The organism is Clostridium pascui, from assembly GCF_016908015.1.
GTDB classification, from domain to species: Bacteria; Bacillota; Clostridia; order Clostridiales; family Clostridiaceae; genus Clostridium_AK; species Clostridium_AK pascui.
In genome coordinates this window covers 346,029-390,626 of record NZ_JAFBDB010000004.1, presented here as the reverse complement: position 1 = coordinate 390,626, position 44,598 = coordinate 346,029, and the positions used below count along the sequence as shown (strand labels likewise).

Genomic DNA, 44,598 nt, shown 5'->3' with positions numbered 1-44,598 from the left:
ACACCCGTACCCATTCCGAACACGAAGGTTAAGCTTCAAAGCGCCAATGGTACTGCCGGGGAGGCCCGGTGGGAGAGTAGGTCGTTGCCAGATAAGTTTATTCCGTGGTAGCTCAATGGCAGAGCATTCGGCTGTTAACCGAAGGGTTGGAGGTTCGAGCCCTCTCCACGGAGCCATTTTTATTTTTTGAATAAATGAATATGATATATTGAAGACTTACTTAACTGGAAGTCTTCATTTTTTTTGTGCTTAAAAAATAATATTTTTTAAGTTGTATTTTTTATAAAAAGTTTGTGGGATATATATATTACAATACGTCTATATTAATAAGAAGATAATTTTTGAAAGGTGGTAAAGATATGAAAAGAGTAGGAACTGTCACTTCTGCTCTAGGCTTTATATTTCTTGGAGTATGGCTTCTTGTTAGAAATGTAAATTTAGATTTAGCAGAGCAATTGATTAAGTGGTGGCCAATTTTAATAATATTATTTGGCTTAGAAATAATTTTTTTATTTAATAATAAGAAAGAAGGAGAAAGAATAGGATTTAACTTTTTAATGATTCCTTTAATTATAACCTTTATATTTGCTAATTTATATGTAAACATATTAAAGCCAATAGGAAAAAAGTTTAATATACTTGAAAATGGCCTTAATATTTCAGAAAATATATTTGATTTAGGAGACGGTAAAAATATTAAGGTAGATAAAACCTTAGATAAATTAGGAAATAAAATAGAATTTATTACAGATAATAGTGACCTGAAAATAAGAAAGTCTACCGATGATAAGATAAAACTTGATATATATGTCCATATAAAGAATGGAAGTAATATAAATAACTATGATATAAAAGAACAAAAGGTTTCTGATGGCTATAAGATAAATATAAATGAAAGCTATGTAAAAGGAATAAGTGGCGTTATATACATTCCAGACGGATATAATATAAAGTTCAAAAATGATAACATCAAATTAAATACAGAAGATGAACTTATGAATAGTGAAATTTATATAAGTGGAGATAATGGAACCTTTAATTTTAAAGGTCTTAAGTTATTAAAGATGGATATAGATAATCTCAATGTGAATGGTAGTGATATAAAATCTTCTATGATTAATGGAAATAATGGTAATGTAAACATTAAAGGAGATAAGGTAGAAGAGAGTACTATAGAAATGGATAATGGTAAAGTAAATATAGAAAATAAGTTATGCAAAAATATAAAAGTGATACTTGAAAGAGGAACAGTGAATGTAAAAACTATAGACCATAATATTCAGGCAAACTTAAATTTAAACAAGGGAAGAGTAAATCTTAATGGTGGAGGAAGAGTAAATTCAAGTATAGTGACTACATTAGGCAATGGGACAGGAAAGGTGGATATAAAGGTGGGTACAGGGACTATAAATGTATCTACTAGTCAGGAGTGGTAGAGTGAAGGAAGATGAGATTGTTAGAGCTCTTAAAGAAAATAATGAAGAAAGTTTTATAGAGTTGGTTGAACTTTATAAAAATAAGATAATATCTCTATGTTATAGCTACACTCAAGACTATGCAGAAGCAGAAGACATATCTCAAGAAGTTTTTATAAGCATATATAAAGGAATAAAAAACTTTAGAGAAGAAGCTTCATTATCCACATATATATATAAGATCACTGTATCAAGATGTTTAGATTATAAAAGGAGAAAAAATATAAAGGGATTTTTGACCGGGCTATTTCAAATAAATAAAGAAATGGAAAATAAATTTGATAAGGATGATAAAGATGCAGTAAGAGAAGCGGTATCCAATCTTCCAGAAGATTTAAGGATTTGTATAGTGCTTTATTATTTTATAGGCCTTACTCAAAAGGAAATAAGTAGTGTTTTAGATATATCTCCTAAAAATGTTGAAGGGCGAATATACAGGGGAAAGAAAAGGCTAAAGGCCTATTTAAAAGAAGGAGGATTTGAGTTTGAATAATGAGGAAAAGAATTTTGAAAAAATAATAAAGAATTCTTTTAATGAAGTAAAAGTTTCAAAGGATTATACTGAAAGACTTTTAAATAAGCTTTATGCAGATCATTCACCAAGTATTCATTTAGGAAAAAATATATCATCAGGATTAAGTTTTATATTTGCAGGGATTCTTATGCTTGTAATATATAACACGGATATAATGTCAGAAATTTTGGATATACAGCTTCAACTTAAGTTGAAGACAAATATAATACAATCTAACTATAAAGAAAATTTTATAAAAGATAATTTTGGGGAGGATATAAAATGAGAAGGAGTAGTGTGTTAACATTTTTGGCAGCTCTAATACCTGGAGTGGGCTATATGTATTTGGGACTTATGAAGAAGGGACTAGAAGCATTAGCTATATATTTGCTTATTGAACCGGTATTTGGGATAATAGGGCTAGGGCTTGCAGGAATATTGAAAATAATATTTTGGTTTTATACATTTATAGATACTTTTAATTTAGCAAATAGGATTGACCGAGGAGAAATTATTATGGATTCAAGTTTCATAATGGATAAATTTTCAAATAACAATGGAACAATATCTAATAATTTTCAAGCAAATAGTAAAAAGTTATGGAATGCTATAGGCATACTTTTTATAATTATAGGTATAATGGCTATACTTGATAAAACATTGGTAGGACTTGATATATATTATTATGTTAAATCAGTTATGAATAAGTTCTTAGTACCTATAATACTAGTATTATTTGGAGTATATATCCTTTTCAAAGGAAATAAACAAAACTTTAAGCATTAATATAACTTTGATATAGTTTTACCATTTGTAATAAGTACGACAGTTCCATCTATATCTGTTCTATAGATTTTTACATTAAGGTTTATAAGCTTTTTTAATATATCTTTAGAAGGATGATTGAACATGTTATGTTTCCCGCAGCTTATTACAGCAATTCTAGGGGAAACCTCTTTTAAAAATAATTCCGATGTGGAAGTATTGCTGCCATGGTGACCAACCTTTAGTACAGTAGATTTCACATCGGCTTTTTTATTTAAAATATCTAACTCACTTTCAAGTTCCGCGTCTCCCATAAATAGGAATGATACATCTCCATAACGGACTTTAAGTACGGCAGAATAATTATTTAAATTATCATAAGCACTTCTTATAGGAGAAAGCATTTCACAATGTACTTGATTTCCCAAATTAAAATTTACTTCATCCTTAGCTATTTTGATTTTTAAATTTTTAATCCTTAGGTAAATTACCATGTCTTTAAAGGAGTTTTCCTCAGTTACGGCTTTAGGAGCGTAGAAATTTTCTATTTTAAAATCTTTTATAATATATTTCATACTTCCTATATGGTCATCATGAGGATGAGTAGCTAATACATAATCAAATTTTTTTATGTTATTTTTTTTTAGATACTTTATTAAGTTATCACTTGACTCCAAGGTTCCTGAATCTATAAGCATATGATGATTATTAAAGGAAAGAAGTATAGAATCACCTTGACCAACATCTATAAAGTGTACTTTTAGTATATTGTCATTAACATTATTGTAGGTATTTATACTTGTACTGCATGAAGTTAAAAGTAAAGTAATTAATAGCAGTATAACTAGATTATATTTTTTAAAAGATTTCATTTGTAGGGCTCCTTACCATAGAATCTAAAGTATTAATAATGCCTCGTATTATTAATGATTATAACCAATAGGAGAAATATAATACTTTGTGTTATAATATAAAGTGAAGCTTAAATTATATGGAGCTACTAAGGTGGGTAGTCATGTGATAATTGCAATATTTACAGAGGAGTGAAATTACATGAAAAATTTATGGCTATATCTTCAATTTGGAGTATATATGGCAAGATTGTTATTGAAAAGGAATAGTTTAAAAAAAATAAAGAAGGAAAAAGGAGAAAAGGCAGCAGAAGAATTAGTATATAACTATGCTGTTAACTGGGCAAAATTTATAATTGATAAAGTAGGTATGAAAGTAAATATAAAGGGAATAGAAAACTTACCGGAAGGTAGTTGTTTATATGTAGGTAATCATCAAAGTCTTTTAGATATTCCATTAATACTTGCAGGAATAAAAAAGCCTATGGGATTCATTGCAAAAAAGGAGATGGAGAAACATACCATTATAAGTGATTGGATGAAGGAAATTCATTGCGTATTTATGGATAGAAGTAATGTAAGAGAGTCAATAAAGTCTATAAATGAAGGCATAGAAAACTTAAAAAACGGATACTCAATGGTTATATTTCCTGAAGGAACTAGAAGTAAGGGACCTTCATTAGGGGAATTTAAAAAAGGCAGTATGAAACTTGGAATAAAGGCAGAAGTTCCAATTGTACCAATAGCTATAGATGGAACTTATAAATGCATGGAGGGCAACCCTAAAAATAAAATAAAGAGTGCAGAGGTAAATTTAATAATAAACAAGCCTATAAATCCAAGCACTTTATCTCGTGAAGAACAAAACAATTTATCAGAAAAAATTAAAGAAATAATTAAAGAAAGCTTAGATAAAAATAAGCCTATTTAGAAAAAAACATTTCTTGAAGAACTTCTATATCCTTTTTAAGATTTTCATTTTTAAATTTATATTCTTTAATTTGTAGTATAAGTTTATTATCAGTTTCCTTTAAGGAATTTAACTCTGATAATAAACTTTTTTCCATAGCTTGTTTTTCTGCAATTAATGAATTGTAGCTAGCATTTATTAGTTCGCTTTTGTTTCTAAAAGTATTTATTTTATTTCCTATTTGCATTAAAGATTTTCTTATTAAATATTGAGCTTTTTGAAAAGAATTATAAATAACGTCTATAATTATATACAATCTTTTTTTCATTACAAATACCTCATTTCATGTTCATATATATATTTTATAGGAAAAATTATTATATACCAAGGGGAAAGTTATGAGTGAGAACAAATTAATAGAACATTTACGTAAAAAGAAAGAGAAATCCATTTTAAATAGTGAAAAAAATATAGAGAAGTATTTAAAGTCTATAAATGATTTGAAAGCTGATATATTAAAGAAAGAAACTGAGATGAGTAAACTTCAAAAAGAAAATGAAGAATTAGATAAGAGATATTTTAGATTAAAAGAAGTTATATTAAAGAATGGTTTAATATTTTCTATAGTAAATAAAAATTATAATGTAAAAGAGTGGGATAATCTTTATATAAAAACAAGGGAAAATTTTTTAGTTGTAACATTAAAGGATGGTACTGAACTTAAAACTATAGAAAGTTTTAAGAGTAAGTCTTTAAAAAGCCTTTTGAAGGGGCATCCATATAGCATAGTAGTAACTAGAATTGAAAGTAATTTAATCAAAGCAAAACTATATTTTAGCAAGTAATAAGCTGATATTAAAGTTATAAATATATCTAAGGATTAATTTAATATAAAAAATTGTTAAGCTCTCTATAGAAACTGTTTTGTGTAGAGAGTTTTTATTTATGCATGTATGTATAAATATTCATGATTTATCTGAAAAGTTTGAAAAAGCCACAAAAAATTAAATCTAGGATACTGTAAACATAAAGGTAAATGACTCCACTGGGGATAAAGGAATATGAGGCAAATAAATAAGTTATCTAACCAAAAAAAATATTTTTAAATTTTTAGAAAAGGTATTGCATAAATATGAATATAAATGTATAATCTTTATCATAAGAGGGCAATACAAATAAGGAGTTGGGGGCAATGAAAATTAAGAAAATTATAAGTCTTTTATGTACTATCGTTCTTGCAGGAGGTGTGCTTGCAGCATGCCAAAAAACTCAAAGTACTCAAGGGGCAAAGAGTGCTGAAAACTTAAATTCATTAGAAAGAGTTCAAAAGGCTGGAGTACTTACTATGGGACTTAATGACACATATCCGCCAATGGAGTTTAGAGATGAAAGTCAGAAATTAGTTGGCTTTGATATTGATTTAGGTCAAGAAATAGGAAAGAAGCTAGGCGTGAAAGTAGAAGTTAAAACAAATGATTGGAAGGGAATAATACTTTCATTAAAGTCTAAAAAGTTTGATATGATTCTTTCTTGTATGACTATAACAGATGCTAGAAAGCAGGAAATAAATTTCTCTGAGCCATATATAGTAGGTGGACAAAGAATAGTAGTTAAAAATGGAAATACTAGCATAAAAACTGCTGAAGACTTAAAAGGTAAGACAATAGGAGTTCAATTAGGAACTACTGGAGAAATGGCAGCAAATAAAATAGAAGGTATAAAAGAGCTTAAAAAATATGATGGAGTAACAGAGGCTTTTAACGACTTGACTGTAGGAAGAGTAGATGCAGTAATTGCAGATGGTCAGGTAGGCGGTTTTTACCTAAAGAAAAAGGGAGACGAACTAGTTATACTTGATGCTAAGCTTTCTCAGGAACCTGTAGGAATAGGTTTTAGAAAAGAAGATACTCACCTTAGAGATGCAGTACAGAAAGCATTAGATGAATTAAAAGCAGATGGAACAATGTCTAAGTTATCAGAAAAATGGTTTGGATTTGATATATATAAAAATTAGCAGACCCCTTTTATAATAATTATATAAGTTATCCCTGTGTTTCCAATGCACAGGGATAGCTACTGTAAAAAACTTTGTTAATAATGACTGTTTATTAAACAATTAATATTAACAAAGTTTTAAATATGTTGTAATATTAGAAATAATACATAAAATAAAAATTAAATAAAAATTAAAAAGGAGAGAATAAAATGAAAGCTAGAAAGATATTATCATTAGTTTTAAGTATGGTAGTGGCGGGAGCGATATTTGCTGGATGCGGAAAAACTGAAGAAAAGAAAGCAGCAAATGCATTGGAAACTGTCAAGACAGCAAAAAAACTTAGAATAGGACTTGAGGACACATATCCACCATTAGAGTTTAGAGATAGCAAAAACGAATTAGTTGGATTTGATATTGACTTATCAAAAGAAATAGCAAAAAAATTGGGCGTTGAAGCAGATTTTATTTTAACCGAATTTGGCGGCCTTACAATGGCACTTAATGCAGGGAAATTTGATGTGGGAATTTCAGCTATAAGTATTACAGAAAAAAGAGCACAGGAAGTTGATTTTTCCGAGCCATATGTTAAAGGTGGTCAGGTAATTGTAGTTAAAAAGGGTACTACAGATATAAAAAGTGTTAATGATTTAAAGGGTAAGGTTGTAGGCGCTCAGCTTGGAACAACTGGAGAAGAAGCGGCAAAAAAAGTTGAGGGAATCAAAGAAATAAAAACTTATGATAAAGCAACTCAACCATTCCACGATCTTGAAATAGGAAGACTTAGTGCAGTAGTTGTAGATGAGTTTGTTGGAAGATATTATTTATCAAAAGAAAAAGATAAATTTGAAGTAGCTGTTGTACTAGATCAAGAGCCAATTGGAATTGCATTTAAAAAGGGTGAAAAAGAATTACAAGAGGCAGTTCAAAAGGCTGTAAATGAACTTAAGGCAGATGGAACAATGTCTAAGTTATCAGAGAAGTGGTTTGGAGAAGATATATATAAATAACATTTTATTAGGGGGTCTAAAACATTGGAAATTAATTTATTAAAGGAGATATTTCCCGTACTTGTTAAAGCTACAGGTATAACTATAGAATTGACAGTTATATCAGTAGTATTGGGTACACTAATAGGTATAATTGTAGCATTATTGAAACTAACTAAAAATCCATTTATAAATGTCATAGCTTCATTTTATACATGGATTATAAGAGGAACTCCAATGCTATTACAATTGTTCTTCTTTTACTATGGATTACCATTTGTAGGAATTGAGCTAGAGCCGATGAGTGCAGCGATAATTGGATTAAGCTTGAACTCAGGTGCATATATGGCAGAAATAATAAGAGGTGGTATAATTTCAGTAGATAAAGGGCAATTTGAAGCATGTAAGGCATTAGGATTTACTTATGCCCAAACCATGATAAGAGTAATTTTACCTCAGACTATAAGAGTATTATTACCACCAGTAGGAAATGAATTTATAACAATGCTTAAGGATACTTCTTTGGTCTCAACTATAGCAATGGTTGAACTTATGAGATCTGCACAACAGATTTATTCTTCAAACTTTAGACCAATGGAGCCATTCTTTATTGCAGCATGTATATATTTAGGATTAACTACTGTATTTACAGGAATATTCTCAGTTTGGGAAAAGAAATTATCAAGATATTAATAGGAGGGCTCTTATATGTACATGATTGAAGCTAAAAATGTCACAAAAAGATTTGGTGATTTAACTGTATTTGAAAATTTGAGTGTAAATGTATCAAAGGGAGAAGTGCTTGTTATAATAGGACCTTCAGGTTCAGGGAAAAGTACCTTCTTAAGATGCTTAAATCACTTAGAAACAATAAATGAAGGTAAGATAATAATTGAAGATGAAGAGTTAAAGGAAAATGATAAGGCTCTTATAAGAAAAATAACTACAAAAATGGGAATGGTTTTTCAGAACTTTAATCTTTTCCCACATATGACAGCTATTCAAAATGTAATGGAAGCACCTATTACAGTGAAAAAGGAAGACAAAAAGGTTGTAGAAGAAAGAGCCAAGAAACTTTTAACAAAGGTTGGGCTTGCAGATAAGATGGATTATTATCCATCAAAATTATCCGGTGGACAAAAGCAAAGGGTTGCTATAGCAAGAGCACTTGCTATGGAACCAGATATAATGCTATTTGATGAACCTACATCAGCACTTGACCCAGAACTTGTTGGAGAAGTTTTAAATGTTATGAAGGAACTTGCGTCAGAAGGTATGACTATGGTAGTTGTAACGCATGAAATGGGATTTGCAAAGGATGTAGCGGATAGGGTAATATTTATGGATGGTGGAAAAATCGTAGAGGAAGGAACACCAGGAGAAATGTTTACAAATCCGGCAGAAGATAGAACTCGTGAATTTTTAAAGAAAGTAATATAATTGGGGCAAAGTAACAATTTTATAGTTAATAGCAAATGTTTTTAATTTATAGTTATTAATTCTGTTAAGTTTCGAATTTTAAATATTAATAAATAAATTGGGGGGCTTTTAAATGAATAAGGAAAAAGTTGTTTTAGCATATTCAGGAGGATTAGATACTTCAATAATAATTCCATGGCTTCAAGAAAATTATGACCTAGAAGTTATAGCAGTATGTATAAACGTAGGTCAAGATGATAATATGGAAGACGTTGAAGCTAAGGCTTTAAGAACAGGAGCAATAAAGGCTTATATTGAAGATGCAAAGGAAGAATTTGTTTCAGACTATGTGTTTAAAGCATTAAAAGCAGGGGCTGTATATGAAGATGATTATTTACTTGGAACTTCATTTGCAAGACCTTTAATGGCAAAAAAATTAGTAGAAATTGCTCATAAAGAAGGAGCTAAATATATATGTCATGGATGTACTGGTAAAGGTAATGACCAGGTTAGATTTGAAGTTGCAATTGCATCCTTCGATCCATCTATAGAAATTATAGCACCTTGGAGAATATGGGATATAGCATCTAGAGAAGATGCTATAGATTATGCTACAGCTCATAATGTAGAAGTACCTGTAACTAAGGCAAAAATATATTCTGTAGATAAAAATATATGGCATACAAGTCATGAAGGTGGAGATTTAGAAGATCCAGCAAATGAACATAAGTCAGAAATGTATGATATGATTACTTCAGCTGAAAAGGCAAAAGATGAACCTACTTATGTTGAAATATCTTTTGAAAAAGGTATCCCTGTAAAAGTAAATGGAGAAACTGTATCTCCTGTAGAGATTGTAACTATGTTAAACAAGATTGGTGGAGAAAACGGAGTAGGAGTAGTAGATATTTTAGAAAATAGACTTGTAGGAATGAAATCAAGAGGTATATACGAAACTCCTGCTGGAACTATACTTTACAAGGCACATAAGGAACTTGAAAGACTTACTTTAGATAAAGAAACATATCACTATAAGCAATTAGTTTCTCAAAAGTATGCAGAACTTGTTTATAATGGATTATGGTTTACTACATTAAAAAAATCTTTAGATGCTTTTGTAGATACTACTCAGGAACATGTTACAGGAAATGTAAAATTAAAACTTTACAAAGGTAATGTGACAAATGCTGGAGTAACTTCTCCTTATGCATTATATGATATGAATATATCTTCCTTCGGGGCTAGTGATTTATATAGCCACAAAGATGCAGGTGGATTTATAAGATTATTTGGATTACCATATAGAATAAAAGCACTTAAGAACGGTAATAAATAATCAGTATTGATAATAGTCGTTAGTTGCTAATCTCTAGGTGATGGTAAATGCTTTTAGCGACTAGAGAATGAAATGTATTAGTATGTATAAAAATTAGGAAGTTTGCATTGCAAGCTTCCTTTATTCTATAAAAATTACTTTAAAAGATGAAGGGAGTAAAAATATGAAGCTTTGGGGCGGAAGATTTGAAACAGAAGAAAGTAAACTTATGGAGGACTTTAATAGCTCACTGAGTTTTGATAAAAGATTATATAAAGAGGATATAACAGGAAGTATAGCACATGTAAAAATGCTTGCTAAGTGTGATATATTGACAGAAGAAGAAAGAGATAAAATTATAGAGGGGCTTTCTTCAATACTTACAGATATTGAAGAAAGTAAGCTTATAATAGAAGGTGACTATGAAGACATACATAGCTTTGTAGAAATGAATTTAACAAAGCGCATAGGAGAATTTGGAAAGAAGCTTCATACAGCAAGAAGTAGAAATGACCAGGTAGCAGTGGATTTAAGACTTTATAGCATAAAAAAGAGTAAGGAAGTAATAAAGTATATAGAATCTCTTCAACAAACTATTTTAAGAGTGGGTAAGGAAAATGAAGTTATAATGCCTGGATATACTCATCTTCAAAGAGCACAAGTAGTAACGTTTAAATATCACATAATGACATATTACCAAATGCTTTCAAGAGATAAGAAAAGAATAGAAAATGCAATAGAAATAATGAACGAAAGCCCACTTGGGTGCTGTGCATTAGCAGGAACGACCTATAGCACAGATAGAGAATTTACCGCAAAAGAATTAGGCTTTAATAAGCCAGTCGATAACTTTATGGATGGGGTAAGTGACAGAGATTTTGTAATAGAACTTACTAGTGCTTTTTCTATAATAATGATGCACTTAAGTAGATTAAGTGAAGAACTTATACTTTGGAGCAGTAAGGAATTTAACTTTATACAAATCAGTGATGAATTCTCCACAGGAAGTTCTATCATGCCTCAAAAGAAAAATCCTGATGCTGCAGAACTTATAAGGGGTAAAACTGGAAGAGTATACGGAAGCTTAGTTAGAATTTTAACTACAATGAAAGGAATTCCTCTTGCTTATAATAAAGATATGCAAGAAGACAAAGAAGGATTTTTTGATGCATTAGATACTGTACTTGCGTGCATAAAAGTAATGGATGGAATGCTTGGAAGTTTAAAAGTTAAGAAAGAAAATACCATAAAGGCTGTTAAAGCTGGATTCTTAAATGCTACAGAAGCAGCAGATTACTTGGTAGGTAAGGGAATGGCATTTAGGGATGCTCATAAAGTAATAGGTGAAATAGTTCTTTATTGTGAGAAAGAAAATAGAGCCATAGAAGAACTAACTCTTGATGAACTTAAAGGCTTCAGTGAATTATTTGTAGAAGATGTTTATAATTTTATAGATTATGAAAATACATTAAACAGAGGAACTAAGCAAGAAATAATAAAATAATCAAGATAGTATTTATAATACTAACTTATATAACTAGAAAGTTACTGCTTAAAAATTAAAGATCGCCAATCACTAATCTCCAATTGCTATATTAATTAATATTACTTAGCAATTAGCGACTAGTGATTAGCGATTTTTTAGATTTTAGCCTTTTGCATCTTTTAAATCTACAGGTTGAACTTCTGTAGTTTCAGGGGATACTCCCATATCTATAGGAGCCATAATTTTTCCTGCTTTACCCATGGTATCATTTTGAGCTTCTTGCGTAGGAGCTTCAGTGACAGGAGCAGTTTCTATAGGAGTAGTTTTAGTTTGAGTCTTTGTTTGTGTTTCTGCAGCAGGATACACAGCTGTAGGCTTGCAAACACATTCTTTATTTAATGTAAAAATATAATTGTATTTTATGGCATGTTTTATTTCATCAGTAATTATTTCAAATAACATATCTCTAAAGGTCCCAAGTGGAAGGCATTTTTTAATATCTCTATATCTTTCTACGGCACTTAATTCTCCAAATAAAGCAACTCTAATCCCATCTATATAGGATGCAGGTCTTTGAAAGGTTTCGTCTTCAGAAGCTGTTATATCCTTATTAGTAAAGTATTTATAAATTGACCTAAACATTTTATTGTGTTTAATTTCATCATTTCGTATACTAGTAATTATCATTTTTTCCTCATCTGTAGGGGCTGTACTTATAAGATAGTTATAAAATAATTCGTCATTCTTTTCTCCTTGTACAGATTCCTTTATAATTTCTAGACATCTTTGAAGTGCAGGATTATCTAATGAAAGTTTTTTCTTAGAATCCATATCGTACAAAATGGTTTCCTCCTAAATAAATTAACTACAATATTATTTTATGCATTAGTTAGAAAACTGTACCAAACTATGGAAATAAGAAAGAAAATTTTAAAAGCCTATGAATAAATCACAAGCTCTTAAAATTAATTATATTATTTTTATTTTCAAAGATAAGAATAAATTAATAAGTGAAATAAGAGCTGCAACGATGAAAACATATTTATAACCCATAGTTGCCCACAACAATCCTCCTAGAAAGGGGATGGTCATAGCTATAACGTGATCAAAACTTGTGCCGGCAGATAAAGTAGGGGTTACATCATCAGGATTAACAGCTATCTTCTTTATATAAGTTGATCTGGCCATTTCTACAACACTTAGAGAGTTATCAATTACATAGCAGGATGCAATAATAACAACTGCAATTCCTGTTGGAGCTATATCAGCAGCAAAAGAATAGCCAAGGCATATTACTATAAGAACTACTGCCTCTAAGGAGAGAACAAAGCGTTCACCTTTTATATCAATTGCATTTCCTACAATTGTTCTAGTAAGAATACTAACCACTGAAATTATTAATCCGAGTATTGCGAATGTAGGTGGATCAAGGTGGTATACCTGAATAAGCACCCAAGGAGCAAAGGTTAAAAAGATCTGTTTTCTTGCCCCATTCACAAAGCTAAGGATATAGTATAAAGTATATTTTTTTCTAAATACAAATTTCACCTTTTTGACTTCAGGCTTTTTAGAAGTCATAAGTCCTAAAAATATAGCTGCAAAAATATAAAAAAAAGCGGCAATTATAAATGCAATTTTATAAGTAAGTCCAATATATTTAAAGCCAAACCATACTACTGTATATCCTATAATTGTAGCAAATAAATTATATGCACTATATCTACCAAGTCTGGTGCCATAACTTTCTTTTTCAGAAAGACTCATTCCAATACCTGCAGATAAAGGTAGAAAAATATGAGTTCCTAAACTTAATATCATCATCCATATAAGCATTGTTCCGAAAGTAGGGGAAAGTGTACCTAAGCCTAACATTCCTAATGACGCAAATACCATACCTACTATAGACATCCTTATATCTCCAAGAAAGGATAGTAATCCTAGAACTACTACAATTAGTGCTCCAGGAAGTTCTCGTGGAAATTCTACTATACCTCTAGCCGAAGCTGATAAATTATATGAATCGCTTAAAAAGTTATTAAATACTGTAGAATTTATACCACTAGCAATTCCAGTCAATATACCAACGATAAGAAATAATGAAAAATCCCTATCAGTTTTAAAGTTTATAAATATGTTATTAAATCTATATTGTAGTTTTTTGTTAAAATTTTTAACTTCAACTTTTGAATCCATAAAATAATTCCTCCCCCATTTTTTGGTGATACTATTAAGTATATAATATATGGAAATACAAATCAATTTCTAAAAGAGTAGTATATAAGGATATATTTACTAAGCTGAAATGCTCAATTAGTATTGCATTATAATAAGGTGAATGCTATAATTTAATAAAAGTGAATATATGACGGACGATAGAGGTGCGATGTTTAAGAGTATCTGTGTGGATATAAGCAATGGGAAACATAGTGAAAGGAAATATTGCCGAAGCGTATAGCTAAAGCTTTAAGGCTATATAGCTGGTTTTATTCATAATATGAGTAAAACTGTCACAAAGTAATTTGTGGAGAGCTATCATTCAAAGAGCATGCACTTTTAGTATTTAAGTGTATCGATGTCCTTGAGTGAAAAGTTTCAAGGGCTTTTTTGTTATGATGGACTCTCCTCCTAGAGTATTCACCTATTAATTAAATCTTAGATTTAATTAATAAAAAAATGAGGAGGAGAAAGATTATGAAAAAGAAAACTTTAATTTCAACACTTACCATTTTATTTCTATTCGTATTGACTACTACAGTATTTGCAGCTGAACCAGATCCAGCACAAATTAATGCGGATAAATTTGGAATACTTACAATATTACCACCACTAGTTGCAATTATACTTGCCTTTGTTACTAAAAACGTAGTACTTTCCTTAACACTTGGAGTTCTTTCGGGAACATTCTTAATAAAGCTTTCAGGACATAGTATAGGATATGCAATATTTTATGGGTTCCTAGATCTTATAAATAAAGTTAGGGATTCCTTAGCGGATCCGTGGAATGCAGGGATAATTTTACAATGTATGTCTATAGGTGGACTTATAGCAATAGTTTCGAAAATGGGTGGAGCAAAAGCAGTAGCAGAATCTCTTGCAAAAAAAGCGAAGACTCCAGTAAGTGCGCAAATTATAACTTGGCTTTTAGGTATATTTGTATTTTTTGATGACTATGCAAATTCACTTATAGTTGGACCTATAATGAGACCAGTTACAGATAAAATGAAAATTTCAAGAGAGAAGCTTTCCTTTGTAGTAGATGCTACAGCAGCACCAATTGCAGGTATTGCTTTAATATCCACATGGATAGGATATGAAGTAAGTTTAATAAAGGATGGATATTCTCAAATAGGACAAAGTGTAAATGCCTATGGAGTATTTTTAGAAACAATTCCATACAGATTTTATAATATACTAATATTAGTATTTATAGTAGTAACAGCAGTTACTTTAAGAGAATTTGGACCAATGCTTAAAGCAGAAAGAAGAGCAAGATATGAAGGCAAATTGTTATCAGATACAGCAAAACCTATGGTATCTTCAGAAGCTACAGGACTTGAGCCAAGAGAAGGAATCAAATTAAGTATTTGGAATGCCATAATTCCTATAGGTGTACTTTTAATAGGAGCCTTTGGAGGGTTTTACTTAGATGGATACAATTCAATAATGGGTGGAGAAGATGAGGCTGTAAAAGCTATAGTAGCTTCAGCACCATCATCTTTTGCAGCTATAAGGGAAACCTTTAGTGCATCTGATGCCAGCATTGTTTTATTCCAAGCAGGATTGCTTGCAAGTATTGTTGCTATGGCGATAGGTATATCAAAGAAGATATTTACATTAGGCGAAGCTATTGATACGTGGGTAGAAGGAATGAAATCATTAGTTATAACAGGGGTAATACTTCTACTTGCATGGTCTTTAAGTGGAGTTATAAAAGAACTTGGAACAGCTAGATTCTTAGTTGCTATATTATCAGACACATTACCAAAGTTCTTACTTCCAACTATAATATTTATAATGGGAGCTATAATATCTTTTGCAACTGGAACTTCTTATGGAACTATGGGAATACTTATGCCACTTACAATACCATTAGCAAATGGAATTGCACCAGGGGATGCTCAATATATCATATTAAGTACCAGTGCAGTTTTAACAGGAGCTATATTTGGAGATCATTGTTCACCAATATCTGATACAACAATATTATCGTCTATGGGTTCAGCTTGTGATCATCTTGATCATGTTAGAACACAAATGTGGTATTCTTTATCAGTTGGTGTAATAACAATACTATTTGGATATATTCCAGCGGGATTTGGTCTTCCAATAGTTGTAGTACTTCCATTAGCCTTAGTAGCAACTATACTTTTAGTCTATATACTTGGAAAACCAATTGAAAGTGAAGAAGTAGAAAAAGCGTTCAATAAAAGAACAATACAAGAAATATAATAAATTTAAAAGTGCATTTTCAAATTTTGAAAATGCACTTTTGCCTTATCTAGGTTCTCTTTCATTATTTCTACCAAAGAAAGATATTGCATATAAACCTGCTATACCAACAAGAGAGTAAATTACTCTGCTAAATGTAGTCATGCTTCCAAATAATGCTGAAACTAGATTGAAGTCAAAGAAACCTATTAATCCCCAATTTATAGCTCCTATTACTACTAATATAAGTGCAATAACATCTAATCCCCTCATAATTACATCTCCTTTATATTTGATTTTATTACATCTATATCTTTTCCAAATTCACTAACTTTATACTAAGGATTTTATTATTAATATTTAAAATAAAGCAATATATAATTTAGTGTAAGAACTTTTTAAAATTAATATTGATATATTTGAAAAAATATACAATAATATATATAATAGTTCATTTAATATGAGAGGGGGTCATCAGATGTCAGGTAATTTTGGATATATATTAAGACTTGTACTTTTTTCCTTTGTAGTAATCATAATATATAATGTTTTAAAAATTTATGTACTACAAAAATTCAAACCAAATAAATGGTTAATATTTGGCTTAGCCATAGCAACGTTAACAGGTCCATCTATCATAAGACCTGGTTTCAATACTACTATATGGGGATTAATTCCTTCAGGTATATTTGTAATATTATTTTTATGGTTTTTTGATTTATTTAATGAAGAAAGATATACAAGTAAAGGTCAAAAGAATAATATAAAGATAAAGCCTAAAGCAAAACCTAATAGAATGAAGGATAAGGAAAATAAGGATAACAAGTAGATAAAAATAGAGAAAAAATGCAGTAGATAGCATTCTTTCTCTATTTTCTTATTGATGGATACTTAACTTTTAGTAGTTGCTAATTTTGAAAATGTCTTGGGTTTTTAGATACAATTTCAATTGCACTCATAAGTTCTTTTATTACATCAGTAGTAAATTGAGTTCTTAAATCATTTACCTTTGCATATACAAATCCTGTTTCAGTAGCTACATATAAAGGCTTTAGGTTATTTAAAGCTATAGCTTTTATATCCTCAACACATCGTGGACATGTACATATATCAGAATACTTGTCAAGAACATGAGGTAACAATTCATCAATTACAATCTCTATATAATTTTTAAGCATAATTAAATCCCCCCTTTAATATGCTTACATTGCATTATTTCATTATTAATAATATTCATAAGCGATTTCTATAAGTACTAATATCCGATTTATTTAGAAATAAGTCTTACTATAGCCCAAACTATAAGTACCCAAATGAAAATTATTACTATAGCACCAACAATTTTTTTGCTTTTAGCTTCTTTTTCTGGAATCAAGTTTTCAGTAAGTATCTTCTCTATATTTATCACTTCATCAGGTATTAGTTTATAAGCAAGCCATATTCCTAAGGGCAACAGTATTAAGTCATCAAAGTAACCAAGAATAGGTATAAAGTCTGGTACTAAATCTATGGGACTTAGGGCATATATAACAACTAATAATATTGCTAGTTTAGCATACCAAGGTGTACTTTCATTTTTATAGCATTTATATAAAACGGTAATTTCCCTTTTAATATTTCTTGTTACATATTTAGGATGCCATTTATTCCAGTTCATTTAAAACCTCCAACATTATTAAGAACAATAATATTATAAATCATAAGCAGGTAATTATCCACGAATAATTTGTAAGAGTATAAAAATTGATAGTTTCAAAGAAGGATTTAAGAAATGCACATAGAATACTATTTTAAGTAGCAGGAGAAATCAGAATATATAAACTTTTTTCTGCTTAACATTAATATTATAGATTAAAACCTATGAAAAAGAAAATTATAAATTGCAAAATTCAGCTCCAGCATTAGGACCATACTCCAAGGGATTTAGTATATATGATTGTTTATTAAGGGAGGAATAAAAATGAGAGATATAAAAATGTACTGCACTAAATGTGGTAAGGAATATCCTATACAAAATGTTCATCCAAGATGTGGAGAGTGTAATGAACCATTAGAAGTTCAACTTGTTAAAGAAGGAAAAATTAAAGAAGGAAATCCACTAAGACAAACTATGCTTGAAAGATACAGCGACTTTTTCCCATTTGGTGAAGTAAATAATGATTTATCATTACATGAAGGATTTACTCCATTAGTACCTTCTCCTAAGATAGCAAAAAAGGTAGGGGTCAAAAAGGTTTATTTTAAAACTGAAAGCCAAAATCCTACTTGGTCCTTTAAAGATAGAGGAACTTTAGCAGGAATACAGCATGCATATAGTTTAGGATATAAAAAGGTAGGGGCAGTTTCTACAGGCAATATGGCCGTATCTGTTGCAGCTTACGGACAAAGGGCAGGGTTTGAAACATTTATACTTGTAGATAAAAATATCCCAGAAGAAAAATTAAATCCTGTGGCTATATATGGAGCTAATCTAATTAAGGTGGATGGAGACTATGGTAATTTATATTACGAAAGCTTAGAAATAGGTAAAAAGTATGGAATATACTTTATAAACTCTGATGTTACATATAGAGTTGAAGGATCTAAGACTATAGCTTTTGAAATATGCGAACAGCTAAATTTTGAGGTTCCGGACTATGTTATAGTTCCAACTAGTGCTGGGGGAAATATAAGAGGAATACTTAAGGGATTTGAAGAATTTAAAGCATGCGGATTAATTGATAAAATACCTAAGATGATATGTGCTCAGGCTTCTGGATGCTCTCCAATATTTAATGCTTTTAGGGATGACAAGGAAAATATCGAGAGAGTAATAGAACATGAAACTATAGCTCATGGCATAGAAAACCCATTCCCACCAAGTGGAAATGAAGTTTTAAGAAAGATAAGAGAAAATGGGGGCATATGTGTTGCTGTAACTGATGAGGAAATAGTTACAGCACAAAAAGAAATGGCTGAGGAAGGAATTTTTGGACAGCCTGAGTCTGCAGTACCACTAGCTTCTATTAAAAAATTAGTAGCTGAAGGATGTTTAAAGGATACAGATACCGTTACTTGCATAGTTACTGGCAGTGGCCTTAAATATACTGCAGCTTTTAAAAGACATGATCTCAAGGCTTATGATTGTAAAATAGAAAATTTAAGTGACTTTATAGGAAAGTTTGAATAAACGTTTTATTTTCTATTATCCTAACTTGTAATTTAAGAATTTCTAAAATTTATAAGTGCTAAATACTAAGAATTTACAGAAGCTAATGTATCATTTAGGCAGTTTGTAAGTTCCAAAGTCTTTAGCACTTATTATATTTAGGAAGATTCAGGGATTTTTTATACTACAAGTATGACATTAGGTAATTTTATACGTATAACAAGTATAGAGCGAATTTAAAGGAGGAGAATTTATGAAATTTAAAAGAGGATTTACGGGGATTTTGTCTATTGCCATACTAGCAGCGTCTACATCTACAGCCTTTGCAGCTAGTAGGGATAACTTAAAACTAATTAACTATATTAAATTAATTGGGAAGGTTGCTCCAATAAGTAGTGAAGCAAAAGAAGAAAAACTATATAATTTTAAATCTTTTACTGGAACAGTTAAAACAATAACAGATTTTCAAGGAGCTAAAAAGGATTTAAAATATGTTCTGGTAGAAGATGCAGAAGGAAGAGAAGCAAACATTATATTATCTAAAGATACGCATATTATAAATAATGAAAACATTGGTATAGGATCTGTTATAACTGGATTCTATGATGCAGATAAACCTATGATAATGATATATCCACCTCAATACAACGCTGAAGTTGTTGCTATCTTTGATAAGAATCAAAATATTAAAGTTGATAGCTTTGATAAGAATTTAATTAGCTCCGACAAATCTTTGAAGTTAAATATTTCTAATGATACAAAGATTATTACACAAGACGGAAAGCCTTTTAAAGGAAAGCTTACAAACAAAAAGCTTGTAGTAATTTATAGCATATCTACAAAAAGTATTCCTGCACAAGCAAATCCAATTCAAATAATTGTATTATCTAAAAAGTCAGCTTAATGCTGGCTTTTTAATTTTACTTATATTATTATAAAATTAGTTGTAATAAATTTACATAGTAGGGTATTCTACATATAATTGAAAGTATAACTTCATCGTAAGAGGAGGCAGGATAAAGTTGAAAGAAGCTCATACTAATAGCAGCTCTAATAAAGTTAAAAGCTGCTGCAAGAACAAGCTATTGAAAGTAGTACAAATAACTGCTATAGTTATCATTCTTATAATGATTGGAGGATATATATTTATGAAACAGACTCAGTTTGGTAATAATCCTACAGGAGATCGATTATCAAGAGTGAAAAATTCACCTAATTATAAAAATGGAAAGTTTCAGTATGCTGTAGAAACTTCTGATTTAGGAGAAGACACTAGCATGTATGAAATGTTTAATGAATTTTTCTTTAATAAAAATAAAAGAATTAGACCTTCTTCAGATATTCCATCAGTAAAGAGCGATTTGAAAAAGTTAAAATCAGATGAAAATATTATAGTTTGGCTAGGACATTCATCTTTCTTCTTACAAGTTGATGGAAAGAAAGTTTTAATTGACCCTGTCTTAAGTCAATATGCATCTCCTGTAAAGTTTTTTAATAAAAGTTATAAGGGTAGTAGTGTATATACTGCAGATGACATACCTAATATAGATTATCTTTTTATTTCTCACGATCATTATGATCATTTGGACTATGAGACTGTTACAAAGCTGAAGCCTAAAATTAAAAAGATTATTACAGCACTTGGGGTAGGATCTCATTTTGAACATTGGGGCTATGATAATAATATTATAGTAGAAGAAGATTGGGGTGAGACTATAGTTTTAGATGAAATGTTTGAGGTAACTTTAACTCCATCAAGGCATCGTTCTGGTAGAGGAGTGAAGTCAAATCAAACTTTATGGGGATCTTTTGTGTTTAAAACGCCAAATATGAAAATTTTCTACAGTGGAGATACAGGTTATGGTCCGCATTTTAAGGACATAGGAAATACTCATGGGCCTTTTGACCTTGCTATTATGGAATGCGGACAGTATAGTAAGTATTGGAAAAATTCACATATGATGCCTAAGGAGGTAATTCAGGCTTCGCTAGATTTAAAAGCAAAAAAACTAATGCCTGGACACTGGGCAAAGTTTGCTCTTTCCATGCATGATTGGGATGAACCTATAATTAAAGTTATAGAAGAAAGCAAGAAAAAAAACATGCCATTATTGTATCCGTTGATTGGACAAAAACTAGACTTAAAAGAGGCTGTTACAATGGAAGCATGGTGGGAAAAAATAAAGTAGATAGAAAGAGATAAATAAAAATACAAAACGGTGCTATAGGATAATCAGAGGATTTCATGACAATTAAGTATTTGAGGGAGATAGAAATTTTGTAAAGTGAAATTTCTATCTTTCTCTTTCAAATCCTTTATATCTAGTACCTTGAAAGGTAAGCTTGCCAGTATCCCCTTCAATTAGCATTCCAAATTCATCTGAATTAATTCTGAACTCTATTCTATCTCCACTTTCTACTTCAAAAGTAATATAATAAGTAGTTGAGTGACTTGTATGATGTATATTATCATTGTTATTGTGAACATGACTGGATACACTTGTTCTTTTAGCTACGACCTTTGACCAAACGGTAAGCACAGGTTGTGAATTATTATATCTTGTTGTTTTGATTGACCCAACTATAGTAAATATAAAACCACCAATAACTAAGCAAAAAACAATAATCATAAAAATGGGAGCAAAATAAGCAAATAAAAAACTGTCAAAAGTATTGTTAAACGGACTCATATAAATCCCTCCTTTATTTTCAATATATTCTACATACCTAATATAATTCCTATGTAAAATTAAAAATATAGAGAGAATAGCGTAGATTATACTTTGTGAAAAATTATGTATTCTTTTAACTATTATGCTCATAGAAAGTTTAGGAAAATACAAAAGCTTTATATGGGTTATAAAAAAATTATAATTTTATGTATATATTTTAATACTATAAATTATATAATAAGATAAAGTAAGGAGGCGACAATAATGAATTTTATAGATATGCATTGTGATACTATATATAAACTTATGGATGATTCAAAGTTTGGATTATACAAGAATAAGTTTTCTATTGATATACAAAAGATGAAGAAGACAAATTATAAGGCGCAATTCTTTGCATTGTTTATAGATGCAGGGGAAACTCCAAATAGATTAAATAGAGCAATGGATATGGCTAATAGATTTCACATGGAAATAGAGAAAAATAGGGAATGTATCTCTTTGGCTAGAAACTATAAAGAACTTAAATATAATGAAGAGCGCGATAAACTTTCAGCATTCTTAACCATAGAAGAAGGGGGAGCATTAGAAGGTAACATTGATAATTTAAAAAGATTTTATGATTTAGGAGTAAGATTGATAACACTTACATGGAATTTTAAAAATGAAATAGGGTATCCTGCTTATGATAGGATAAATAGTCATAAAGGATTGACTCCATTTGGTATAGAAGTTATAGAGCAAATGAATAACCTCGGAATTATAATAGATGTATCTCACCTTTCAGATGGAGGATTTTATGATGTGCACAAATATTCAAAGAGTCCATTTGTAGCGTCCCATTCTAATGCTAGGGCAGTACAAAATCATCAAAGAAATTTAACTGATGAAATGATAAAAGTTTTATCAAACAAAGGTGGAGTTACAGGAATAAACTTTTGTACAGAATTTCTTACTGAAGACAGTGTAAGTAAGATAGAAGACATGATTAAACATATAAAGCATATTAAAAATATTGGAGGAATAGATGTCATAGCATTAGGAACGGATTTTGATGGTATACATTCTAAAGTTGAAATAGAAGATGCATCTCAAATGGATAAGCTTATTTATGCTCTTGAAAAGGAAAAGTTTTCTCTGAATGAAATAGAAAAGATATGCTATAAAAACATAGAAAGAGTTATAAAAGATACACTAAAGTAAAGGATGATTAGAATGAAAGAATTGAAAGTGGGCATTTTTTCATGGTTTGGATATATAATGCCTTTTGAAGAAAGGATAAAAATTGTAAAGGAATCAGGATTTGATGCTGTATCAATTTGGTGGGAAGATGAGCTTCAGGATACGCAGAATAGTATAATTCTTAAAAAGGATAATATTCCTGAAATTGTTTCGAAGTACGGACTTATTTTAGAAAATATTCATGCCCCTTTCACAAACACTAGTGATTTTTGGGAAGGTGATTTAACTACAAGAAAAGCTCTTGTAAATCAGCATATAGGATGGATTAAAGATTGCAGCAAATTTAATATTCCTATAATAGTTATGCATGTATCGGAGTTTTTTAAAGTAGAAGAGCCAAACTACTTAGGAATAGAGTGTTTTTTAGAAATAGTAAGGGTAGCAGAGGATTTAGGTGTAAAGGTTGCTATAGAAAATACTGATTACAATATATTTGTGGACTATATACTTTCTAATATAGACTCTCCTAATTTAGGATTTTGTTTTGATACCTCTCATAATGTGATTTCAAAAGGAGAAAAAGTAAACTTACTTGAAAAGCATGGACATAGATTATTTGCAACGCATATATCTGATAATGATGGATTAAAGGATAGGCACTGGATACCTTATAACGGGAACATAGACTGGGCTACATTAAAAAAAGATTTTCCTTTAGACACATATAAGGGGATTTTAGGTATGGAGCTTTATACAAGAGAAGATGAGAAGAAAATAACCCCCAAGGAATTTGCAGAAAAAGCTTATCTTAATATTAATAAATTGAAAAGGTACCTACAATTATAGAAAAAATGTCACATTTTCCTTTTTGAATGTCGGAATATAATTTTTATTGACAAACGAACATGTGTTCTTTATAATAAATAATGTTAATACAGGAATAATATATAAGCTTCACTCATATATTTGTTATATAGAAAAATACCTTAAAGAAATAAGAGGTGTTGATTTATAACAAAAGCAAGAATAAATGGGGGTATACGTATGAATAATAAATTGTTTGTCAAGATATATTATAATGTTAATGGTAAAGGAATTTCCGAAGGAGATACTGCGAAGTATTTGATTGGGGGAGGATTTTATAATAAGGAAGGCGGACATTTTACATTTAAGGCCAGAAGTTTAGATGAGGCAAAGCTTATAGCAAATAATCTTTCTTATAAAAATAAGCTTAATAATTTGAATTTGTTCTTATTACCAGATTCAATTGTAATCTAATATATAAGTAAAATATGAAAATCTATATATAAAAAAGATATCCTTATAATAAATATAAATTATAAAAAAGTCAGCTAGTATTTAGCTGATTTTTTTGATTTATAAAGACTATTATAATTATAATATTATATAAGATACGTAAAAATTATTATATAATAGTAATAGCGTTAAAATAGGGGGAGTTTTCATGGATGAGATAGTGGAAATTTTAAATGTAAAGGTTAAAGTTTCTTCTAAAGAAAAATTAGCATATACATTGGTTGTTTTAACTTCATTACTCTGGGGGTCATCGGCAACGGTTGGGAAAATTGTGTTAAAAAACTTAAGTAACTTTCAAATACTATTTTATATTTCATTTATAGCTTTTATTAGCCTTTTTATTATTTCATGGAAAAGGGGAAGTGTAAAAGAGGTTAAAAGTTATACTAAAAGAGATTATTTTAATTTTGCCTATATGGGTTTTATAGGAGTGTTTCTATACGATATATTTTTTTATGGAGCGCTTATGTATGCCCCAGCACAAGAAGTTTTTATAGTGAATTACACATGGCCTGTATGGGTGGGAATATTCTCGTGTATTTTAATTAAGGAAAAATTTAATATTAAAAAGGCAGTTGCTATAGGTATGGGATTTATAGGAATATATCTTGTAGTAAGTAAAGGAAAGATGAATATAGCTGTAGAAATGGAAAATATGAAGGGATATGTAATGGCTTTAATGGGAGCTGTATGTTATGGAGTATTTTCGGTACTTGGTAAAAAACATAATTATGATAAATTTTTATCTATGATGTTTTACTATGCATTTACTTTTGTATACATAGCCATTTATTTATGTATATTTTATTATATACCAGCAATAAATTTTAAGGAGTTTTTAGGATTAATATGGCTTGGAGCTTTTTCAGGAGGAATTGCATCGGTATTGTGGTTCTTGGCCTTAAAGTATGGAGATACGTTTAAAATGTCAAATATGATTTTTCTGACTCCTTTTATATCACTAATATATACTCATTTTATATTAGGCGATAGAATATATGTATCTTCTTTTATAGGATTATTATTTATAATAATTGGGATATTAATTGAAAAGCTAGTGAATACGGCATAATTATTATTTAATATTATCGGAGGTTTGCTATGGAGCTTAGTTTTTTAGGTGGAGCTTATGAAGTCGGGGCAAGTTCTATCCTAATCAATATAAACGGTAAAAATATTTTGCTTGATTCAGGAATAAGGCAGGGAGCAGCAAAAGATCCACTACCTGATTTTAGAACTATTCAAGAAAAGGGGGGAGTAGATGCTATAATGATAAGCCATGCCCACATGGATCATACAGGCTCCCTTCCTATCATAAGTAAGGAATATCCAAATGCTAAAATTTATATGAATAACATGACCAAAGATTTAGTAAGGGTGTTGCTTTATGACAGTTTAAAGATTATGAATAATCGTGAAGCAGAAATTCCTTTATATGCTGAAATAGATGTACAAAATATGCTGGATAGAGTGTTTACTATAAATTATCAAGTAGAATTTCCTATATTTGATAACATAACTATTACATTTTATAATGCAGGGCACATTGCAGGGGCTTCTTTGGTATACATTAAGTCAAAGGAAGGGGCATTATTTTACTCAGGGGACTTTTCATTATTTTCTCAAAGAACTGTTGAAGGAGCAAAGGTTCCAAAACTTAGACCGGATGCAGCTATATTTGAAGCAACCTATGGTGATAAGCTTCATTCAAACAGGGAACTGGAAGAGGAAAGGCTTATAAATATAGTTAATCAGTGCGTTGTAAATAAAGGTAAAATGCTTATACCAGCCTTTGCATTAGGAAGGGCTCAAGAAATAATACTCATACTTAAAAAGGCAATAAATAAGGGACAATTAAAAAAGGTAAATATATATGTGGATGGAATGATAAGAAATATAAATAGTGCATATAAATTTAATCCATTATATCTTAAAAATTCTTTAGGAAAAAAGATATTAAGGGGCATAGAGCCTTTTTATGATGATTACATAAAACCCATTGAAAAGCCGGATGAAAGGGAAGAGATATTTAAAAAGGATGAACCAATTGTTATAATTTCAAGTTCAGGAATGTTAACGGGAGGGCCCAGCTTAGCCTATGCAGAAAAAATAGCTTCCATGGAAAATGGATACATAGTGATTACAGGATATCAAGATGAAGAAAGTCCAGGTAGAAAACTTTTAAACCTTTTAGAAGCTGTGCCCAATGAAAGAGTTCTTGAAATAAACAGTAGAAGCATACCTATAAAATGTTCTATAGAAAGAGTGGGACTTTCAGCTCATGGGGATAAAAGTGAGATAAAGGCACTTATAAATATGTTAGCACCTAAAAATGTGTTCTTAGTTCATGGTAATGGTGAAATTATAGAAAATTTGGGACGTGAACTTATACCAGAAATAAGGGTAAATGTATTTATTCCGAAGCTTGGAGATAGTTATAACATAAATATAAATAACCCAAGAAAGCAGTGGAAAAAAGAATTTCAACAGGCTTTAAAAATGGAAGTGGAATTATGTGGAGAAAACATAAAAGACCTGTGGAAATTTATAAGAGAAAATTATGGAGAAAAGTTATTTACTGTAGAAGAGCTTATGTATTTATGGAGTGGAAGTAACAAGCATACTGTAAGTTCTTTAGAAAAGCTTCAAGATACTATTTTAAAATCCTCATACTTTGAAACGGATAACAAAAGATTATTTTTATTTAAGGGGAAATCTGAAGAAGATGTATTAGAAACTTTAGCTCCAAAGGAATTAAAACCTAATGAGCTTTCAGAGTTAGTGGAAAAACATTTTAAGGAATATAACTATAAAAAGTCAGGCTTTATATATGCAGAAAAAAAGGTCATATTAAACTTTGATTTTCCAAGGGCTGTATCAAGTGAAATAAATAAGACTATAGAAATCTTTGAAGAGGAAACAAGCTGGAAGGTAGAAATAAATAATGCCTTAAACACAAACAAAGCAGAACAAGTGATAAGAGAAATTTTAAAAGATGCAGATATAAAAAAGATATCCTTTAGAGGAAATGCTGCTGCGGTAACTTTAAATTCTAGTTATAATATCACAAATGAAGAAGAGAAATTTAAAGAAATCACAGGATGCAATTTAGAAATTTTAACAAAGGGCACTGAAAATATAAATGAAGCTTTAAAGGGGAATATACAAGAAAGCAGCGGTAGCTTTAAAATGGAGCAAAATCAATCACTAAGCTATATAGATGAGGCCTTTAGAGAAGAAGAATTTAAACCCTATAAAAAGGGAATTAAAAATAATCACTTAGGACAATATATTGAACTTTCTTTTATAACTCCTATTATAGGTATTAAGTATAAAAATAAGATAGAAGAGATTGCTCATAAAACGGGATGGAATATATTCATATCAAATTCATCAAATATGAATGAAATAATAAACATAGTTTGTTTATACTGCAGAGAAGAGGGGATAGCTTTAAAGAAAAAACCTTCCTTTAACCAAGTAGAACTTACAGTAACTTTAAAAGTAGAAAATGGAAGTGAAGAAGCTTTACAAAGGGTAAAAGAAAAGAGTGAAAGAAAAACAGGATGCAAAGTTATAGTTTAGAGATTTTGTAATGGAAAATTTATAATTAAGAAGTGCCTTCTATAAACTAAAAAGAAAAGTACAACTAAGATTAAGGAAAGTCAAAATGGCTTTCCTTAAAAATTTGTTCTATAAAAACTTGTTGCAAAATTATATCCGCACAAAACACCAAAAATTAAATAAGACGGAATACTTGAGTTTAAATTTATTAATATCTTAGATAATTTAGGAAAAATGTTTAAAAAATAAATATTTAAGCTAAAAGATAATAGTAGCAGAGGTATTACAATAAATATTAATTTATTTACATTAACTTTCCAGGTACCATTTTTCTTAAATTGCTTAAACAAATATTCTATAGACATGAATACACCTAATATTATGGCTATAAATATTGGGAGAATTGAATATAAAATATTAATTTCAAAATTCATATTAATATAGTTTTTGGATAAAGTATTAGACCAATTAATAAACAAAACTAAAATATATATCAATACAATATATAGGATATATAACATATATTTTTTAAATTTCATAACGATCTCCTTTTGAAGTATATTACAAATATAGCATATGTTTTAATTGTTATAAAATAAATATTGAATTATTATGGGAATAAAGTTAGTTTCACATATTATAAAAAGTTTAAATTTAAATGAAAATTAAATGAACCATTTGGTAAATGTATGCATCTAATTAGTGTAAGGCAAAAAAGTAGCGCTACAGTTTGCAAAGAAAGGTAGGAAATCAATTGAATAGAGATGCATTTGTAGATAAAGTTCTTGAGGCTGAATCTACTTTATATCGGGTATCTAAATCAATTTTGATGCATGATGAAGATTGTGAGGATGCAGTTCAGGGGGCAATTTTAAAAGCTTATAATAAGTTTGATACATTAAAGAAGGAACAATATTTTAAGACATGGTTGGTTAGAATCCTTATAAATGAATGCTATAGTTTAAAACGTAAAGAATATTCACAGGTATCTTATGAAGAATACTTTGAGTCTATCAAGGCTGATGATAAAAAGGATTATAGCGAACTATATTTGGCTATTCAGAAATTACCAGAGCGTATCCGTATTACAATTGTTCTTTATTATGTAGAAGGATATTCGGTAGAAGAAATTAAGCAAATTTTAAAAATACCTGCAGGAACTGTAAAAAGTAGATTGGCAAAAGGACGAAAACTATTAAAAATAAAGTTAGAGAATATGGAGGCAATGTATGGACAATTATAATTGGAATAATGCCTTTCCGGATACGCCTGAAAGTTTTAAAAATAAGGTAAGTGAAACATTAAACTGCTTACCAGATCAAAAGGAGAATGGTGAAATGGAAAATAAAAAAATATTTAATATGGGATCATTTAAGAAAAAAGTTATAATTACATTAGCAGCTACTATGATAATAGGAACAACTGTATTTGCTGCTGGAAAAGTATTCTTTATAAGTTCACATGGGAGTAACATACCAACTTATACTAACATTCCTACAGTAGAACAAGTAAAGAAGGATTTCGGATTTAATCCTAAATTGATTAAGGAATTTAATAACGGATATGTGTTTGAAAATGGATGCACTGTAAATAATGAAGGGCTTGATGAGAAAGGTAACTCTGTAGGAAAAACAAAAGAACTTGATTTTACTTATAAAAAAGGCAATGATAAATTAAGCCTTTCTATGGATAATCAAATACTGGGTGAAAAATCAAATAAAGAGACTGTTGTAGATACTTATAACGGTATAAATTTATGTTATCATTCATATGCTAACAAGCTTGTACCACCAGATTATAAAATGACAGAACAAGATAAGAAGGATGAATTGTCTGGTAAATATGTATTTAGCTATGGTTCTGATAAAGAAAAAATTTCTCAAGTTCAATATTTAAATTGGATGCAAGATGGAATTTACTATTCTTTTTTAGCAATTGATTCTAATGTATCACAAGATGAGCTAGTTAAAATGGCACATCAGGTTATCGATACCAAATAAAAATGGTAGTATGTATAGATATAAATAAAGCCATAATGACATTAAAAGTCATTATGGCTTTCTCTATTATTAACATTTGACAAATATATAATTCAGAAGCAAATGAGGAATATTTTACTATATTTAAGGAAGCAGGGTGGAAACTTGTTGTTTCTGTAGGAAATCAAATGCATATTTTTTCAGCACAAGCTGGGACTAAACCTATTTATAGTGATTGTGAATCAGAAATAGATAAATATATAGGTGTAAGAAATGTAACAAGAAAGGGAATACTCTGCAGTATTTTTTATAATTTTAGGTGCTTTTTATATTGTTATAAGTTCAAATTACTATAAGAAATATAAAAAGTCTTTGTAAATTATACGCAAATTAAAGAATATAAAGATAGTACAATTCATTAATAAGATAAAGGATATTATTTTTATATAGAAAACTAATAATTGTTTATTTTCATAATTAAGAAAAATATTGTTTACAAATGAATGTAATTGGAATATAATAATATAAATTTATATTTTATAAATTTGAAGAAGGGAAGAGTAGATATTAATTAACAACTATAGCGAGTGGAGGATGGTGAAAGCTCCATGTTAAGATTAGTATTGAAGGACATCCTGGAAGAGTTTACTTGAAAACATGTTGTAGGGTAAATCGGTATCCACCGTTATATGGAATAGAGATAACTTAAATTACTAAGTTAAGTAGGATGGCACCGTGAAGTATTTACTCTCACTCCTTATATAGGAGTGAGAGTTTTTGTTTTTGGTGTATCTTATAATATCCTTATCGGGAATGGATCCGCCCGAAAGGCTTAATTTGTGTTTAGGTTAATAAGGGTGGCATCGCGACGTTTCGCCCCTTGGAATATTTCCAAGGGGTTTTGTTTTTTATTAAGAAATAATAAGGAGGATCAAGTTATGAAAAGAGTGCTTGTAGAACAGTTAAAAAATCATATAGATGAAGAAGTTTTGATTAAAGGATGGGTTGCTAGAATAAGAAAGCTAAAATCAGTTACATTTTTAATAATAAGGGATAGGACTGGTTTGGTGCAATGCATTGCTACTAATGAATTTATGGAAGCTAGGTCTATAAAGCTTGAAACAGTAGTTTCAATTATAGGTAGTGTTGTTGAAGGGAACAACTCATATAATCCGTTTGAAGTACAAATTAAAAGCATGGAGATATTAAGTCAGGTGACAGAGGAACTTCCTATAGAGATAAATAAAAAAGATCTTGAGGTAAATCTTGATGTGATGCTAAATAATAGGGTATTAAGTCTAAGGCATGAGAAGAAGAATGCTATATTTAAGGTTCAAAATATAATAGTAGAGGCATTCAGAGAATTTTTAAAAGGAGAGGGATTTACAGAAATATTTACTCCTAAAATAGTTGCGGAAGGCGCAGAGGGAGGAAGTGAGGTTTTTTTAGTTAAATATTTTGAGGAGAATGCCTACTTGGCTCAAAGTCCTCAATTTTATAAACAAATGATGGTGGGTGCAGGCTTTGAGAGAGTTTTTGAAATAGGGCATGCCTATAGGGCTGAGGAGCACAACACAAACAGACATCTTAATGAATATGTAAGTATGGACCTTGAAATGGGCTTTATAGATGGGTTTGAAGATATTATGGACATTGAAGAAAAATTTATAAAACACATGCTATTAAGTTTAGACGAAAGAGGCGCAAAATATATAGAACTTTTAGGAGCTTCTCTTCCTGTTATAGAGAATAAAATACCAAAGATAAAATTTAATGATGCTATTAATATATTAAATACAATGTATAAGAAAACTCTATCAGGAGATTTAGATCCAGAGGGAGAGAGGCTAATATGTAGTTATGTAAAGGAAAAATATAATTCGGATTTTGTATTTATAACCCACTACCCAAGAGAAAAAAGACCTATGTACACCATGCCAAGTGGCGAAGAAGAAACTAAAAGCTTTGATCTTTTATTTAGGGGTATAGAGATAACCACAGGAGGACAAAGAATTCATGATTATAATATGCTTATAAATAATATGCTTTACAAAGGTCTAAATCCTAACAATTATGAGTACTATTTAAATACTTTCAAGTATGGAATTCCTCCACATGGAGGGCTTGCAATTGGACTAGAAAGGTTAACAGCTATGATACTTGGACTGAGCAATGTAAGAGAAACATCTCTTTTCCCAAGGGATAGAACAAGGCTTCAACCATAAATGATATAGGTTTTCTTTGTAGAAATAGTAGTTATCTACTTGTAGTCAGATCTACTATTTCTATGATGTTTTTAAAAATTCTTAAAATGGATACAGGTGTAACAGTGATTATTAATTAACAATTATTATAGCCAAGCTTTAAAATTAGATGTATAATAATTGTAATATATTATAGTTAAAGAGGGGGATTCTTAATGTACGAATTTAAAGAAGAATATAAAACGGGAATAGATTTCATAGATGAACAACATAAAGTTCTCTTTGAAATAGCTGAAAAAACTTATACTTTATTAAAAAATGAATTTACAATTGATAAATATGATAAAATAGTAGCATTAATAAAAGAACTTCAAGACTACACTGTTTTCCATTTTACAGCTGAAGAAGAGTACATGAAAAGTATTGGTTATAAAAGAATGTTTACTCAAAAGGTTGAGCATGATGCATTTATAAAAAGAATTAATGATGTAAATTTCTCAAAGATTGATGAGAATCAAGAAGAATATATAATTAGCATATTACAACTTTTAAATGATTGGTTGACAGGGCATATTTTTTCAAATGACAAACTTATAGGAAAATAATTTAGAAATAGTACGACATTTTTAATGCTAAATGCTAAATGAGGGAATTTCGTTTTGACGAAATTCCCTCATCTATTTCCTATAAGTTTTTGTAACTCCACAGGCTGCCGCCCTAAAATATTTTAGAAATTTAGTAGTTTACATGAAGAACTTTTTAATGCTCTGGAGCATTAAAAACGTAGTAATATCCTTTTTAGCTGCATCCAGTAGTAGAGCCGCAGTCTAAACAAACCATGCAAGTTCCATTTCTAACCATTCTTGTGCTAGAACAATGAGGGCAGGTAGAGCCGTAAACTCTTTCCCCATCTACTTTTTCACCACCAAAAGTTGTAAAGCTTACTTCCAATGTTGCCGATGAAGAAGCTATGTCTGTTATTTCAGAGCAATCGGTAGTCTTTTGATCTTCAATAATATCCTCAGTTGAAATTATATTTGTTTTATTTGTATTTGAGTCGTAGCTTTCAGGTCTTACCTGACATCTTGAATAATCATCAAGTTCTATGTCTATAATCTTACTTATAAGATCGGATATAGAAGATACATATTTAATATAAGGATGCTTTTGAACAAAGCCATATGGTTCGTATTTTTGACCTCTAAGCATTCTTGCAATGTCCTGAGGTGGTACATGGTATTGAAGCATTACTGAAATTGACTTAGATAGTGAATTTAAAAGTCCAGTAATTATAGTTCCTTCTCTATCTGTAGTTATATATATTTCAGATATCTCTCCATTTTCACGTCTATTAACTGTAGTATATATTTTAACGTCATTTATTTGAGCAGGGTGAGTAGTGCCGCGCCTAATACCTGCTGCTTTGTCACGTCTTGGTCCTTTAACACCCTTTTGAAGTTCTCTTGCTTTTTCAAGTAATGCATTATAAGTCAAGGATTCAAGTTTTACTTCAGTATCAGAATTTAAACTTGTATTTAAAGGCTGACTTGCCTTAGAGCCATCTCTGTAAAGAGTAATACCCTTAATTCCAAGTTTCCAAGAAGTTAAAACAACTTGTTTAAAATCTTCCACTGTAGCAGTTTTTGGAAGATTAACTGTTTTGGATATAGCTCCAGATATAAGTGGGGTAAGCGCAGCAACCATCTTCACATGGCCCATAGGACTTATATATCTTTCACCACTACCACAGCGATTTGCAGTATCAAATATGGCTAAGTGTTCATCTTTTAAATGAGGAGCACCTTCGATTTTACCATCTATTACTTTATCATGCTCTTTTCTAAGTATATAATCCATTATATCTCCAATTTGAACTTCATTATAACCTAAGTTCTTAAGTGAAGTTTTTATAACAGGATTTATAACTGTCATCATTCCGCCGCCAACAAGCTTTTTATAAACAATATGGCTAAAGAATGGTTCAATTGAAGTTGCTCCAGAATCCATGGCAAAAGAAATAGTTCCTGTAGGTGCAATAACAGATACCTGTGCGTTTCTATAACCATACTGCTCACCATTTTTAAGGGCATTAGTCCAACACTCCTTAAGTAGTAAACTTACATTTTCCAAACATTCCTTTGAGAGTATATCATGATTAATTTTAATAGGATTATATTTTAAATCCTCATAATCTAAATTAATATCTGTATCATCAGTATTAATAGCACCAGCAACTCTTGAGTGATTTCTTATGACCTTAAGCATATATAATTTATTTATATCATATTTATCAAAGGTTCCAATTTCCTTAGCCATTAAAGATGATACAAAATAGGAATGGCCTGTAAGTATTCCTGTTAGGGAAGCAGCAAGTGTTCTTCCTTCTTCAGAATCATATGGGTATCCCATCACCATAAGAAGTGATGCAAGGTTGCTTACACCAAGCCCTGTGGTTCTAAATATATATGTTTTTCTTGCTATGTCTTCTGTAGGGAACTGTCCCCAGTGTATTGAAGCTTCAAGTATAAGTTGAGTAAGTCCTATAATATGAACATATCCTTCTAAATCTATATTTTTCTTTTTGTCATCATAAAACTTGTAAAGATTTATTGATGCTAAATTACAAGATGTATCATCTAAAAAAGCATATTCTCCACAAGGGTTAGTTGAATTTATGTTATTATAGTGAGCACCATAAATTCCATTTTCTCCAGCAGGACAAGTATGCCAAGCGTTAAATGTATCTAAAAATTGGGGAGCAGGGTCTGCACAAGCCCATGCGGAGTTATTAAATGCATCCCATAAAGCTTTAACTTTAACATTTTTATCTAAATTTTCATCAACTCGTCCTTTAAGATCAATGATTGCTTCAGGGTCTTTATGTAAGTCTTCTACTTTGCTCATAAATTCATCAGAAAATCTCACAGAATTATTACTATTTTGCCCTGAGACAGTTTCGTAAGCCTCGCCATCCATATCCATATCATAACCCATTTTTCCTAGAGCTTTAACCTTTTCTTCTTCATGAGCTTTCCAAGTTATAAAATCCATTATTTCAGGATGGTCTATATCAAGGCATACCATTTTAGCAGCACGTCTTGTAGTACCACCAGATTTTATAGCACCAGCGTTACGATCAAGGCCTTTTAAAAAGCTCATAAGACCTGAAGATACTCCTCCACCAGAAAGATGCTCACCTCTTGCTCTAATGCTTGAAAAATTGCTACCTGTACCAGAACCACCCTTAAATAGTTTAGTTTCTGTTACATATTGTTCTGAAATAGAATGAGGTCCTAAAAGTTTATCCTCTACAGAAAGTATAAAACAAGCTGAAGCTTGAGTTCTTGTGTAATTATCTTCACTTTCAACTATTTTTCCAAGGGTTTCATCATAATAATAAGTACCTTGTTTACTACCCTTTATATTATAGGAATGAGAAAGTCCTGTATTGAACCATTGAGGAGAATTTGGGGCATACATCTGATTAAGTAAACCATACACCATTTCATCATAAAATATAGATTTTTCTTCTTCAGTTTTTAAAAGGCCTTCATTTATTAGAGCTTCTGTCCAAAAGTTCACCATTCTATGGGCTACCATTTTCATACTATTTTCGTAACCACACTCGTTTGGCACACCAGCTTTTCTAAAATACTTAGAAGCAATAATATCACAGGCATTTTGAGAATAATGTTCAGGAAACTCTAAATCCTTCATATCTACTAGTACTTTTGAAGTTTTATGATCTTTTAAAAATACATCAACTTTTTTCCAATTAAATAAATCATAAACAGTTAAGTTTTCACTACTTTCTAGAGTTTTTGTATAATATCTTTTTACTATGTGTTTTAAAGAATTAATTTCTTTTAAAAACGGCATATAAATTCCCCCTTTTAATTAAGACTGTTTTAGTATACAATAGGATTAACAAGCAAAATTGCTTGTAATTATCTTACAAATGTAATATGCAAGCAATATATATTGTAGTACATTATAATCATATACACAACATCTAGTTTTAATACAAATTTTTAGTTTAATACTAGTAATATAGGAAAAACAATCAAAATCATCAATTTATATACAAATTCAAATTTGCATATAATAATAATTGCATAGTAAATAATAATAAATGAATAATAGATAATAACTGATGTTGATTATTATTTACTAATTACATTGATAATATATTGACAATTAAAATAATAGATAATAATATAAAATCAACTAAATAAGTATGAAATTTAAAGTAAGGGTGGATATATATGAATATTACTCAGGAAGCGGATTATGCAGTAAGGGCATTGCTGATTTTATCAGAAGAAGGGGACGAGGCTAAACTTGATGCTAAAACAATAGCAGAAAGAGGATGCATTCCATTAAGATTCCTATTAAAACTTTTAAGAAAGCTTATACATGCGGGTTTGGTAAAATCCTATAGGGGGGTAAATGGAGGATATGCGCTAGCTAAAAGAAGTAAGGATATAAATCTAAGAGATATTATAGAAGCAGTGGAAGGCCCCATAGCTATAAATAGATGCCTAATAAAGGATGGAGTATGTAATGCAAATAGACGTTCATTTTGTACAATTCATAAAGGTCTTGAGAAGGTACAAGAGATTCTTTCTAGTGAACTAGAAAAAATTAATTTAGAGGAGTTAAAAAGTAATTGATACACATTTTATAGATGGTTCAGCATGGCTTTTAACAACTGCTCGTATATACTTTTATTTATGAACTATACTGGATCATTATTATCTGCATTAGCATATTTACCAGTATGTGTGTCTACAACATTGGCAGATATTTTGTTCTTATATAGAGAAGAATGGGTTTAAATAAATCTAAGTTTATAAAAAGCTCCTTAGTATCTCTTATAGCACCTGGATATTCTATATGGGCGATATACGGTTCAGGTACAGAAGAATTGCATATGGATGCTTTTAGGAGTGCCATTTTACTTATACACTAAAATCCAAAATAAATATAAAGATGGAGCTAATTTAAAGACATGTAAACAAATATGGGAAAAGTAGTATAATAAATTTATATATAAATAAAAGGGACTTAAGTTTTTAAGTCCCTTTTATTTATAGGTTGTTATCTTTTATAAAAAGAGTTCCTGTTATAGCAAGTATCCAAGAGTATTCCCATAGAGGTTGAAGAATTATTCCAGCCACCACTGCTACTAATGCAATATCTGCATTAGTTCTTCTAGCTTTGTCCCTTATTTCGGTAATAATTTTTTCAGACATAATTACACCTCTTGTAACTTATTAATATATAAGGTTATATAGGAAATAATTCCAATTACTATTATATCATTAGTGCCACCCACATGACAAGTGGCAAGTGACTTTCTCACTTGCCACTTGTCATGTGGGTGGCACTTTTATCTTATGGTATTTATTGAAGCATCTTCAAAAAATGTATTTACATTATATAGGAAAAGTATATCATCTACAGAGTTAGTTTTTGCAAGGTCTGTTATGCTATTTGTATAATATCTTGGGTCAACCATATATATTTCGCTATAATGATTTGTTAAAAATGGTACTAGACTGTTAGCGTAGGAATCCTTTATAACTAAAAGTCTTTTATGATTTTTAACTCTAGTTTCTATTTTTACAAGTGGATGATTACTATTAAAGAAAACAGTATATTTATCTTTTTTATTAGCATTTTCAAGGTGTAGGAAAGAATCACGCTCTTTTTTTTCATCAGAGTACCAAACTTTATAATGAGTTTCTTCTTTAGGAGTATAAACTTCTATGGTATCAGGTTTTATATTTCTAAATCCGCTTCTTGAATACAAGGTTCCATAAAACTCATCACTAAGCTTTTTAATATTAAAATCCTCTTTTTTAAGAGGCAAGTATCCCATATATTTACCTAAATCTTCATAGGCATAAAAAGCGCCTTCTGTAGTCCAGTGATGGTCTGTTCTATAGTATATATACTTATCCTTATTGGAATTCATAGTATCAAATACATCCACAAATTTTATATCTTTACCTAGTCCTTGATTAACTTGATTTATGTAATCTCTCTGGTCAGCAGGAGAAGCATAAGAAGGAAGTCTATCCTCAAGTATCTTAGTAGAGTTTGGTGCAAGCATAAAGTATACATGAGTATCTTTGTTGTTTGAAGCAAAGTTATTTATTGTATTTAATTTATTTTCTAAGTTTTTAATGCTTGGTTTTTCGAATTTTTGAAATAAATACCCATCTTTTCCTAAGTACACATCATTATTTTCTGTTTTTCCTAGAAGTTTTTCTGTAGTAGATTTCACCCCTATCCAGAAATCCCTTCCCACAAATTGATCAGAAATATATTTTTCATAGTTAGATGTATATTTTCCTTCTATTAAACGATCCATAGAAAACTTAGGTTTTTGCTGAAGAGTTCTATTTTCAGAATCAGAGAAGTTTTTATCTGCTGTTACTATATTACTTGCCAATATAACAACTATATATAAGAACACAAAGGCTCCCAGTACGCATTTATATACATTCTTGTATCTCTTCAAAAGTATCACCTCCTAAAATTTAAAGTATAAGAATGGATTATAGCTTTCATTTACTAAATATGAAGTACAAATAAATATAAGTAAAAGATAAATAAGAGGAATAATTATAGCCCCAATAAATTTAACTTTTCCTTTTAATCTTTGCATAAGTTTCCATGGCAGTGGAGTTGAGCAAAGTATAAGCAATATAAATAATATGCTATTATTTGAAATATAGTAAAGGGTAGTTGTATCCATAAAAGTACGACTTCCAAAGCCAAATAATGTTTTAATGAATTCTAATCCTAAGCTCATATTTTCAAATTCGAACAATATCCATCCAAATACTATAAGAAGAAAGGCATATGTATGTGCTATTATTTTTGGTTTATTTTTGAGCCATTTTAAAATAAATGCCTTTTCTAAGGCTAAAATAACCCCAAAGTATAATCCCCAAAGTATAAAATTCCAGTTGGCTCCATGCCAAAACCCCGTTAAAAACCAAACTAAAAATAAATTTCTATATCTTTTTATAGCATTTACTCTATTTCCTCCAAGAGGTATGTACACATATTCTCTAAACCAAGAACCTAAAGATATGTGCCATCTTCTCCAAAACTCAGTAATACTCTTTGAAATATACGGATAATCAAAGTTCTTCATAAGCTCAAAACCAAACATCCTACCAAGACCTATAGCCATATCAGAATATCCACTAAAGTCATAGTATATTTGAAATGTAAAGCCTAGTATTCCAAGCCAAGCGGAAAGGACAGGAAGTTCCCCCATAGGAGTAGTTTTAATAGCTCGCCAAAGTATTCCTATATTATTAGCTAAAAGAACTTTCTTTGAAAGACCTATAATAAACAACTCAGCGCCAGAACCAAATTTGGCTAAGGTAACACGTCTACTCCTAAGTTGCTCTTCAATGTCATCGTATTTAACGATAGGACCTGCAACAAGTTGAGGGAACATAGTTATGTATGTTCCAAAGGATATAATATTCTTTTGAACAGGAGTTTTATCCCAATATACATCAATTACATAGGACATAGTTTGAAAAGTATAAAAGGAAATTCCAAGTGGTAATGATAATTTTTTTGCTTCTAGACTAAGATTTAATAATGCATTTAAATTATCTATGAAGAAGCCATAATACTTAAAGAAGCCTAGGATGGATAAATTTACAACTACAGACAATATAAAAACTGCAAGAGAAACTCTCTTGCATGTTTTATATTTATCTATTATTAATCCAATTATGTAATTAAAGATTGTGGAGAACATCATTAAAAAAATATAAATAGGTTCTCCCCAAGCATAGAATATAAGACTTGATATAAGTATTACTAAGTTCTTCAGAGGTTTTGGTACTAAATAGTAAGATAAAAGTGTTATTGGCAAAAATACAAATATAAATAATAAACTACTAAAAACCAAAATAGTCTCCTCCTAAAACGTTAGTTTAAGTTATTTAAAAGATTCATTAAAGGCTGCTTCAATTTTTTCAGCATCCTTTGAAATGGTTAAGAATACGTAATTTCCTTGAGTTTTTAATACGTGATTTTCAATTAAAGAGTATTCTTCAGGAAGATAATCCTTAAAGCTTGCTCCTTGATTTTCTACTCTCTTAGCTACCTTATTCTTTACCTCATCTACCTTTTTCGCATCTTTAACTTTAATTACAGCAAGTTCATCAGCTTTTATATTAGAAGGGGCTATATAAACTTTAAAACCTTCTAAGTCAGCAGCATCTATGTCATATAACATTTTTAATTTTTCTGCATCTAATTCCGGCATCTGTGAAATATCAGTAGAACCCTTTACCTTTGTTACAATTTCATCTACAGATGGATTTTTAGTAGTTTTTTTAGAAGAACAACCATAAAGACTTCCTACAGAGAATATAAGTAATAATAGTAGAGTTAATAAAGTTACCTTAGATTTTCTTGAATTTCGTATCATTTTTATCCTTCTCCTTTGTAAAGTTTAGTTACCTTGGCTTAATGTATGTTGCCTTATATAATCTAGGAGCACATTATAAAAATTAGCCTTGTAATGTATTCCATCTTGTTCATGTAAACTTGGATTACTGTCAACTACTGATCTAGCATTTATATAGTCAGCTCCCTTTTCAGATGAGAGGTTTGCTAGTGCAGCATTAAACGTATTAATACGAGAATTGGCAAAAGCTGAATTTTTTGCTTCAGCGGCTGGGGTTACAGGTAAAATAGACAATACATGTATTCTAGTATTTGGAGATTTACTTTTTATAGAATCTATTAAAACTCCATATTGAGTTATAAATCTTTCAGGGGTAAGGTTCTTGTCCACTAAATCGTTATTACCAAGTAATATATATATATCTTTAGGATTTGAGGCAGTAAGTTTTTCTACTTCATTTGTAGCATGAAATACTGAAAGTCCTTTTTTTGCAATAACGTGAGCTGTATCTAACGCTCCATAATACCACATTCCTTCTGTAATCGAATCTCCTAAAAACATTGACATATTAAAATAAGCTTTATTAGCTTCTTTACTAGATGAAGCTGAATTACTAGTTGTAGTATTTGTATTATTTGAAGAATTATTAGTAGAAGAATTTGCATTTGTGTTAACTACATTTCCAGCTGCTAGAGCACTGGAAGAAGGTTGTCCACTTTTATCTGATGGGGTATCTTTATTTTCCGCATTAGAAGAAGGGAGTTGCACATTTTCCTTCTCGTCCTTAGCTCCGTCCTTTGCTTCTTTATTATTTTGTTCTTGAATAGTTGTATAAGCTTGAGTATCCTTATTTATAAATTTCTTTATGGATACAGTTAAAACACCAGATAATAATGCAATTACAGTAAGTGACATTGCAAATCTTTTAGTGTTAAATTTCTTTTTTCTTCTCTTCAAGGTTATATACCTCCAGTACAATTTATTTTAAGTTGCATACCTTGCATAATTTACTTTAGTTCTATAAACTTTTAATCTAAAATGGTACCTTATATATTATAGTATAATTAATATACAAAGTGGTTACAAAAAAGTATCGCTATTAATTAATATAATAAAATAATATTAATATGTAAAGGGTTTGCAAAGCTTTATTACTAGATTTCTTATTTTTTCTTTCATATATTTTATAATGTCAAAATAAACTGATAATGGAGCGATGGAAAAGGAAAATTTTATGAGGAGTGGATGTGAAATTAAATCTAAAAGTCATATAGTAAATACAAAGAAAAAATATTCATATGATTTGCTGCAAAGAGATTTAAAAGACTTAAAAATTAAATATTCATTTATAACTGTAGAGGAAATAGGAAAAAGTGTATGTGGAAGAAGTTTATACTGCATTAAACTTGGATATGGATCTAATAAAGTGTTTTATAATGGAGCTCATCATGGACTTGAATGGATGACTTCATTGCTGCTTATGAAATTTATAGAAAATGTTTGTAAAGCTTATAAAAGTGGGAAACATATAAAAGGGTATGATGCAAGAGAGTTATTAAAAAAGTCTACTATATATATAGTTCCTATGGTAAATCCTGATGGTGTAGAACTAGCTATAAATGGACTTAGCAAAAGCCATCCTTATTATAACGAACTTTTAAAGTGGAATAATGGAAGTACAGATTTTTCAAAAGTATGGCAAGCTAACGCAAAAGGAGTAGATTTAAATCATAATTATGATGCTTCCTTTGACCTTTCTAAAGAAGCAGAAAAAGAGCATTGTATATTAGGACCAGGACCTACTCGTTATTCTGGAGAATGTCCTGAGTCTGAGCCAGAAACCAAGGCCTTAGCAGATTTCACACGGAAAGAAGATTTTAAGCTTGTTATGGCATATCATAGTCAGGGTAAGGAAATATACTGGCAGTATGGAAATTCAACCCCACAAATAGCAAGAACAATAGGAGAGATTTTTGCGGAGGTAAGTGGATATAAATTAGGAGAGGTAACAGGTATTGCTTCCTATGCAGGTTACAAAGATTGGTTTATAGATAAGTTTAAAAGGCCAGGATATACTATTGAAGTAGGATGGGGGAAAAATCCTCTGCCATTAACACAATTTCACCAAATATATGAAGATAATGAAGAAATGCTTATATTAGCAGGAATGCTGTAAAATTACTAATGAAAATTATTAACATAGGCTAATTACAGCCTCTCAATACGTTGAGAGGCTTCCTATATTATTGCTTAATAAGTATTATTTCAAGATTAAAGTTTGATAAAAACCTTAGTTTATTATATAATAGTATACTATGTGTCTAAGTTTGGAAAAGGGGAGAGAAATGTTATGGATCGTTCAAAACAACTAGGTGAAGAGAGTATAGGTAAGCTCTTATTTAAATTTTCCTTGCCTGCAATTATTGGTATGTTAGTAAATGGACTTTATAATATGGTAGATAGGATATTTATAGGAAGAGGGGTAGGTTCATTAGCACTTTCAGGACTTGCAGCAGGATTCCCATTATCAATCATAAATATGGCATTTGGAATGCTGGTTGGCATAGGATCTTCTGCTATGATTTCTATAAAACTTGGTGAGAAAGATAAAGATTCAGCAGAAAAAATACTTGGAAATGCTTTAGTATTAAATATAATATTATCTTTAGTGTTTACAATTTTTAGCTTAATGTTTTTAGATAAATTATTAATTATATTTGGAGCAAGCGCTGAAACCATTGGATATGCAAGAGATTATATGAAATATATTATTGGAGGGGCAGTACTACAAAATATAGGTTTTGGTATGAATAATATAATACGTTCAGAAGGTAGTCCTCGTATTGCTATGGCTACTATGCTAATAGGAGCTATCATAAATACAATACTTGATCCCATATTTATATTTATATTTGATATGGGAGTTCGAGGAGCAGCCGTTGCCACTATAATTTCACAAGGGATTTCTTCAATTTGGGTGCTTTTACATTTCATTAGTGGTAGAAGTACATTAAAGTTTCATAAAGAAAACTTTAAGTTAAGACTTGAAACCATAAAGCATATACTTGCTATAGGAATGTCACCATTTGCAATGCAAATTGCAGCAAGTGTAGTTACAACAATTTACAATAATAGCCTGTTAACCTATGGTGGAAACTTAGCTGTAGGAGCAATGGGAATAATCAACAGTGTAATAATGTTATTTTTTATGCCTATATTTGGAATAAATCAAGGGGTACAGCCTATAATAGGTTATAATTATGGAGCTAAAAATTATGCTAGAGTAAAGCAGGCTTTAAAACTTGCTATTATGGCAGCAGTAGCTATATCTATAGTAGGATTTATAGTAATACAGGCTTTCCCAAGACAACTTATAGGACTCTTTAATAAAAATGATGCAGAGCTTATAGCAATAGGGTCTAGAGGAATAAGAATAGATATGATATTTTTACCTGTAATAGGATTCCAAGTAGTAAGTTCCAATTACTTTCAGGCTATTGGGAAAGCAAAAATATCAATGCTTCTAAGTTTATCTAGACAGGTTCTTATACTTATACCAATACTACTTATAATACCTCCAATATTTAAGTTGGATGGAGTATGGGCAAGTGCCCCTATAGCAGATATACTTGCTGCAACACTCACAGGTATTTTCCTATATAGGGACATAAAAGTTTTAAACAAGGATATTAAAAGGGAAGAAAAGAATAAAAAAGAACAAATAATCGGTGAAGAAGTACAAGATGAAGGTTTAGGAAATAATATTAAAATTAAAAAACAGTTCGAATAGGAATTGTGTTATATTCTATGTACTAAAAATAAAAGGAATTTTGCTTTAGCAAAATTCCTTTTATTTTTAGTACTATAATACTAGGCGTTTTTAAATCTCATCAATAAGTCCTTTTCTATAAGCTATTAAAAGCTTTTCTAAATCT

At 30.1% G+C, this 44,598-nt stretch carries 44 protein-coding genes, 1 tRNA gene, 1 rRNA gene, 2 pseudogenes, 1 riboswitch and 1 other annotated feature (1 of these 50 cut by a window edge); of the genes and pseudogenes, 33 read left to right on the top strand and 15 right to left on the bottom strand.

The annotated features are described in order from the left end of the window. The 6 genes from rrf to JOC70_RS12475 all read left to right on the top strand — a co-directional run. A 5S ribosomal RNA gene (gene rrf, locus JOC70_RS12500) occupies nucleotides 1–93 on the top strand; the annotation flags it as partial. Nucleotides 94–101: 8 nt separating this feature from the next. Further along, a tRNA-Asn gene (locus tag JOC70_RS12495) sits at nucleotides 102–176 on the top strand. Between the two features lie 183 nt (nucleotides 177–359). After that, entirely contained in the window at nucleotides 360–1,436 is a 1,077-nt protein-coding gene (locus tag JOC70_RS12490; RefSeq protein WP_204599207.1) for a DUF4097 family beta strand repeat-containing protein, read from the top strand. Nucleotide 1,437: 1 nt separating this feature from the next. Then, entirely contained in the window at nucleotides 1,438–1,968 is a 531-nt protein-coding gene (locus JOC70_RS12485) for a sigma-70 family RNA polymerase sigma factor (protein WP_204599206.1), read from the top strand. Then, nucleotides 1,961–2,275 carry a hypothetical protein gene (locus tag JOC70_RS12480; protein ID WP_204599205.1) on the top strand — a complete coding sequence of 105 codons (315 nt, stop codon included), beginning with the start codon at nucleotides 1,961–1,963 and terminating at the stop codon, nucleotides 2,273–2,275. Before JOC70_RS12485 ends, JOC70_RS12480 begins: the two co-directional genes overlap by 8 nt. After that, nucleotides 2,272–2,775 carry a hypothetical protein gene (locus JOC70_RS12475; protein ID WP_204599204.1) on the top strand — a complete coding sequence of 168 codons (504 nt, stop codon included), beginning with the start codon at nucleotides 2,272–2,274 and terminating at the stop codon, nucleotides 2,773–2,775. Before JOC70_RS12480 ends, JOC70_RS12475 begins: the two co-directional genes overlap by 4 nt. On the opposite strand, the gene JOC70_RS12470 is transcribed toward JOC70_RS12475, so the two are convergent. Beyond that, complete coding sequence (locus tag JOC70_RS12470) at nucleotides 2,772–3,626, bottom strand: ComEC/Rec2 family competence protein (protein WP_204599203.1); 855 nt, start codon at nucleotides 3,624–3,626, stop codon at nucleotides 2,772–2,774. The genes JOC70_RS12475 and JOC70_RS12470 overlap by 4 nt on opposite strands. A 181-nt stretch (nucleotides 3,627–3,807) precedes the next feature. Between JOC70_RS12470 and JOC70_RS12465 the strand changes: the two genes are divergently transcribed. Beyond that, complete coding sequence (locus JOC70_RS12465; RefSeq protein ID WP_204599202.1) at nucleotides 3,808–4,536, top strand: lysophospholipid acyltransferase family protein; 729 nt, start codon at nucleotides 3,808–3,810, stop codon at nucleotides 4,534–4,536. Here the strand turns inward: JOC70_RS12465 and JOC70_RS12460 are convergent. Next, nucleotides 4,529–4,843: a hypothetical protein gene (locus JOC70_RS12460; protein ID WP_204599201.1), complete on the bottom strand. Its 315-nt coding sequence runs from the start codon at nucleotides 4,841–4,843 to the stop codon at nucleotides 4,529–4,531. The two genes, JOC70_RS12465 and JOC70_RS12460, sit on opposite strands and share 8 nt — an antisense overlap. A gap of 70 nt (nucleotides 4,844–4,913) precedes the next feature. On the opposite strand from JOC70_RS12460, the gene JOC70_RS12455 reads away from it, so the two are divergent. The 7 genes from JOC70_RS12455 to argH all read left to right on the top strand — a co-directional run bounded on the left by JOC70_RS12455 (nucleotide 4,914) and on the right by argH (nucleotide 11,735). Beyond that, nucleotides 4,914–5,360 (top strand): hypothetical protein, encoded by a 447-nt coding sequence (locus JOC70_RS12455; protein WP_204599200.1) that lies wholly within the window; start codon nucleotides 4,914–4,916, stop codon nucleotides 5,358–5,360. 353 nt (nucleotides 5,361–5,713) lie between these two features. Next, nucleotides 5,714–6,529, top strand: a complete 816-nt coding sequence (locus JOC70_RS12450) for an ABC transporter substrate-binding protein (protein WP_423880677.1) — start codon at nucleotides 5,714–5,716, stop codon at nucleotides 6,527–6,529. 191 nt (nucleotides 6,530–6,720) lie between these two features. Beyond that, nucleotides 6,721–7,518: an ABC transporter substrate-binding protein gene (locus JOC70_RS12445; RefSeq protein WP_204599198.1), complete on the top strand. Its 798-nt coding sequence runs from the start codon at nucleotides 6,721–6,723 to the stop codon at nucleotides 7,516–7,518. A gap of 24 nt (nucleotides 7,519–7,542) precedes the next feature. Next, nucleotides 7,543–8,190 (top strand): amino acid ABC transporter permease, encoded by a 648-nt coding sequence (locus JOC70_RS12440; RefSeq protein ID WP_204599197.1) that lies wholly within the window; start codon nucleotides 7,543–7,545, stop codon nucleotides 8,188–8,190. A gap of 15 nt (nucleotides 8,191–8,205) precedes the next feature. Next, the gene (locus JOC70_RS12435) at nucleotides 8,206–8,937 is read left to right on the top strand and encodes an amino acid ABC transporter ATP-binding protein (RefSeq protein ID WP_279381257.1); all 732 of its coding nucleotides are present in this window, start codon (nucleotides 8,206–8,208) and stop codon (nucleotides 8,935–8,937) included. A gap of 112 nt (nucleotides 8,938–9,049) precedes the next feature. Beyond that, nucleotides 9,050–10,252 carry an argininosuccinate synthase gene (locus JOC70_RS12430; RefSeq protein ID WP_204599196.1) on the top strand — a complete coding sequence of 401 codons (1,203 nt, stop codon included), beginning with the start codon at nucleotides 9,050–9,052 and terminating at the stop codon, nucleotides 10,250–10,252. A gap of 163 nt (nucleotides 10,253–10,415) precedes the next feature. Then, the gene (gene argH / locus JOC70_RS12425) at nucleotides 10,416–11,735 is read left to right on the top strand and encodes an argininosuccinate lyase (protein ID WP_204599195.1); all 1,320 of its coding nucleotides are present in this window, start codon (nucleotides 10,416–10,418) and stop codon (nucleotides 11,733–11,735) included. Nucleotides 11,736–11,879: 144 nt separating this feature from the next. Here the strand turns inward: argH and JOC70_RS12420 are convergent, their stop codons facing one another. Both JOC70_RS12420 and JOC70_RS12415 read right to left on the bottom strand, forming a co-directional pair. Continuing rightward, complete coding sequence (locus tag JOC70_RS12420; RefSeq protein ID WP_243429130.1) at nucleotides 11,880–12,548, bottom strand: ferritin-like domain-containing protein; 669 nt, start codon at nucleotides 12,546–12,548, stop codon at nucleotides 11,880–11,882. Nucleotides 12,549–12,686: 138 nt separating this feature from the next. Then, on the bottom strand, nucleotides 12,687–13,910 hold the full coding sequence (locus tag JOC70_RS12415; protein WP_204599193.1) for an MFS transporter: 1,224 nt from the start codon (nucleotides 13,908–13,910) through the stop codon (nucleotides 12,687–12,689). A 172-nt stretch (nucleotides 13,911–14,082) separates the two neighbouring features. Beyond that, nucleotides 14,083–14,257, top strand: a riboswitch (Lysine riboswitch). A 151-nt stretch (nucleotides 14,258–14,408) separates the two neighbouring features. Between JOC70_RS12415 and JOC70_RS12410 the strand changes: the two genes are divergently transcribed. Beyond that, nucleotides 14,409–16,166: a Na+/H+ antiporter NhaC family protein gene (locus JOC70_RS12410; protein WP_204599192.1), complete on the top strand. Its 1,758-nt coding sequence runs from the start codon at nucleotides 14,409–14,411 to the stop codon at nucleotides 16,164–16,166. A 45-nt stretch (nucleotides 16,167–16,211) separates the two neighbouring features. On the opposite strand, the gene JOC70_RS12405 is transcribed toward JOC70_RS12410, so the two are convergent. After that, nucleotides 16,212–16,418: a DUF378 domain-containing protein gene (locus tag JOC70_RS12405; RefSeq protein ID WP_035309650.1), complete on the bottom strand. Its 207-nt coding sequence runs from the start codon at nucleotides 16,416–16,418 to the stop codon at nucleotides 16,212–16,214. A gap of 205 nt (nucleotides 16,419–16,623) precedes the next feature. On the opposite strand from JOC70_RS12405, the gene JOC70_RS12400 reads away from it, so the two are divergent. Then, nucleotides 16,624–16,974: a hypothetical protein gene (locus JOC70_RS12400; protein WP_204599191.1), complete on the top strand. Its 351-nt coding sequence runs from the start codon at nucleotides 16,624–16,626 to the stop codon at nucleotides 16,972–16,974. A 79-nt stretch (nucleotides 16,975–17,053) separates the two neighbouring features. Here the strand turns inward: JOC70_RS12400 and JOC70_RS12395 are convergent, their stop codons facing one another. After that, nucleotides 17,054–17,323: a late competence development ComFB family protein gene (locus tag JOC70_RS12395; RefSeq protein WP_204599190.1), complete on the bottom strand. Its 270-nt coding sequence runs from the start codon at nucleotides 17,321–17,323 to the stop codon at nucleotides 17,054–17,056. 89 nt (nucleotides 17,324–17,412) lie between these two features. After that, complete coding sequence (locus JOC70_RS12390; protein WP_204599189.1) at nucleotides 17,413–17,802, bottom strand: YkvA family protein; 390 nt, start codon at nucleotides 17,800–17,802, stop codon at nucleotides 17,413–17,415. A gap of 303 nt (nucleotides 17,803–18,105) precedes the next feature. On the opposite strand from JOC70_RS12390, the gene thrC reads away from it, so the two are divergent. The 3 genes from thrC to JOC70_RS12375 all read left to right on the top strand — a co-directional run bounded on the left by thrC (nucleotide 18,106) and on the right by JOC70_RS12375 (nucleotide 21,482). Continuing rightward, nucleotides 18,106–19,314: a threonine synthase gene (gene thrC, locus JOC70_RS12385; protein WP_204599188.1), complete on the top strand. Its 1,209-nt coding sequence runs from the start codon at nucleotides 18,106–18,108 to the stop codon at nucleotides 19,312–19,314. A 232-nt stretch (nucleotides 19,315–19,546) separates the two neighbouring features. After that, nucleotides 19,547–20,197 carry a hypothetical protein gene (locus tag JOC70_RS12380; protein WP_204599187.1) on the top strand — a complete coding sequence of 217 codons (651 nt, stop codon included), beginning with the start codon at nucleotides 19,547–19,549 and terminating at the stop codon, nucleotides 20,195–20,197. A gap of 118 nt (nucleotides 20,198–20,315) precedes the next feature. After that, nucleotides 20,316–21,482 carry an MBL fold metallo-hydrolase gene (locus JOC70_RS12375; protein WP_204599186.1) on the top strand — a complete coding sequence of 389 codons (1,167 nt, stop codon included), beginning with the start codon at nucleotides 20,316–20,318 and terminating at the stop codon, nucleotides 21,480–21,482. Between the two features lie 105 nt (nucleotides 21,483–21,587). Here JOC70_RS12375 and JOC70_RS12370 read toward each other — a convergent pair whose 3' ends face one another. Next, nucleotides 21,588–21,983: a DUF2500 domain-containing protein gene (locus tag JOC70_RS12370; protein WP_204599185.1), complete on the bottom strand. Its 396-nt coding sequence runs from the start codon at nucleotides 21,981–21,983 to the stop codon at nucleotides 21,588–21,590. A gap of 246 nt (nucleotides 21,984–22,229) precedes the next feature. Between JOC70_RS12370 and JOC70_RS12365 the strand changes: the two genes are divergently transcribed. From JOC70_RS12365 to JOC70_RS12320, 10 genes and pseudogenes are all read left to right on the top strand, one after another. Beyond that, nucleotides 22,230–23,168, top strand: coding sequence for a dipeptidase (locus JOC70_RS12365; protein WP_204599184.1), 939 nt, complete (start codon nucleotides 22,230–22,232; stop codon nucleotides 23,166–23,168). Nucleotides 23,169–23,180: 12 nt separating this feature from the next. Continuing rightward, nucleotides 23,181–23,993 carry a sugar phosphate isomerase/epimerase family protein gene (locus JOC70_RS12360; RefSeq protein WP_243429123.1) on the top strand — a complete coding sequence of 271 codons (813 nt, stop codon included), beginning with the start codon at nucleotides 23,181–23,183 and terminating at the stop codon, nucleotides 23,991–23,993. A 198-nt stretch (nucleotides 23,994–24,191) separates the two neighbouring features. After that, nucleotides 24,192–24,425 (top strand): hypothetical protein, encoded by a 234-nt coding sequence (locus JOC70_RS12355; protein ID WP_204599183.1) that lies wholly within the window; start codon nucleotides 24,192–24,194, stop codon nucleotides 24,423–24,425. Nucleotides 24,426–24,612: 187 nt separating this feature from the next. Beyond that, nucleotides 24,613–25,536 carry a DMT family transporter gene (locus tag JOC70_RS12350; protein ID WP_204599182.1) on the top strand — a complete coding sequence of 308 codons (924 nt, stop codon included), beginning with the start codon at nucleotides 24,613–24,615 and terminating at the stop codon, nucleotides 25,534–25,536. 29 nt (nucleotides 25,537–25,565) lie between these two features. Further along, nucleotides 25,566–28,049, top strand: a complete 2,484-nt coding sequence (locus JOC70_RS12345) for an MBL fold metallo-hydrolase (RefSeq protein ID WP_204599181.1) — start codon at nucleotides 25,566–25,568, stop codon at nucleotides 28,047–28,049. 733 nt (nucleotides 28,050–28,782) lie between these two features. Further along, on the top strand, nucleotides 28,783–29,271 hold the full coding sequence (locus tag JOC70_RS12340; RefSeq protein ID WP_204599180.1) for an RNA polymerase sigma factor: 489 nt from the start codon (nucleotides 28,783–28,785) through the stop codon (nucleotides 29,269–29,271). Then, nucleotides 29,258–30,028, top strand: a complete 771-nt coding sequence (locus JOC70_RS12335; RefSeq protein ID WP_204599179.1) for a hypothetical protein — start codon at nucleotides 29,258–29,260, stop codon at nucleotides 30,026–30,028. The genes JOC70_RS12340 and JOC70_RS12335 overlap by 14 nt, the downstream gene beginning before the upstream one ends. An 86-nt stretch (nucleotides 30,029–30,114) precedes the next feature. Beyond that, a pseudogene (locus tag JOC70_RS12330) lies at nucleotides 30,115–30,312 on the top strand (DUF2812 domain-containing protein); the annotation flags it as partial. Between the two features lie 234 nt (nucleotides 30,313–30,546). Beyond that, nucleotides 30,547–30,768: a binding site (T-box leader), on the top strand. 177 nt (nucleotides 30,769–30,945) lie between these two features. After that, nucleotides 30,946–32,232, top strand: a complete 1,287-nt coding sequence (gene aspS / locus JOC70_RS12325; protein WP_204599178.1) for an aspartate--tRNA(Asn) ligase — start codon at nucleotides 30,946–30,948, stop codon at nucleotides 32,230–32,232. Between the two features lie 194 nt (nucleotides 32,233–32,426). Beyond that, nucleotides 32,427–32,816 (top strand): bacteriohemerythrin, encoded by a 390-nt coding sequence (locus tag JOC70_RS12320; RefSeq protein WP_204599177.1) that lies wholly within the window; start codon nucleotides 32,427–32,429, stop codon nucleotides 32,814–32,816. 193 nt (nucleotides 32,817–33,009) lie between these two features. On the opposite strand, the gene JOC70_RS12315 is transcribed toward JOC70_RS12320, so the two are convergent. Beyond that, nucleotides 33,010–36,090: a vitamin B12-dependent ribonucleotide reductase gene (locus JOC70_RS12315; RefSeq protein ID WP_207755299.1), complete on the bottom strand. Its 3,081-nt coding sequence runs from the start codon at nucleotides 36,088–36,090 to the stop codon at nucleotides 33,010–33,012. A gap of 386 nt (nucleotides 36,091–36,476) precedes the next feature. Between JOC70_RS12315 and JOC70_RS12310 the strand changes: the two genes are divergently transcribed. Together JOC70_RS12310 and JOC70_RS12305 are read left to right on the top strand one after the other, a co-directional pair. Continuing rightward, entirely contained in the window at nucleotides 36,477–36,884 is a 408-nt protein-coding gene (locus JOC70_RS12310) for an RrF2 family transcriptional regulator (protein WP_204599176.1), read from the top strand. A 24-nt stretch (nucleotides 36,885–36,908) separates the two neighbouring features. Further along, entirely contained in the window at nucleotides 36,909–37,049 is a 141-nt protein-coding gene (locus tag JOC70_RS12305; RefSeq protein ID WP_204599175.1) for a hypothetical protein, read from the top strand. 252 nt (nucleotides 37,050–37,301) lie between these two features. Here the strand turns inward: JOC70_RS12305 and JOC70_RS12300 are convergent, their stop codons facing one another. The 5 genes from JOC70_RS12300 to JOC70_RS12280 form a co-directional block, all read right to left on the bottom strand. Then, a complete protein-coding gene (locus JOC70_RS12300) occupies nucleotides 37,302–37,466 on the bottom strand; it encodes a hypothetical protein (protein ID WP_204599174.1) in 165 nt (54 codons plus the stop codon). Between the two features lie 137 nt (nucleotides 37,467–37,603). Continuing rightward, nucleotides 37,604–38,749, bottom strand: coding sequence for a DHHW family protein (locus JOC70_RS12295; protein ID WP_423880676.1), 1,146 nt, complete (start codon nucleotides 38,747–38,749; stop codon nucleotides 37,604–37,606). Between the two features lie 3 nt (nucleotides 38,750–38,752). Next, nucleotides 38,753–40,159, bottom strand: a complete 1,407-nt coding sequence (locus tag JOC70_RS12290) for an MBOAT family O-acyltransferase (RefSeq protein ID WP_204599173.1) — start codon at nucleotides 40,157–40,159, stop codon at nucleotides 38,753–38,755. Between the two features lie 30 nt (nucleotides 40,160–40,189). Next, nucleotides 40,190–40,684, bottom strand: coding sequence for a DUF4358 domain-containing protein (locus tag JOC70_RS12285; RefSeq protein WP_207755298.1), 495 nt, complete (start codon nucleotides 40,682–40,684; stop codon nucleotides 40,190–40,192). Between the two features lie 24 nt (nucleotides 40,685–40,708). Further along, on the bottom strand, nucleotides 40,709–41,620 hold the full coding sequence (locus JOC70_RS12280) for a GDSL-type esterase/lipase family protein (protein ID WP_204599172.1): 912 nt from the start codon (nucleotides 41,618–41,620) through the stop codon (nucleotides 40,709–40,711). Nucleotides 41,621–41,933: 313 nt separating this feature from the next. Here JOC70_RS12280 and JOC70_RS12275 point away from each other — a divergent pair. Then, nucleotides 41,934–42,839 (top strand): annotated as a pseudogene (locus tag JOC70_RS12275) (M14 family metallopeptidase); the annotation flags it as partial. A 174-nt stretch (nucleotides 42,840–43,013) separates the two neighbouring features. After that, nucleotides 43,014–44,453 carry an MATE family efflux transporter gene (locus JOC70_RS12270; RefSeq protein WP_204599170.1) on the top strand — a complete coding sequence of 480 codons (1,440 nt, stop codon included), beginning with the start codon at nucleotides 43,014–43,016 and terminating at the stop codon, nucleotides 44,451–44,453. A 90-nt stretch (nucleotides 44,454–44,543) separates the two neighbouring features. Here the strand turns inward: JOC70_RS12270 and JOC70_RS12265 are convergent, their stop codons facing one another. After that, nucleotides 44,544–44,598, bottom strand: partial view of a fructose-1,6-bisphosphatase gene (locus JOC70_RS12265; protein ID WP_204599169.1) — the end only. It continues 1,931 nt past the right edge of the window; the window shows 55 of its 1,986 coding nt (coding positions 1,932–1,986); its start codon lies off the right edge, out of view — the gene reads right to left on this strand; it ends in the stop codon at nucleotides 44,544–44,546.

Bases quoted from the DNA above. Each gene is read 5' to 3' on its own strand.
- JOC70_RS12490 (WP_204599207.1), top strand. From the start codon at position 360: ATGAAAAGAGTAGGAACTGTCACTTCTGCTCTAGGCTTTATATTTCTT.
- JOC70_RS12475 (WP_204599204.1), top strand. From the start codon at position 2,272: ATGAGAAGGAGTAGTGTGTTAACATTTTTGGCAGCTCTAATACCTGGA.
- JOC70_RS12470 (WP_204599203.1), bottom strand. From the start codon at position 3,626: ATGAAATCTTTTAAAAAATATAATCTAGTTATACTGCTATTAATTACT.
- JOC70_RS12465 (WP_204599202.1), top strand. From the start codon at position 3,808: ATGAAAAATTTATGGCTATATCTTCAATTTGGAGTATATATGGCAAGA.
- JOC70_RS12460 (WP_204599201.1), bottom strand. From the start codon at position 4,843: ATGAAAAAAAGATTGTATATAATTATAGACGTTATTTATAATTCTTTT.
- JOC70_RS12455 (WP_204599200.1), top strand. From the start codon at position 4,914: ATGAGTGAGAACAAATTAATAGAACATTTACGTAAAAAGAAAGAGAAA.
- JOC70_RS12445 (WP_204599198.1), top strand. From the start codon at position 6,721: ATGAAAGCTAGAAAGATATTATCATTAGTTTTAAGTATGGTAGTGGCG.
- JOC70_RS12435 (WP_279381257.1), top strand. From the start codon at position 8,206: ATGTACATGATTGAAGCTAAAAATGTCACAAAAAGATTTGGTGATTTA.
- JOC70_RS12430 (WP_204599196.1), top strand. From the start codon at position 9,050: ATGAATAAGGAAAAAGTTGTTTTAGCATATTCAGGAGGATTAGATACT.
- argH (WP_204599195.1), top strand. From the start codon at position 10,416: ATGAAGCTTTGGGGCGGAAGATTTGAAACAGAAGAAAGTAAACTTATG.
- JOC70_RS12420 (WP_243429130.1), bottom strand. From the start codon at position 12,548: ATGGATTCTAAGAAAAAACTTTCATTAGATAATCCTGCACTTCAAAGA.
- JOC70_RS12415 (WP_204599193.1), bottom strand. From the start codon at position 13,910: ATGGATTCAAAAGTTGAAGTTAAAAATTTTAACAAAAAACTACAATAT.
- JOC70_RS12410 (WP_204599192.1), top strand. From the start codon at position 14,409: ATGAAAAAGAAAACTTTAATTTCAACACTTACCATTTTATTTCTATTC.
- JOC70_RS12405 (WP_035309650.1), bottom strand. From the start codon at position 16,418: ATGAGGGGATTAGATGTTATTGCACTTATATTAGTAGTAATAGGAGCT.
- JOC70_RS12400 (WP_204599191.1), top strand. From the start codon at position 16,624: ATGTCAGGTAATTTTGGATATATATTAAGACTTGTACTTTTTTCCTTT.
- JOC70_RS12395 (WP_204599190.1), bottom strand. From the start codon at position 17,323: ATGCTTAAAAATTATATAGAGATTGTAATTGATGAATTGTTACCTCAT.
- JOC70_RS12390 (WP_204599189.1), bottom strand. From the start codon at position 17,802: ATGAACTGGAATAAATGGCATCCTAAATATGTAACAAGAAATATTAAA.
- thrC (WP_204599188.1), top strand. From the start codon at position 18,106: ATGAGAGATATAAAAATGTACTGCACTAAATGTGGTAAGGAATATCCT.
- JOC70_RS12380 (WP_204599187.1), top strand. From the start codon at position 19,547: ATGAAATTTAAAAGAGGATTTACGGGGATTTTGTCTATTGCCATACTA.
- JOC70_RS12370 (WP_204599185.1), bottom strand. From the start codon at position 21,983: ATGAGTCCGTTTAACAATACTTTTGACAGTTTTTTATTTGCTTATTTT.
- JOC70_RS12365 (WP_204599184.1), top strand. From the start codon at position 22,230: ATGAATTTTATAGATATGCATTGTGATACTATATATAAACTTATGGAT.
- JOC70_RS12360 (WP_243429123.1), top strand. From the start codon at position 23,181: ATGAAAGAATTGAAAGTGGGCATTTTTTCATGGTTTGGATATATAATG.
- JOC70_RS12355 (WP_204599183.1), top strand. From the start codon at position 24,192: ATGAATAATAAATTGTTTGTCAAGATATATTATAATGTTAATGGTAAA.
- JOC70_RS12350 (WP_204599182.1), top strand. From the start codon at position 24,613: ATGGATGAGATAGTGGAAATTTTAAATGTAAAGGTTAAAGTTTCTTCT.
- JOC70_RS12345 (WP_204599181.1), top strand. From the start codon at position 25,566: ATGGAGCTTAGTTTTTTAGGTGGAGCTTATGAAGTCGGGGCAAGTTCT.
- JOC70_RS12335 (WP_204599179.1), top strand. From the start codon at position 29,258: ATGGACAATTATAATTGGAATAATGCCTTTCCGGATACGCCTGAAAGT.
- aspS (WP_204599178.1), top strand. From the start codon at position 30,946: ATGAAAAGAGTGCTTGTAGAACAGTTAAAAAATCATATAGATGAAGAA.
- JOC70_RS12320 (WP_204599177.1), top strand. From the start codon at position 32,427: ATGTACGAATTTAAAGAAGAATATAAAACGGGAATAGATTTCATAGAT.
- JOC70_RS12315 (WP_207755299.1), bottom strand. From the start codon at position 36,090: ATGCCGTTTTTAAAAGAAATTAATTCTTTAAAACACATAGTAAAAAGA.
- JOC70_RS12310 (WP_204599176.1), top strand. From the start codon at position 36,477: ATGAATATTACTCAGGAAGCGGATTATGCAGTAAGGGCATTGCTGATT.
- JOC70_RS12305 (WP_204599175.1), top strand. From the start codon at position 36,909: ATGGCTTTTAACAACTGCTCGTATATACTTTTATTTATGAACTATACT.
- JOC70_RS12300 (WP_204599174.1), bottom strand. From the start codon at position 37,466: ATGTCTGAAAAAATTATTACCGAAATAAGGGACAAAGCTAGAAGAACT.
- JOC70_RS12285 (WP_207755298.1), bottom strand. From the start codon at position 40,684: ATGATACGAAATTCAAGAAAATCTAAGGTAACTTTATTAACTCTACTA.
- JOC70_RS12270 (WP_204599170.1), top strand. From the start codon at position 43,014: ATGGATCGTTCAAAACAACTAGGTGAAGAGAGTATAGGTAAGCTCTTA.